The organism is Streptomyces sp. NPDC007025, assembly GCF_042869455.1.
In the GTDB taxonomy this organism is placed as follows: Bacteria; Actinomycetota; Actinomycetes; order Streptomycetales; family Streptomycetaceae; genus Streptomyces.
This window is the reverse complement of the sequence record NZ_JBIAFT010000014.1, coordinates 115,344-173,014: the sequence shown is the minus strand read 5'-3', so window position 1 is coordinate 173,014 and position 57,671 is coordinate 115,344. Positions and strand designations below refer to the sequence as shown.

Below are 57,671 nucleotides of genomic sequence, written 5' to 3'. Positions count from 1 at the left end.
TTCCCCGCCCTGGACGATCGGCTTGACCACCCGGTCGAGGAAGGACTCCACTGTCAGCATGGCGCCCGGCGGGGTACCCGCGGCCGTCCAGGTGGCGAGCGCGCGGGCGAAGTCCCGGTCGATCTCGTGCCGCACCTCCCGCACCCGTAGGGCGAGTCTGTCGTACGCGGACTTGAGGACGGGGTCGGGATCGCCACCGGCCTCGATGTGTTCGAGAGCTTGGTCCACCCAGCCGGTCTCCGCGATGTGGCGCGCGATGCCGTCCGCAGCCGAACGGCAGGCGGCATCGGGACCACCTGCGAGCCACCGGGCCACCCGCTGAGCCATGTGCGCCCGCTGGACGCGCACCCGCGCCTGGGGTTCCCCGGCCCGCTTGTGGTCGTTCAGGACCTTCAGAGCGGCCCCCACCTGCTCGGCCGTGCCCGCAGAGTGGGCCAGCGCGTGACCGACCGCCGCGAACCGCGCTTCCAGCCCCTGCAAGAGCAGCGGACTGGCCTGGGCCGCGGACTCGGCACCGAACTGCCGGGCCAGAACCGCCGCCCGGTCGAGCACGGTGCCACTGACCCGGCGGGCCGCGCGCGCCTCCAGCGCGGCACTCTCCTGCTCCCGGGACGCGGTCGTGAGCAGCACACCGACGTACTCCTCGCAGGCCCGACCGAACGAGCCGGCCAGCACGTCCAGCGCCTCGCCGGCCGCAGGCGGCTGCTCCCCGAACCAGCGCTCGGCGCGTCCCCGTGCCCGGTAGGTGTCGGCGTCGGCGTCGGCGTGCAGCCACAGGGCGCCGCACACCAGGCCGAAGGCCACCGCGTCCGGGCCGTGCTCGGCCCCCACCAGTGCCAGCAGCGCCTGCCCGGCCGGACCCGCCTGCCCTTCCTCACCGAGGAACTCCGTCAGCCCGTCGCGTTCGGGAGCGCGCAAGTCCAGCAGCCGTTCAGGGCCGCCAGGGGCCAGGGACCAGCCGAGCAGCGTATGGATGTCCAGGGGGTCGCTCACCGGTGCGCGATGCGCGGAGCCGGCTTCGCTGTCGTACCGGCCCAGCCGCAGCCGCCGCAGCGCCAACGCGGACAGTGCCGTACGCCGCGACAGCACACTGCCCGGGTGCGGGGGCCAGCCGCCGGGCGGAGTGGCGTCCAGCAGCGCCTCCGCCGCCCAGGTCGCGTCCTTCAGACGAGTCTCCAGCTGCTCGGCCCCGAAGGCCTCACGCACCACGTCCCAGCCGTCGACGGTGTTGACGCGCTTCTTGTGCGTACGGGCCACGATCGAGGCGTCGAGTTCGCTCTGCTCGCGATCGGTCAGTACGACCAGCACGGCGGGGCCACCGTCCTCGTCCTCGGGCGATCCGGCGAGATGGCTCAGCACGAGTTCGTGGACGGCGAGCGGGGAGAGCGCGACGGCGATCCGGGCGGTGCAGCCCTCACCCCATGCGGGCTGCGGCGGGCCGGGCCACTCGGGCGCAGCACGCAGCAGCACGGCGCGCCGTTTGTCGTTGCCGGTGAGCGCGTCGGCGAGCGAGGTCTGCGAGGACAGGTACTGGGTGACGGTGGCGACGTTCAACCGCGCCGCCACCGAGACCGCGGTCGCGGCGGTTCCTGGTGTGTCGGTGACCGGGGTGCTCATGACTCGACGACCCGCCAGGTGACCTCGATCGTGGCATCGGGCTCGGCAGCGGCCAGTGCGGTCAGCTCCTCCCGCAGCTCGGCCGCGGCCCGCGCGGCGGTGGTCCGGCTGCCGCCGGAGCGCTTCACCTGCCCCGGACGCCCTCCTGCCCCGGGCGACAGTTGCTCCGGGACGGGCGGGTGGCTGCTGTTCGTGTGCAGCGGAACGTCGCCGGGGCCGGGTGGCCGGGCGGGCTCGGCATCGGGCTGCGGGCTCTGCGCCGCCCGGTTGCGCTTGACCAGGGCGAGCACCTCGCGCTGGGTGCGTTCCAGAGCGCCGCACAGATCGCTCGTCCGCTGGTCACTGCGCGCCACGTTGCGCAGCGACTCCAGCAGTGCCCGGCCCTCCGGCCCCTCGTTCGAGGCGAGGTCGAGGGTGGTCCAGGACGCGGCGTCCAGCGCGCGGGCCACGGCTCCGGCCTGGGCGATCGAGGTGCCGTAGCGGTCGGCGGAGACCTCTCCAAGGTCGAAGGCGGCGAGTGCCTCCACCGTCTTCTTCGCTCCCGCCGCGCCCTGCCCCATGCCCTGGGTCAGCGTCTTCAGCAGTTCGACGCAGCGGCGGGCCAGCGCGAGCCGCCCGCTCTCGTCCGTGTCGTCCAGTTCCAGGAACGCCGAGCGCTCCTCCAACTGCCGTACCAGTCCGGCGGCCTGCTCCTGGTGGGTGCGGGCCTCCTCCGTGATCTGGCGGGCGAACTGGTTGACGATCCGCCCGCGCCGCAGCGTCGGTGCCGTCTTCCCGAAGACCGTGGCGAACCGCTGCCGCGCGCACTCCCAGTCCTCCTCGCCGGGCAGCGGCTGGCTGCGCAGCGCGTCGTGCTCCTTGAGCTGCGCCATCTCCGGTGCCGGGTCCAGCGGCATCCCGCCGCGCACCCACACCCGGTCGTCCATCTCGGCGAACGCGGCGACCACGAGCCGGGCCAGATATCCGGGCAGCCCGCGCGGCTGCGGCAGGTCCGTCCAGTCGGTGAGCGTGATCAGGCTCAGGTCACCGGTGTGGCCGCGCTCGCGTGCGAGCCGCCGGAAGTGGTCGGCCCAGTACAGCGACAGCTCGAAGTACGCCTCCTTCTGCTGCCCGAGCCGCAGCGGCCCCGCGATGCGCTGCATCGCCTTGCGGTCGGCGGCCGGCACCTCCGTACGCTGGTCGCGCGCCTCCGCGGCCGCCCGCACGTGGGTGAAGACCTTGCGGACGTCGGCCGACTTCACGGGCGTGCCGGTGTGGTCCGGGTCGAGGTCCGGATGGTCCGGGTACTGCGCCGCCAGCAGCCTGCCCACGACATGGAGCAGCCCGTCACGCAGCGACTGGCCGAAGGACAGCGTCAGCCCCTCGACCTCCCGCAGCGACTGCAAGTGCTCGCCGAAGCCCAGCTCGACATCGGTCGCCTTCTTGTCCGCGAGCCCGTACGCCTGTTTGAAGGCCGCCTTCACGTTCTTCAGCAGCGACTCGCGCTGCGTCTCCAGCAGCCCCTTGGCCCGCGCCCGGTTGTCGGCGTTCAGATGGCCCGCGTACTGGGACTCGAAGCGCTGCTCGTCCGCGAGCGCCTTGTCGATGACGACCAGGCGGCAGAAGTCCGCGTACCGCTGCGCCGACAGATGGGTCGGCAGCCAGGCGACCGTACGGGCCCTCTCGCTCTGCTGCCGCTCGCGCAGCCGCTGCATCCGGTTCACGTCGTCCCGGGGGCCGAACTCGCCCTCGTCGAAGGGGAGGTCGACGACGATCCGCCACAGGCCGTCCTCCTGCGGCATCAGGTCGTGGTCGGCCAGCTCGTCCTCGTCGGCGACGTTCCCGAAGACCACCTCGGCGGCCCGCTCCGTACCCCGCCACACGAAGTCGACCCGGCTGGCCAACTGCCCGTGCGCCACCCCCAGATCCTCGGACAGCAGCCGCTTGGCGAGCGCCTGCCGGTTCCCGGGGTTGTCATTGACCTTGGCGTTGGCGATCACGGAGTCGACGTCCACACCCGAGAGCTCCAGCCGCACACCCGGGTTCGCCTCGGTGCCGGTCTCCTTGATCTCGGGGAAGCGGCCGGCCCACTCGGCCACCTTGTTCTTGAGGATGCCGTACTCGCGCCCCGGTATCGGCGCGACCACGGAGCCGTAGTTCAGCGCGGAGAGCCTGCGGATCGTCAGGTCCGCCAGCGCCGGGACGCTGGGCGCCAGCGACGACAGCAGCAGGGTGCCGACGATCCTGTTGTCGCCGACGAACGTCTTGATCCGCCCACGCAGCTCCGGGTCCTTGATGCTGTCCGGCCCGCGGTGTGTGTACTGCTCGACGTCCTCCTCGGTCACGTTGTACGTACCGAGCAGATACGGCCGCAGCTTGGTCCTGTACAGCTTGTCCGCCGCCTCGAAGACGACCTTCAGGCTGTCGGTGAACGGCTTGTCGCCGCCGTCGGCGATCAGCGGATACAGATCGCCGACCGGAATGAGATCCCCGAGCCGCAGCTCGTCGCGATGGTCGGCGAGGAGCTGCCCCATCAGCTTCATACCGGTCCGGTTGCGCTGCAGCGCCGAGGACACATGGACGAGCGTGTCCATGAACGCGGGGGAGAAGGGATAGGTGAGCCGGAAGCTGTCCTCGTCGGCTCCCACTCCGTCCGCACCCCGGTCCGAGCCGAGCAGGGTGTCCCACACTTCCTGGCGGACCTTGCGCGTCTTCTCGAACTGCGCCTCGATCCGCGCCCCGGCCTCCGCGTCCCTCGGCTTGAGCAGCCGCGCGTGCGCGACCTGGGGCAGGTTCCGGTCCTCCAGGGTGATCTTGTCGAACCGGCCGGAGGCCAGATTGAGCGTGTCCTGGATGGACGACTCGGCGGCGCCCGACACCTCCTCACCCACCAGCTCCCGCAGATCCCGCTGCCGGGCTATGAAGGAGACGACCGGGATGGCGCGGCGCGCGTCGCCGCCCTCCACGAAGTTGGTGATCTTCCCCGCCTCGCGGGCCACCCACTTCTGGTCGTGGATGAGGGTGGCCAGCCACAGGATCAGCTCGTCCAGGAAGAGGATCAGCCCGTCGTAGCCCAGCGACTTGGCGTGCTCGGCGACGATGCCGAGCCCCGCGTCCAGCGAGACGAACCCGTGCTCGTCCTCCGTGGCGTTCTTGGCGAACCCCGGCAGCAGATACGTACTCGCGTCCTCCACCAGCCGGGCCCGCAGCTCCGCCGGGGTCGACGGACTCACCAGGTTCAGCGCCTGCCCCGACTCGTGCACCTCCTCGGCGGCCAGCGCCGTGTCCAGCAGCGTCGGCTGCCAGGCGAACGACTCACCCCACTCGTCGTCCTCGCCGCCGCCGGACCCCTCCGGGGAGGTGAGTCCGTTGATGACGGCCGCGTCCCCCATCCGCGCCCGCATGGCCCGGATGTCGTCGAACAGCGCGTCCGTCCGGTACACCTGCGGCGTCGGCGCCTCCGGGTGCAGCCGCTTGACGTGGCTCACGTACCCGCCGAGCACCCGCTGCTCCATGGCCTTCGCCCCGAGCATGTGGTACGGCACCAGCAGGAACTTCTTCCCGTCCGTGCCCAGCCACTCGTGCTTGGTCAGCACCGGATCGAAGTCGCCCCGGCCGCGCGCCGCCGGGCTGCCGCTCAGCAGCGCGTGCAGCACCGCCATGAAGTGCGACTTACCGGAACCGAACGAGCCGTGCAGATACGCCGCCTTCGACGCGTGTCCGTCCAGCGCCGACTTGATCAGGCCCAGCGCCTCGTCGAAGTTCTCCAGCAGCCGCTCGGTGACCACATAGTCCCGCAGCGCGTGCTCGGCCCCCTGCGGCGTCGTCGCCTCCGACAACTGCAGCACGAAGTCCGAGGTGGAAATGGACTCCTTGATGTCGATGACATCGCGAAGCAGGGGCGCCTGCGACTGCGGGTCCTGGGCCATCGAGGCTCTCGCTCTCCTTCCGGCTGCGGGCACGCTGGGGGCCGTGGCCGTGCCATCCGTCGTATCGACGGGTCTGCGGGTCTTCTTCTGTGCGGATCTTCATCCTGGTCCGGGACCATTGTCCGACACGGAAGTCGAGCACGTCAGCGGGGTGATGAAAAGCAGTCACAAAATGACGTGCCGTCAGGCAAGCAGCCGGCACAACCGCTTGGTGCGGGAGTGCGGAACGTTGGGGCGGACATCGATTCGGACTGTGCTGTGCATCACATCGCCCTCTTGTCACGGATGGGAGGTCCGCTTCCATCTGGTGGTCGTCGGAAGCGACGGAGGAGGACGGAACGGTGAGCACACAGCAGGAAACCGGCATGACGGTCACACACCGTGTGGTGGTCCTGGGAGCCGGGTACGCGGGGATGTCCGCGGCCATCCAACTGGCGGCCAGGAGCAACCGGCGCGAGGGCGTAGGGGTGACCGTGGTGAATGCGCAGGAGCGGTTCACCGAGCGCATGCGGCTGCACATGACAGCGACCGGGCAGCGGCTCGCCGAGCTGAGCATCCCGGAGCTGCTGGAGGGCACGGGGGCGCGATTCGTACGGGGCTGGGTGACGGCGGTGGACGCGGACGCCAGGACTGTACGGATCGACGACGACCGGGTCCTGCACTACGACACGTTGGTGTACGCGTTGGGCAGTGCGGCCGACACGTCGGCGGTGCCGGGCGCCGAGGACCATGCGTACACCCTGAGCAGTGCCCCGGACGCCGAGTTGCTCGCCGACCGACTTCGGCGGCTCGGCAGCGGCACGGTGGTGGTCGCCGGCAGCGGGCTGACCGGCACCGAGTCGGCCGCGGAGATCGCCGAGCGGCACCCGGAACTGGACGTCGTGCTACAGGGCCGGACCGAGCCCGGCGCGGCCATGAATCCCAAGGCCAAGGCGTACGTGCACGCCGCGCTCGACCGGCTGGGCGTCCAGGTACGCACAGGAGCCGAGGTGGTGAAGGTTCTGCCCGACGGGGTGGAATTGGCAGGCGGGGAGCGCATCGCCGCCGACGCGGTCCTGTGGACGAGCGGTACCCGGGTGTCGCCGTCGGCGGCCGCCGCCGGGCTGGCCGTCGATCGTCGCGGACGCATCGTCACCGACGCCACACTGCGGTCGGTGTCCCACCCCGACGTGTACGCGATCGGCGACGCAGCCGCGATCCGCCAGCGCTACGGCGTGCTGCACGGCACCTGCCAGGGCGGCATGCCGACCGGTGTGCATGCCGCGCTGTCCATCGAGCGCATACTCAGAGGCAAGCAGCCCAAGCCGTTCCGCTTCGGCTACTACCACACGCCGGTGAGTCTGGGACGCGGCGACGCCGTGGTGCAGTTCACCCGCCCCGATGACAGCCCACGCCGGATCTTCCTGACCGGCCGCATGGCCGTCCGGTACAAGGAAACGGTGACCGCCTCGCCCTGGCCGACCTATGGCCGTATGAAGAAGATGCCCACCTCGGGTGCGTTCTGGCCCCGCGGGGGCCGCTTCACCCGTGTCCGGGAGGCCCGGTGATCAACCTGTCAGCCCACCCCGACCAGCAGGTCTTCCACGAGCACCGCAGCCTGCTGTTCTCCGTGGCCTATCGCCTCCTGGGCACTGCGGCCGACGCCGAGGACGCCGTCCAGGACGCCTGGATCAAGTGGTCCGCCGCGGACCGCTCGCAGGTGGCCGACCCCAAGGCATACCTGACGCGGATCGTCTCGAACCTGGCGCTGGAACGGCTGCGCTCGACTCGGCACAAGCGCGAGACCTACCTGGGGCCGTGGCTCCCGGAGCCCATCCTCACCGGTGGGGATGCCTCCGAGGCCGTCGTGGACACCGAGTCGGTGTCGATGGCCATGCTGGTGGTGCTGGAGACGCTCAGCCCGCTGGAGCGCGCGGTGTTCGTGCTCAAGGAGGTCTTCGACTTCAGCCACGCCGAAATCGCCGAGGCCGTGGAACGTTCCGAACCTGCGGTGCGGCAGGCCGCGCACCGGGCCCGCGAGCACGTGCGGGCCCGGCGGCCGCGCTTCGCAGCCGACCGGACCAGGCAGCGCGAGGCCACCGAGCGGTTCTTCGCTGCCACGACCGGCGGTGACATCAACACCCTGATGGAACTGCTGTCCCCGGACGTCACCTTGTGGACCGACGGCGGCGGCAAGGTCCGCCAGGCCCTGCGCCCGGTTGTCGGCGCAAGCACGGTGGCCAACTGGTTCGCGGCCATCGGTACCGTCCCGTACCAGGGCATCGCGCCGGCCGACATGCATGCCGAACTCGTCGTGATTAACGGCGGGCCGGGCATCGTCTTCAGCGCGCCGGGACGCGTGATCGCCACCGTCACGTTCGACTTCGGCGCCGACGGACGCATCACCGTCATCCACAACGTGGCCAACCCGGACAAACTCCATGCCGTCGCCGACGGCACCGCCTACGACATCGGGGCGCCCTGAGCGTCCTCACCGCGAGCTGTCGCCGGGCGTGGCGGGGCTCGTCGTCCGCGACCGCTGCTCATGGGCGGCATGGGCCGCACGGGTCCGGGCCGCTCCAGGACGATGTGCGGGGTGCCTCGGATGCTCCGCCCAGCTCGAGGCGCCGCCGACTGCGTGCGTTCGTCTCCGCGACGCGGGCGCTCAGCACCTCGGCGTGGGTCAGCAGCCGGACGCGGTCGGGGTCCGCGTCCCACTCCCGTCCCCCGCCCAGCGGGCGGAGCTGGAGATAGCGGCCCTCCCGCTCCATCACCACCCCGATCCGGTCACGGGCGAGATCCCGTACCGCCGAGCCGACGACCGGTTCCACGGGCGTGACGGCAACCGGCGCCTGCGACCGGGCTCCGCCGTCCGTCACCGGCCGGCACCCCGCGCGATCACGGCCGCCAGTGCGAAGGCGACGGAGGCCGAACAGACACCGAGGTGGACGAGCGCGTACCGGGCGGCCCGCGTGGAGTCCGGCATGTCGTGCTCGCCGCCACTCTCGTCACTACCTGGCAGTGCGTCCCGCCACGGGGTGCGTACGTCCATCGCCGGGAGCTGAACACCGGCGCGGGTCAGCGCCTCGGCGAGTGCGTCACGTGCCGCCACCGCCTCGCGGATCTTGCCGACCCCGGCCGGTACCCGGCCCTCGGTCCAGCCTCGGAGCTCGTTCGGGTACGGGTCGGCGGTCGGGCTCTGGTGCGGGTCGCCGTTGCTGTCGTCGGCGCGGTCCGGGCGCTGCTGCGGGTTCGCCATGGGAAGTGCTCCTGAACTTTTCATGGTTTGTTCTGATATTTCGCCGCCCGGCGCGCACTGGCTGAACTACCGTGCGTGAGGGGCGCATTACGAGAATGCGTCCTGGCTGAGCTGCGCACACCGCAGACCGGTTGTGCTTCCCCGGCAGACCAGCGCATGTTCCACACCTTCCACGGAGGCACACCATGCCGACGAGGCGAGCGGTCACCGGCCGCAGCCGCGAACCACGCGCCCGGTTCGCGGAAGAACTTCGACACCTGCGGGCGCAGCGCGGAGAGAGCCTCCGCCAGCTCGGCGACCGACTGGGCTGGGACTGGTCCCTGTTCGGCAAGATGGAGAGCGGCGAGACCCTGGGCGGGCCCGAAGTCGTCGAGGCTCTCGACCAGCACTACGGCACCCCAGGGCTGCTCCTGGCCCTGTGGGAGCTGGCCATCAACGACCAGACCCAGTTCCGCGAGCGCTACCGCCGCTACATGGAACTGGAAGCCAAGGCCACGAGCTTGTGGCACTTCGCGGTCAGCGTCCTGCCGGGGTTGTTGCAGACCCCGGGGTACGCGGGTGAGGTGCTCGCGGCTGGTGGCTCGAAGGGCCTGGACCTGGAACAGCAGGTGCAGGCCCGAATGAGTCGGCGCTCGCTGCTGGAGGGCGACGACGCACCGCCCTTCCGCACCATCCTGTCCGAGGCGGTGCTTCGCACGCCGCTGCGGGACGCGGGGGAGTGGCGCAAGCAGTTGGAGTACCTGGTGGGGGCGGCGGACAGGGGGAACGTCGCGCTCCAGGTGTTGCCCTTCAGCGCGGGCTTTCATGGGCTGATGAACGTGGACGTCTGGTACCTCCGGCAGCCGGAGGGGCGTACGTTGGCCTACACGGAGAGCGGCTACCGGGGCGAACTGATCGAGGAAACCGCAGCGGTCGAGCGACTTCAGCTCGCGTACGATGCGGTGCGCGATTTGGCGCTGTCCCCAGTCGAGTCGCGAAAATTCATCCTGCGCATGTTGGAGGAAGTGCCTTGCGATCCCTCGACCTGAGCGCCGTGAGCTGGCGCAAGAGCAGCTACAGCAACCAGGACGGTGGTGCGTGCGTCGAGGTCTCCGATGACTTCGCCACCCTCGTCCCCGTCCGCGACAGCAAGGCGCCCCACGGGCCGGTACTGACGTTCCCGGCGGACGGCTGGTCGTCGTTCCTCTCGGCCGTCAAGGTCGGCGAGCTGCACGCCTGAGCGACAGCAAGAACAGGGAAGCGGCTCCAGCGCCATAGGCCGCTGGAGCCGCTTCCCTCTGTACTCAGCCGGCCTGCGTGGTGGGGGAGCGGCGTCCCAAGCGGTCTCAGCCTCGCAGCGAGGTCGATTTCACCACCGAATCCACAAACTGGAGCATCTCGTTGTGGATGGAGCTCTTGGCCGGGTCGGGGAAGCGGATGTTGTGCCGGTAGTAGCGGTGGAAGGCGATGATCAACGCCGCGTGCACGATCTCCATCGGCAACGCTGCGGCGTCCTCCCCGGACAGCGAAGCGACGTCCCGGTACCCGGAGAGAAGAGCATCCAGTCGCGCCGGGACCAGGATTCCGGCCTCCTGGGCGAGCCCTACGGCTGCCATTCCGAGGTCGAGGAGAGGATCGTCAAGCGAGATCGTTTCCCAGTCCAGCACCGACAGGTGACCGTCCTGCCGAACGACGACGTTGTCCGCGAAGAGGTCGCCATGCACCACCGCGCTGCGACGCTCGCGTCCCGCTTCGACGGCTTGGACTCGGTCGAGCCAGTCTGTCAGCCAGATCGCGAAATCACGGTCGGCGAAACTCGGAATCTCCGCCATGTGGGTGCCGGACAGTCTCCGGGTCCCGGTCGGGATGTCCTCAAGCCCTGGCGATCGTGGGGGAAGCGCGTGCAACTGAGCAAGAATGCGTCCAGCATCAGGCAGGAGCGACTCGGGCAGCGGTTCCTGAACCTCTCCCGAGATCCACTTCTTGAGGATCGCGGGCCGGTCACCCATCGGAGTGATCGCGGCGCCCTCAACTGACGGGACCACCTCTGTGGTGGGCACGCCCAGCCGGAAGGCGGCCTGGGTGTGCGCCGCCAGACGCTGAGCACTGGTCCAGTCGTGGTTGTCGAGGATCGTCAGGACGAACTGACCGGAGGCGCTGGACAGCCTGAAGCTGGAGTTCGCCGCCCCACCTGCGAGAGGTGTGAGTCGTACCTGATCAAGCCCGTAATGCTGGGCAAGGGCGGAAACGTCGAGCTGGTCTGAGGTGGTGTACTTCGCCACCCGGTCACTCTCCTCTACTCACTGCGGCTTCCCGACGCCGGTCCTCTGCGATGGCGGTCCAGCGTGCCCGGACCTGGTCCTGCCCGTCCAGCCACTGCGCTCGGGGAAGCTCGGCAGGAGGTTCTTCGTCTGCGATGAGGTAGGAGAGTTCGGCCAGGTAGGCGAACTCTTCGCCACGGACGCACTCGTTCAACCGGGTCCTGGCCCCGGACAACAGGTCTGGGGAGTCCAGGACGACTGCGTGCAGGCATACGGCGAAGCGGATGTAGGCGACCGAAGACGACAGCCCGGCTTCACCCGCCAGCGCAGCCACCTCCTCGGCCCGCTCAGGAAGATCGGGCTCGACGCCGGCGTTCCGTACCAGTTCGGCGATGCGTGTCTGGACCTCTGCCCACCGGATCGAGACGCCGCCCAGCAGGTCTCGGGCGCGTGCAATCTGTTCCGCGGCGCGAGGGCGGTCCTGATAGGCAGATGCGAAGGCCAGGCATGCCTGGGACAGCGCGGCCTCACCTGTGTGGCCGAGCTGCAGCGCCTCATCGCGGCTCACCGCGTACGACGAGCAGGCCAGGGCCATGCTTCCCTGCGTCCAGCACAGATCGCCGAGTACACGGTCCTTGCGGCCCTCCACCCCGAGCGTCTCCGCCACATCACGTACCTGTGGGAACCGCCCCACTCGGCGGGCCAAGTGTGCGAGGCCCCGAGCGGCTGTGGGAGCCAGCCGTCCCCCGCCATCGACAACCCGCCGCATGCCGTCCAGAGAGTCATCGAGGTTGCCCAGATCCCGATCGCACTCCGCGAGGAAGTATCGCGGGAGTTCCCGCAAGGGTTCGGGCAGGAGGTCCGACTCCAGGACCATACGGAGCTGCTCCGCGGTCCAGCCGCGGTGCCTGCGTTGGCGTTGCGCGATCGCGCGCAGCGCCGCAGCCAGCGCCTCCGCAGCACTGCCGATCACCTCGCTGCCAGGCTCGGCAGACGGAAGCGCGGGAATTTCGATGGGCTCCCAGACGAAGTCGTCGACATAGCGGAACGCCGCATCCGTCAGCCAGCCGAGCTCCAGCCCGTAATCACGTGCCAGTTTCAGACCCTGCCGCAAAGCAGCAACCAGATGGATCCGATCCCCGGACGCCTCACGACCCAGGGCATCGAACGTCCGCTGCGCCGCTCTCCTCCAGTCCGCCGCACTCCAGCGATCCTCGCTCGTGGAATCGGCTTCCTGGACTGCTTCCCGGACCAGAGCATGAACGCGATACGGCCACGGCGCGCCTGGATCCGCATCCACGAACGGCCGCTCCACCAGCTCCAGGGCCGGGGCATCGTGGTCGAGCCCGGCCGCAGCGACAGCCAGCTCGACCGAGAAGGAGTCCAGCAGACTCACTGCCCGCAGAACCTGGCGCACGTTCGGAGACAGGTCCCGGAATGTCCGCGCGACCAGGGCCGGGAAGTCGAAGTTGAATTCGTTCGGCTCAGGGGCCCGCCCATAGTCTCGGTAGAGATCGAGGAAGCGCATGACAGCGAGGTCTAAATACAGCGGCAGGCCATGCGAGTTGGCAGTCATGATGTGCCGCGTACGGTCGTCCATCAGCGGTTGCCCGGCCATGGTGAGCCGCTTGCACAGGTAGGTCTCGCAGTCTTCCGCCGACAGATAGCCCACGGTGTGCTGCCGCGGCTCTTCAGCCGCGCCTCCCGCGAGCTGAGGCCAGAACTGAGGCCCTGCCCAGTCCAACTGCCCCTCGAGCCGTGCATCGTCCCACTGCAGACGATTGCGTCCAGTGATGACGAAGAGCGCGTTCGGCATCAGCCACACCACGCGTTGAATCAGCCGTTCGAGATCACGATGTACGCGATCCCCGACGTCCTCGAAGGTGTCCAGGAGCACTACCGGCGTCGCCCGGTGCTTTGCAGGCACCCTGTCGAGATCCCAGGCCAGCAGATGGGCGTAGTAGCTGAGCGCTTCGAGGTCGGGATCGGCCTCGAGCAGGTCGGCGAGCCGCTGGCACTCGGCGAGGGAGCGGATCTGATGCCGTCGTTCGCGCAGAGCGCGAACCACTGACCGCAGTCCCTGCCCGACCAAGGCACCGGTCGTCCCCGGAAGAGCCACCGCCTGCGCGACATCTGCCAAGGCCGACTGCATCTGTTCGGACAGCGACTGGGCTCCCGAGAAACGACTGAACCACGTGCGCCGTCGCAGATACTCGTCCAGCGGCTCACCCGGATGGTTGCGATCCCAGTAACGCTGAAATGCGATGTCGAACGTCGGCATCGGCTGCCCGAGGTCCGCCGCTGCCAACCGGAGGCTCAGCATCAAGGACTCGAAGTCTCCACCCGAATCCCGGGACATGTCCACCCGGACCGGCACCACCCGCCCCACCTGTGGATCGAGCGGGGACCACCCGCTGTCGCCACCTTCGCGATCTCTCAGGTGCTCAGTCAGGGCTCGCGACAGCGTGGACTTGCCGATACCGCCCACGCCGTAGAAGACCAGCACGTTCCGACGGGGCGCTTCCAGGTCCTCGACACTGAACCCGGCCCCCCGCACGCGCTGGGTATGCCGTACGAGGCTGGTCACCACGGTGTCCCATTCGTCGCGCCGGTCGGCGAAGAAGTCGACCGCCTTCACCTCGCGATCATTCGAACGGAACAACGCGCGCAAATCCGGCTTAGTCATACAGAAGCTACTCCTCAACGCGGGGGAACCAGGCACGCGTAGCAACCGGTCACCTGACGTGTAGTCAAGCACAGGTTCCTGGCCCAACGGGAAGACTCTGGAAGCTTCTGACCCCAAAGATCTCCGGCAGGCTCCCGAACCGCCGCCGATGCTCCCGTGACTGGTCGACGGAATGGGTCGCGCTTGTGTGCGCTCAGCCGACTTGCTGGGCGGCCCGCAGGGGGTACCCGGTGCCGACGCGTGTTTCGAGGTCTGCTCGTAGGGCGGTGAGTTCGGCCATGCGGGCGTCGATGAGCTGGAACTTCTCCGCCAGGAGTGCGGACAGCGCATCGGCGGAACCCGGGGAGTTACGTAGATCCTCGCCGTGCTGTGCGGTCTCGGCCGGCGAGAAGCCGAGCTTCTGTGCGGTGTGTACGTACTGCAGCCAGATCGGCGCTTCCGGTGGGGAGTCGCAGTAGCCGTTGGGCAGACGTCGGCCGGTAACGAGGCCCATACGTTCGTAGAAGCGAAGGTGCGCTTGCTCAGGTTGGCTTGCGCGGACCCACTCTCCGATGAGCATGGCTTCCCACCTCCACCTCGCCCCTCCGACTTGACTCTGGAGCGTATTCCGCTCTTTTCGGATGAGGGAGGAAACGGTGTCCGCATGTGATTGCACTAGCGCTCTGTCTGAGGCCCGGGTGGCATCAGTTAGAATGGGTCTATGTGGTTCAAGTCCGGGGCTAAAAGAAGCCACCTTTTTTACGGGCTGGGCATCGCGGTGGCTCTTTCTGCCGGCGCCGTCTGGTATTTCTTGCTGTTCGCGAAGAAATCCGTGGAACCGGGGCCTTTCGCGAGCGACCCTCGGTGCTCACACCTCACATCTACGGTGCCTGAAACCCTTCTCGGGCAATCCCGGGACCGAACCGAAGGCGCGGGTGCGGCCGCGTGGGGAGACGGTTCGATCGTCATGCGATGCGGAGTGAAGCCCCTACCTCCGACCCCAAACCTTTGCACGAACATCAACGGTGTGGACTGGGTGCTCGACGAGAACAGAATGAACAGCAGCGGGGAAAAGGTCCTCACCACCTACGGGCGCATACCCGCAGTTGAGGTGAAGATCGACGGAGACAGTGGTCTGGGCGGCGACGTGCTGGTTGTTATAAACGAAGGAATTATGGATTTCCCTCAAAAGTCGAAGTGCATCGACTTGAGTGACATCGGCTGATCGGCCTGTAGTGTATGAAATGAAGCGTGTCACTTCCTCCGGAATGCTGTGGTACTCGCCCCGCCGTAACGGAGCGAGCACCATGGCATTCTGTCAGTCGTAGTACTTCACCTTATACGCCCTTGAGTCATTGGTTGCGATGTACAGTTCCGCTCGGTGGTTGTCGCCGTCCACGGCCCCCGATACGTCCCAGGTCTCGCATCCTCCCGCGACCTGCTGGCGCACGGAACCGACCTTGTCGTCGTAATTGTTCACGTCGTCTTCGTATAAAGCGTACGCTCGCTTCCCGCTGGTCGAAGTATAAATGCAGGCTTTGAAGTTCCCGCCGTGTGACTTTACGGGGTGGCTGTAGTAAACGCCGTTCACCTCGTAGAACGACGAGGAACCGACGTAATCCCAGCTTCCTGCACCGGTGGTGCCGGCCGATGCCGAGGCCGGGAAGGTGAGTGCGAGGGCTGCGCCAGCGGCGGCGATGCCTGCACTTTTCCATCGATATGTGCGAATCCTGACCCTGAGGCTTCCATGTCAGGATCTGGCCCTGCAATGGGCTTTTCGGACAGATCGATCAGTCAACGCCACGCAGACTGTGCAATCCTGACCGGCCGTCAGTTCAGCTCGTGGTGCGGGAAAGGGAGTGAGGGGCCGCCACTTCATCCCCGCAGCTCTCTGCTGCTACAAGCGACTCGCCAGGCTCATCACATAGGGGCACGGTCTTGGCGTGGTGGCGTCTCGATCTGTGAGCACAGAACTGGTGCAGCAGGGATGGCGAAGCGTCACGTGAGATCCGAAGCGCACCAGCCACGGTGGTGGCTCTGGTCTCTCTGCTCCGCTCACAGCCTGATGCGTGAGCGGAGCAGAGTGTTGCAAGGGGGCGTTCTTCGCTATTTCTTGGCGGTTCGCCGTCCACGTGCAGCGGCGGCCGGCCGCCAGGCGCGCAGGTCGTCGTCCGTCAGACCGTTCTCGCCCTGAACCATCTGACGGTCTCCCCGGAAGAAGGCGGCAGGGGAGGCACCGAAGGTGGCGTCGAACTCGCCGTGCCACTGGTCCAGCCAGGGCTGGAGCTCCAGCAGCCCCGCGAGGAACGGCGCCACCTGCTCGGAGGTCAACTCCTCGTGCGCGGCGATGTAGGCATCGAGGGCGTACGCCTGCTCCTGGTGGTCCCACCCGGCCCAGCCGTACAGCTCCGGCTTCGCCACGTTGGCCTGCCCGTAGGAGATGAACCGCTCCTTCGGCACGTCCAGCTTGCCGCGTGCCCGCCAGTAGCAGGGGCGGAGGAAATCGGCGGAGGTGTACTTGGGCGGCACGGGGATGCTGTCGCGGATCTTGCGCTTGGTCGGCTCGTCCGGTGCCGCGTCCTCCTCCCGCTGGAGGTCCCACACGTGCTCCCAGTCCTCCCGCTTCTTGAGCCCGGAGGGCTTGTAGCGCAGTGCGGAGAGGAACGGCACGTGCTCATCGGTTATCAGCTCGCCGACGACGGTCGCCAGCTCCTTGCGGGGCGCATAGATCTTCGCGACGGACACGAAGTCCTCGTCCTGAGAGAGCGCGTCGGTGAGCCGGGAGAGCGGGACGAGCGCGGGCATCCCGTTCTCGTCGTACCAGTGCTCCTTGTTCTCCATCCGGTCCAGCAACCAGGATTTGAGGGCCTTCTCCTGAAGCGCGTCCCACCCCTCGGTCGCCCACCGCCGCTTGTACTCGGGCCTCTCCACCATGCCGATGGCGCGGGACGACTCGATTGCGTTGATTCGCTTCTGCACCACCTCGCGGTACGCGGCGGGCCAGTGCTCGGGGATCTCCGTGATGGGCGTGGAGCCGTGCCGCTTGAACCACTCGTCGCTGGCTTCCCCAGCCTGCACCTTGCGGGCCAGCACGATCTCGAAGGCACGTTCACCGAGGGCGAGTTCCGGGATGTCGGGGGAGTCCGAGTCCTCGGAGACGCGGAGGTCCTCGGGGTGCAGGTTGTAGAGGGAGTAGACCTGCCAGTCGAGCTCCTCTTGGAGGGCGATCATGCGGGCGCGGGTGGAGTGCCAGGTTGTGCGGGCTTCGCGGAGGATTGATGCGGTCGGGGTTGTCTTGGGCATGAGAGTTGAGGGGCTGGTCGCGGTAAGTTGCTGAGCGAGAGTGTCAAGTGCAGTGGCAAGAATGGATGGATGAGATGCAGGCAGGGGGAAATCTTGCAGCTTAGTTCCTGTAAATTCAAAGGAGTTTTTCCAAGCTTCGCTTCCCATCGCGGAATAACCGGCTTCGACGCGTGCGCCTCCACCTTCTCCCTTGTTGTGCGAGACTTGCTGCAGCCAAAAGCAGGCAGTGGAGCTATTGAGCAATCCCAAGAGTCGTAGGTGATCTTCCTCGGATGCATCATCTCGCAGTTTAATTACTGGTGCCGATTGCTTGAATACCTTACCGCCTCGGTCCAATACGAAATGATTATGCGTAGCTACGAACGCGAAAGCGATCGACCGGGGCGTTCGGTACGCGGACGAGGTGAACTGCATGTAGTCCCACCACTGGAGGCCAGCGGCTGCCATGTCGCCTTGAAAAGTTCGCCGAACTTCGAGGGTGCGGCGCAGGGGCCAGAGTTCGATCGCGAGATCTCCGGGTTGAATTTCCTTCGCGTAGGGAAACCAGATTGCTTCCTGAGGCTCGGCGTTCCAGTCGCGAACGGTTTCGCCAATCATGAGTGGACGAAGCGCGCCTTTGTGTGCTGATGCGCGAAAGGTGCTGCGTAGCGGTCGAATATAAGCTTCGTCCGCTCCTGCGCGAATTGCGCGGCCAATCGGCGGTTCGATATCCTGCCTCATGGGTCGAACCATGGCTCTATTTAGCTGATCTACCATTTCTAGGCCGCCATCTGCCAAGATCCATGGTTGCTTGCCAAAGTAGAGTTGGCGCTCCAGGTCATCGACTGAGACCCATTGACTCACTGATCCGGGTGTATCTATCTGATTCGTGATAGCGCTCCAGACGAGCCCCTCATGAGCGTGTTGTGGCGCTGCAGGCTCCCCTTGAACGCTTCGTACCGTGCGAATCTTTACCGATCTAGAGTTCCCTCCTCGCGACCTTCCTACAAGGATGATCGTCGGCGTCCCGTGCCCAGGTATATATGCACCGGAAGTGTCGATGACCTCGGTTAGTTCGACCTCATGCCCAAAATAGGTCTCAATCAGCCGCGCCCCGAACTCGCGCTTCATGAACGAGTTAGCGGTGATCTGACCGACCATGCCGTATCCGAGCCCGCTCTCCTTCTCCCCCTCCATCGCCAGCTCGAAGAACCGCTGGGCGAACGGCACCGACAAGGCGTACGTCCCCGCACAGGCGCTGTACAGGTCCCGATACAGCTCATTGAGCTTGCGGTCCTTCACCGTGATGTACGGCGGATTCCCCACGACCACGTGATACCGTCCCGGCTTCAAGATGTCCGGGTGCTTGTGCACGTCCTCCGTCTGGTACTTGAAGTCCGCGAGTTCGTCGGCGCCCTCTTCCTCCGACTCATCGAACAGGTTCCCCTGCCGATGCCGGTGCTTGATCAGTGAGTCGCCCACCGCCAAGTGCATCGGCCACTCATAGCGCCCCGCTTCCTCCAGCGTGCGCATCCCACTCGCGGCCATAGCCGCAACGAGCAGCCGGAACCGCGCGATCGCCACCGCGAACGGGTTCACATCAACCCCGTGCACCGAATCGAGCGCAGCCCGCACCCGCTCGTGCACGTCGACACCCGGGCGGCCCTCCGCCCACAGCCGTACCAGCCGCCGGAACGCACCCAGCACGAAGTGTCCCGACCCGCACGTCGGGTCGATCATCTTCAGGCCCTCGTAGCCGAACTCCCGCACCGCAGGATTCATCGTCCGGTCGAGGATGAACTCCTCGACGAACTCCGGGGTCTGCAGCAGCGCATACGTCTTCCGGGCTGCCTCGCTCAAGTCCTGGTACAGGTCGCCGAGAAACCGGGTGTCCCAGCCCCGCGTGCCGTCGCCGTCCTCCTCCAGGGGGTCGGTGAAGTCGTGGACGAGGACGCCCGCCTCATCCCGCTCCCGCCAGAACTCGACCAGCTCCCGGGCGCCGTCGTGCGACAGCGGGATCTGGAACAGCGGATTGTGGCGGCGGTCGAACAGCAGCCGGCCCGCCTGCCCGGCGCCCAGCTCGTCGAAGGCCCGCTCGATCCACCCTCGGTACGTCGGGTCGTCCGCCGTGGCTACGTAGTCCTCGTACCGCGCCAGCGCCAGATCCCGGCGGTCGTCCTCCGGGGCCGTCAGATACGGCTCCGGGATCAGCCGGTTGTCCTCGCAGAAGCGGACGAAGACCGTACCCAGCACCCACGCCACCGCGACCTGCGTGACGCGCTCGTCCAGCCAACTGTTCCAGGTGGCGGCTGTACGGCCCAGCTTCTTCGCCCGGTCGTACTCACTCCGCAGCTTGGCTCCGACGTCACCCGCCAGCCTCACCTGCTGCGCGAGATCGCTCTCGACCGCCTTGACCTGCTGCTTGAGGTCGTTCAACAGAGCCTTGCGGTCGATCACGCGACGTCTCCCTCTAACTCGAACCTTCGAACTGCACGCTTCATCTGCTCGCCGCTCACTTGCTGCTCGCCTCCGCCCGGTGGGCGTTCTGCACCCACGACTCCGGCAGGGTTATCCATTCGCCCAGGCCCGCCTGGTACGCGACGGCGACCGACCCCAGCTTCGGTTCCCGGGCCGGGTCGCTCTGCGGGACCAGCAGCCACAGCCCGCGCCCGCCCTGGCGTGCCGCTTCCGCGAGGCGGTCCAGCACGCCCATCGCGTCGTACCGCGCGAAGACGGCGGCGTCGGTCAGCAGCACCGGTCCCTCACCGGAGTCGGAGCCCGAGCCCGAGGGGGAACCGCTCCCCGCGCCGTCGCCCAGCAGCTCCCGCACGCGTGGCTCCACCGAACCCCACGCCGTACGCGCGTACTCCGCGAACTTCATCGCACCCCGCGAGCCGGGTTCGGCGGCATCGGCCTTGAGCAGCGTCTCCCAGGTGGGCTTGGTGCCCTCGGGCACCAGGGCGTGCATGGCCTCCAGGAAAAGCTCGGTCACCGAGACGACCCGGGCGGCGAACCGGCCGCCCGCGACGCCCAGTTCCTGGGTGGCCTGCCAGGCGCGGGCTTCCCGTACGGTCAGGACGCGGTAGCCGTCCTGCCGCGCCGAGGCGAGCAGGCGCTCCTCGGTCCGTACGGCGTCGGCCAGTGTCGGGTCGTCGGAGTAGCGGGTGACGGTGCCGACGTCCGTGGAGCGGCGCCAGGCGCCGGTCGTCAGATAGCTGGAGGCCGAGTCCATCCGGGTGGGCAGATAGCGCAGCGTCTTCGTGTCCTCGCGCAGCGAGAGGGTGAGGTCGAAGCCGGCGCTGCGCAGAGCCTTCGTCAGCGGGCCCGCGGTCGGCAGGTCGCGGGTGGTGCCGCCCCGGCCGTCCGGGACGACCAGTTCGGGGAAGCGGGTGCGGACGCGCTCGTGCACGTCCTCGCCGGTCAGTCCGGGCTGCCACTCGTCCGGCACGCCAGGGTTCAGGCGTACCAGGCCCGCCTGGGTGAGCCGCAGGGCCCGCACCAGGTCCAGGTTGCGCGGGTAGATCTCCAGCCGGGGGGTGGCCGCCGCGTTGGTGGACGCGGAGGCGGCCAGCTCGACCAGGCGGCGTTCGTCCCATTCGACTTCGCCGGGCGGCGGGGCGAGGGCGCCGAGTTCGGCCAGGACCCTCGTGGCCGTCGGAAGGGTGTCCAGCCCCGCGAGGCGGTCGGCGGTCTTGCCCAGCCGGGAGGCGTAGTCGAGCAGGCCGGGCGCGGTGGGGGTGTCCGGGGGGTCGCCTTCGGTGCCCGTCTCCTCGTCGGCCTCCCGTACGTCCAGGGCGAGCAGCCCCGCGCCCAGGGCCTCCTCGGTGGCTTTGCGGTTGGGCTGGTGCTGGAACTGGGCGCTCTCCGGTTCGAGCTGTTCGACCTCCACCACGGCCCGGACCGCCGCGAGCGCCAGCGCGCGCCGCTGTGGGCGTTCGGGGAGTTGGGTGCCGCGGCGCAGCACGAGCGCGTCGGCGATCTCGACGGCGGAGGCGACGCGGCCCAGCCCGGCCAGCAGTTCCATGATCTCGTCACGGAGGGCCCGCACTTCCGGACGCTTCTTCCAGCGCTTGCGCTCCTCCTTCAGCATCTGCGGGATGCGGCCGGCCGACAGCCCCAGCGCGTCGGCGACCTCCCTCTGCTTGGGCCAGACGCCGATATCGGGCAGCGTGCCGTGCTCGTCCGGGAGCCGCAGCAGCAGCCGGACCATCTCGACCTTGTTGTGGTTGGAACCGTTGTTGTTCAGCTCCGGGACCAGGACGGTGGCCAGCGTGTCGAGGCTGAGGGCGCGCAGCGCGGATTCCGGCAGCTCCTCGGGCCGATCGGTGGTCGCGGCGACACCGTCGGCGACAGCCGACTCCGTGCGGGTGAGCTGCGCCAGCTCTTCCTTCGCCTCGGCCCGGCCGCGTGCCGTCAGTGGCGATACGGGGGCCTCGCGGAGCAGCTCGCCCCATTGGCGCTGGCGGCGTTGGATCTCACCGCGGGTCTTGGCACCCAGCCCGGGGGCGTTGAGGAGCTTGCGGCGGCTGTAGTCCAGCAGGCCGCCGACTGTGGTGATGCCGAGGCCGTAGAGGAACGACTCGGCGGCCGGGGTGAGGCCCGCCGCGGAGAGGTGGGTGTCGCGGGTGACCTGCTCGGCCAACTGCTCGCGCTGCTGCTCGGCGGAGAGCGGTTCTGCGTCCGCGATGGCGGGCCGTCCCCCTGGCGCTCCCTCCGCGGCCTCCGCTTGCCCTCTCTGCTGCTCCTGCCCGTCCTGGCCGGAGTGTCCCGGATGGCTGCTGTGCCGGGAGCGGTGGCTGGAGGGCACCGTCTGCGAGGCGTCCAGGAAGATCCTCTTCCAGGCGTCGCGCATCGGCTTCAGCTCGGGGAACCGTTCGGCGGCGACCCGGTGCAGCGCCTTGCGGAAGAAGCGGACCAGGCCGTCGCGTACGGCGGGTTCGAAGGCGTCGGCGGCGATGGTCGGACAGGGGAACTCCTCCTTGTCGGTCTGCCGGGGCAGGACGGAGCCGTCGCCCCACTTGGGCAGCTCGCCGGAGGCCATCTGGTGCAGGGTGACCGCGACGGCGTACCGCTCGGCGTGCGAGTCGTAGGCGGTGCGGACCAGGGTGCCGATGAACGGGTCGAGATAGCCCTCCGTACCGGCCTCGTGGTTCTTGGCCGGGTAGCCGGCCAGGGAGAAGTCGATGAGGACGAGCTCACGGGTGCGGTTCGGACGCACCCTTATGGCAATATTGTCCGGTTTGATGTCGCGGTGCCAGACGCTCTCACCCTCCAGGAAGTCCACGGCGCCGAACAGATAGTCGCCGTACGCCTCCAACTGGTCTATCTGGAGGCGCCCGCTCTCGCGGAGGAGCCGGGCGACCGTCTCCCCGCGGTGCCGTCGACGACCGCTGCCGGAGGCAGCCGGCTCGACGGCCTCCTCGCGCTCATCGCCCACGTACTCCAGGGCGAGCACCGTGCGGCCCCCGAGGTGCAGCGGCTGCGGCTCCACCAGCCGGATGACGCGGGAGTCGGGGCGCAGCCGCCCCATCACCTCGGCCTCCCGGACCAGCACCTCGCCCCGGCTGTCGGACAGGGCCACCTTCAGTACGGCCAGCGGGCGCGTTCTGCGCGCCTCGTGCTCCAGGTCGCGGACGAGGAAGGCCCGGCTGGTCGAACCGGTGCCCAGGCGGCGCAGGACCTCCCAGCGCCCGCCGAGCACATCCCCGGTCACGGCTTCGAGCGGGTCCTTCTCCGGCGCCTCGGCCTCTTCGGCGACGGCGGGGTCGGCCGGGCTGGTGAGGGTGTCCTCGACCAGCTCCAGCATCTCCAGGAACTCGTCCACCGTGGACAGCCGCCGCTCCGGCCGGTAGGCCGTGGCCGCCTGCACCAGGTCGTCGATGTCCTCCGAGAGCCCGTCCACCAGCGCACTGGGCCGCAGACCTTCACCGGCCTCCAGCCGGGCGACCAGTTCGGCCTGGCTCGCCGCCGGGGCCTTGCCCGTGACCAGCAGATAGGTGAGGACGCCGAGGCCGTAGACGTCCAGGGACACCGGGTCGGCGTTCAGCGCCGTCAGCTCGGGCGCCAGGTATGGGTCGGAGACGTCGGCGAGGTGCATCGCGGACAGCGCCGTCGGCGCGAATCGGGTCGCGCCCGCGCCGGAGGAGCCGGTGCCGCTGCGCTGGGTGGCGATCTGCCAGTCGGAGATCTGCAGATGCGGGTGCTGCCACGCGGCCTCTTCGCCGACCGTCTGTCCCTGGCGGCCCCGGTTGCGGGGGATGACGTGCACCGAGCGGGCGGCCAGCGCCCGGTGGTGGATGCGGCTGGAGTGCGCGGAGCGCATCGTCTCGGCCAACTGGCGCACCAGCGCCATCCGGCCGAGGATGTCGAGCTTCTCCCCGTACTGGAGCAGATACTCGTCCAGGCGCAGCGTCTGCGGGTGGTAGTCGAAGATCAGGGCCGGTCCGGCGGAGTGCCCCGAGGGGTGGTACTGCTTGTACTGCACCGCACCCGGATGCCGGAATCGCTGCAGGACGGCGGCCTCGCGCCGGGCCGCGTTCTCCACCGACTGCCGGATGGTGGCGTCCGAGCCGCGCTCTCGCAGATAGACCCGCACCCGCGCCGACTCGGGCAACTCGGCGTGCTGGGCGAGGTAGTCGGCCCACGTCTCCCCGGAGTCGAACGCCTTGCGTTCCAATTGGTAGGGGCCCACCCGGTACTCGGCGTCGCTGCGCCGGATGCCCACCTTGTCCAGCGCACCCTTGACCTCACGGGAACTGGTCGGCGTGACGCGGTGCCGCTCGTCCCGCGGGGGGCGCTGGAGCATGGCGACCAACTGGTCGACGCTGAAGACGCCGTTCTGGTCATGCCCGGGCAACCGGATACGCAGCGAGTCCTCGGTGAAGCAGACGGCCTCGCCGACCCACGCGCGCCCGCCGCGCTGCCGCAGCAGCCCGCCCAACTCCCGGGCCTTCTTGCTCACCAGGTGCAGCGGATTGCCGTGCGGACGGCGGTGTCCCCCCGGAGTCGTCTGAACCCAGGTGCCGTTCTCGCTCGTCAGCGAGCCGTGCCAGTTCTTCAGCTCGATCATCCACACCCCGCTGGGCGCGACGACGAGTAGATCCACCTCCCGCACATGGCCGGTGTTCGCGGTGAACGTGAAGTTCGACCAGGCCCGCCACGGATCCGCGTCGGGCAGCTTCTGGCGGATGGCATCCAGTCCGCGGCGCTCATGGTCGAACTCGGACTCGGTGACCGTCGTCCACCGGCCTTCCCGCATCGTTCCGTCCCCGCCTTCTCAAGCCACTGTGGATGGTTGACGGATCGCCGGCCCCTGCCGCCCCCGACAAGGCGATCACCATCAAGGTGAAAATCGTAACTGCGGGAGGCGACATCCGCGCCGCTCACGTGCAGATTCTCGACGGCCGCAGGCATCTCCGTCGTCCTTACGACACGTGTTCGCGGCGCCGGTATGCTTGATCGCCTCGCCATCTGCGGCCCGCCGGGCTTCCGCTTCGCTCAGACGGAGACACACGGACACGCCCCCACCCGCACGAGTCACATCGTGCTGCCTGGGGGCATTTCTTGTTGTTCCGCGCGTCCGCCAAGACGGTTGCCGCCATGGCGATGGACGGCTCCCTCTTCTTCCAGTTGACCGAGCAGTTCTTCCACCAGCACGGCCACGGGGTCGGCTCCTCGGAGGCCCGCTCCTGGGAGCGGAGCATCCCCGCGCTCGTGACCGCACTCAACGAAGCCGGCCTCGGCGACGTCGAGGTGCTGCTCGAGTACGCCCTCCCGCTCAACAGCAAGCGCGCCGATGCGGTGCTCGCGGGCCGGCACCCCGCCACCGGGGAACCCTCCTACGTCGTGGTCGAGCTCAAGCAGTGGGGGCAGGCGGAACCCGATGAGGAGGATGCGGAACTCTGCCACGTCGGCCGCGCAGCTCCCGTGCTCAACCCGATCGAGCAGGTGCGCAGATACTGCCAGTACCTCGTCAACTTCAACGGTGCCCTGGCCGGCCACTCGCACCGTGTGAGTGGCGTTGCCTACCTGCACAACGCAACCGAGTTCGGTGTCGCCGGTCTGCGCGCGATCGAGCTGGACGACCAGGGGCAGATGTTCACCGGACAGCAGCGAGGCGAGTTCCTGAAGTACCTCCGCTCCAAGCTGAGCGACACGGCGCCAGGGGCGCCGATGGCCGATGAGCTTCTCAGCGGCAAGCAGGGCCCCTCGAAGCAACTGATGGCCGTCGCCGCCCAGGAAGTGCGCGAACGGGAGCAGTTCGTGCTGCTCGACGAGCAGCAGGTGGCGTACCGCATGGTCCTCAACGCCGTCCGGAAGGCGAAGCAGGCCGACAGCAAGGAGGTCGTGGTCGTCACCGGCGGACCCGGCACGGGCAAGAGCGTCATCGCCCTCTCCCTGCTGGGCGAGCTCTACCGGCAGGGGACTTCCGCGCTGCATGCCACCGGCTCGCAGGCGTTCACCAAGACGATGCGCAAGGTGGCGGGCTTCCGGAAGCGCGAGGTGCAGGACCTCTTCAAATACTTCAACAGCTTCATGGCCGCCGAGAGGAACTCCCTCGACGTACTGATCTGCGACGAGGCGCACCGCATGCGGGAGACCTCCGCCAACCGCTACACCTCCGCCGCCCTCCGCACCGGCAAACCCCAGGTGGAAGAGCTGATCGACGCCGCTCGCGTCCCTGTCTTCCTCCTCGACCAGCACCAGGTCGTCCGCCCCGGCGAACTGGGTACCGAGGCCGAGATCAGGGCCGCGGCCGAGAAGAAGAACCTCACCTGCACCGTCATCCCGCTGGACAGCCAGTTCCGCTGCGGCGGCAGCGACGCGTATCTCCGGTGGGTCGTACGGCTCCTGGAACTGGAGGAGGGCGGTCCCGTCGGCTGGGAACCGGACGACCGGATGGAGCTGCGGGTCGCCGACAGCCCGGAGGAGATGGAGCGCTTCCTCGACGAACGGCGCACCCAGGGCTTCGGTGCCCGGATGTCGGCCGGCTACTGCTGGACGTGGTCGCCCGAGCCGAAGCCGGGAGAGCCCCTGCCCGCCGACGTCGTGATCGGTGACTGGGCACGCCCCTGGAACCTGCGGGGCGACCGAGGGGTGGCGGGGGCGCCGCCCTCCGCGCTGTGGGCCACCGACCCGGCCGGGTTCGGACAGGTCGGGTGCGTCTACACGGCGCAGGGCTTCGAGTACGACTGGTCGGGTGTCATCATCGGGCCCGACCTGGTCTGGCGCGGCGACCGGTGGATCACCGACCGCACGGCCTCCAAGGACCCGGTCTTCAAGAAGTCGACGTCGGATGACGACGTGGACAGGCTCATCCGCAACACCTACAAGGTTCTGCTGACGCGCGGCATGGTCGGCACCGTGGTCCATTCGACGGACCCCGAGACGCAGGCGAAGCTCCGTGAACTGGTCGGCGCCCAGCTCGAGACTGCTGCCGTGTGACACCGTGACACCGCCGCGACCGCGCCCGGTCGTCGCCGTTCACTAGAATTGCCCAGAATATTGCGGCCCGACGGGCTTCCGCTCCGCTCATCCTGAGCCACACGGACACGCCCCCACCCGCACGAGTCACTCGTGCCTTGGGGGAGACCAGTCCGTGTCCATGCTTCTGCTGAAGCTCCGTGCCGAAGACCTGCTCACGCTGGACGAGCGGCACCGCATGGTGCCGCACCTGGCAGAGCGGTGGAAATACTTCCGGGAGAAGGAAGTCTCCGTCGGTGAGCGGACCGCGTGGGCAGAGAGCCTGGTGGAGCTGGCCCACACCATGGTGAACGCGGATCTCGGACACGTCGAGATGATCGTCGAGTGCGCAGCCACCGTCGGCGGAGATCCGAAGCACGCCCAGACCATCGATGTGGTGCTGGTCGGGAGGCATCCGGTATCGCATGGCCTCTCCGTGCAACTCGTCGAGCTGAAAAGATGGTCGACCGTGACGCAGGTGGAGGCCGCAACCGCCGAGAAGGTCTATGTGCCAGGAATCCCGAAAGCGAAGAAGCACCCCGCCCTGCAACTGGCGACCAGTTTCGACCTCTTCGCTGGGGAAATCGGACCGCTCCACGGGATTACCGTCGAGTGCAGCGGCTTCACCTACCTGCACAACGCAACCCAGGAGTCGGTTCAGCCACTCTTTGACATCACTGCGCCGACAGGGGCCTACTCCGCGGTCTATACCCGTGACCGGCGGGAACAGCTGATGGAGGACATGCGGGCACACTTCGGGGAGGACAGCGGGATCTCCCATGCCGAGACCCTCCTCAGCCGCATGGGCTTGCGGAACACATCCCTGCTGGATGCCATGATCATGTCTCGCGGGGAGGACACCGTCTTCACCTTGCGTCGCGATCAGCGGAAGGTGGCGGATCACGTCAAGGACAGGGCCGCCAAGGTCCTGGGCATGCATGCCACTGGGCCCGAGCGTGCCGTCTTCGTCGTCACCGGCGGTGCGGGAACAGGGAAGAGCGCCATCGGTCTGCAGCTCAAAGCCGAGTTCGAAGCAGCGGGCCGCGATGTCCGCTATGCGAGCGGTTCCAGGGCTTTCAACGGAGCAATCCAGAACCACGTGGGCTACGGAGACCGCGCATTCAGGGACAGTTTCGCCTATTTCAGCAGCTTCGTCACTCCGCCGCAGGAACCCTTGGATGTGCTGATCTGCGACGAGGCGCACCGGCTGAGGGAGCGCTCCACGAACCACCGCCTCCCTCCAGAAATGCAGGGAACCAAGCCGCAGGTCGATGAGCTGCTGGACGCATCACGGGTGACGGTGTTCTTTCTTGATGAAGGGCAGTCCGTTCGGCCCAATGAGGTGGGCACGGTAAACCTGATCAAGGATGCGGCGGAACGGCGGGGGGCGCCGGTCGTCTCATTCGACCTGAGGCACCAGTATCGGTGCGGCGGAAGCAACTCCTATGTGTACTGGGTTCAGGATGTTCTGGGTATGTCCGGTCAGGACCCGAAGGTGTGGGTCCCGGACGGGCTGATGCATGTCGAGGTCGCGGAATCACCCGAGGAGATGGAGCGGATCATTCATCACGAGGCGCGTATGGGTGCTTCCGCACGTATGGTGGCGGGGTTCTGCTGGCCCTGGAACAAGCCGCAGAACCCTGGAAAGCGACTGGAGGCGGATGTACGCATCGGCGACTGGCGCCGACCGTGGAATGCTGACAGCGAGAGCTACTGCGAGAACGGCACCGTGCCTCCGTCGAAGATCTGGGCCGTGCACGAAGCCGGTATCAGCCAGATCGGCTGCGTGTACACCGCCCAAGGACTCGAATGGGATTGGTGCGGGGTTATCATGGGCGAAGACATGGTGTGGCGCGACGGCCGTTGGGTGTTTCGGCGAGGTCGATGGTGCAAGGAAAAGGGAAGCCGAATCAAACGGGTTGCCGCACCGGGTTCACTGGACGACAAGGTTCGGACGAAAAACCTGAGTGACACTCAGTTCGCTACCTGTGTCCGTAATGCTTATCACGTCCTCATGACCCGTGCCAGTCGTGCGACGGTGCTTTACTCGACGGACGAGGAGACGAGGGAACACCTCAAGGAACTCGTCGGGGAAGTGCAGATTCACGGTCTCAGGCCGTCATGGAAACGTCTGCCCCCCGGCTTGCGCGTCCAGCATCAAATGCGCCCTGATCAGGGTAAGAAAAAACAGAAGGCAACCGGCAAAGAACAGACCCTGCCGCTGTTCTAAAATTCGATCAGTGGGAAGAAGCGTGGCGGGCTCTCCGGACCCGCCACGGCCACCCACCTCAGAAGAGATGGGTGGCTACTGCTACCAGTCCCGTTGCCAGCAAGCTGGTGACGGTGTTGGTAGCGATGTCGAGCAGGATCTTGCGGACCCGTGCACGACGCGCGGACTTGTACTCGACCGGCTCCACTCTTACCACTCCACAGGGTGAGTTGCTGATAGCAGAGCGGGATTGCCCTACCGGGCAGCCGCAAGGTCCGTGCTGTGAAAACACGACGTGCCATCCGCTCCTCACACTCACTGCAGTGAGAATGGAACGTGAGCCTCGTACCCTCCGGGAAGGTGCGCAGCACAACAACCGTATCGCATCGAGTGGTTGCGTCCTGGTGGGCGGGCCTCACCTGCCCGGCGTCGTGAACACTGCCTGCCTCCTTGTAGGCGGCTCACGCTGCCGCACCGCGCTGCCCGAAACCGACTGACAGGTCTCAGGTGGGCGTGGTGGTGCGACCGTGCCTGGCCTTACGGCCGCCGATGCAACTGTCGGCCCGAACGTCGTCCAGAGCTCAGCGAAAAGCGGGGCGGCGAGCAGTCGCCCTCGGCGGTCGGCACGCTTCCTGAAAGTGCTGCTTCGTCGACAGAGCTGGCGCCGCTGGCCTTCGCGCCTTGCTATTGCTCTGGGATGGCTGAGATGCAGGGCGGGCGCTTGGTGTCCCGTCTGCCAGAATCGGCGCGTGCTGAGAGTCGGTTCCGTCGTGCTGGGTGTCTCCGATGTGCCGCGTGCGGCCGCGTTCTGGACGGCGGCCCTGGGCTACGTCCCCCGCGAGGAGATGGCCGACGACTGGGTGGTGCTGGTGCCGGCGGAGGGGACCGGGGTGCAACTGTCGCTCGGTCTCAGCGAGACACCTGTCCAGGAACATCCCCGGGTCCATCTGGATCTGTACGCCGGGGACGCACGCGACCAGGCCGCCGAGGTCGAGCGGCTGGTCGCGCTGGGGGCGCGGCGGGGCGACTGGGATCTCGCCCCGGACGACGCGGACTTCATCGTGCTCGCCGACACGGAGGGCAACCGCTTCTGCGTCATCGACACCGGACATCACTGACAGCGAGTGCAGGCCTCCGGAAGCCCGGCCCCTCAGCCCCGCAACGGCAGTGCCGTCCAGGGGCTCTTGCGGTCGGCGGTGAGGAGTCGGTGGGAGTCGCGGACCTCGCGGTACCAGGAGCCGAAGGCGTCCTCGTCGAAGTGCAGGCAGCGGCCGAGGACGTAGCCGAGGGAGAAGTCCCGCCAGGTGTCGTACTCCTCAGCCGCGGCAGAGCCCACGACGCGGAGCGCCTCGCGTGCCTCGTCGGCCTGTGCGAAGCCCGCGTCCACGCCCCAGCAGGCCATGTTGGCGGCCCGGCCCAGGTCCCAGGCCAGGGTGCGGCGTACGACGGCGTCGCGGCCCAGCAGGCCGTCCTCGCGGAAGCGGGCCTCGTAGCGCAGGACGCGGCTGACGGTCTCACGGAGCGCCGCCGAGGTGTCGCGCAGTTCGGGGTGGTGCGGGCCGAGCCGGTCCACCAGCCAGCGCCCCAGCGCGTCGTTCCACGCCTGCTCCGAGACCGGCTGCCCGGCCTCCGGGGTGCCCTGCCGCCGGACGAGGAGGGCTGCGCGGGCCCCCATGGCCATGTCCCACAGCGGGGTGGAGATCTGGCCGTCCAGCAGTTCCTGCACCGTCTCGTGCCACTGGTGCGCGTCGGTGACGTTCCACATCGACTTGAGCCGGGTGCGTTCCCACGCCGGGGCCGGGCGCGGGTCGGTGACCGTGTTCCACGGGTCGCCGTTGGCGTACTTCAGATGTGCTCCGCAGGCGAGGCCGCGCAGCACAGCCTCGTCCGTCTCACCCCCGGGGCGGGCCGACCGCAGCCGGTCGCCCGCCCAGGGGAAGATGGGCGACTTGCGGAGAAAACCGAACACACTCGACCCCCGTGCGGAACGCACCCGGTGATTCCGGGAACGGTGCGGGAGCCTATCCGGGCCGCCCGTCCGGCTCAGCGGCCGGGTGCGGGCCTGCCCGAGCCCGTGAGCGCTCCGCGCTGTGCGGCGCCGCTCTCCGCCACGACCTCCTCGATCCGCTGCGCCGCGCGCACCAGCGAGAAGCGGGTACCACCGTCGCCGCCCCGCCGGAAGCCGTACACCGCGGGCCTGGGCAGGCTGTTGTACTGGAAGGGCGTGGAGAAGTAGTAGGCGCCCGTGTCCCACAGCGTCACCACGTCGCCGGGTGCCAGTTCGGGCAGGGCACGCTCGCGGGCCACCAGGTCCCCGGCGAAGCAGCACGGTCCCGCCACGTCCTGCACCAGGTCGGGTGTGTGCTTGGGTGCCCCCTTCGCGTCGAAGGCGCCCACCCGCAGCGGCCACGCCTCGGGGGCGAACGCCGTACGGGTCGCCACCTGCGCCCCCGCGTGGGTGACGGCGATGCGGCGGCCGCCGGAGGTCTTGGTGTACTCCACCAGCGCGGCGATGAAGCCCTGCTTGGCCAGCAGCGAGCGGCCGAACTCGGTGACGACGGTGTACCGCCCGTCGAACAGGCCCGGCACGGTGCGGCGCAGCAGCCGGGCGTAGGTGTCGAACGACGCATCGGTCTCGTCGCCCGCGAAGTTGACCGGGAGGCCGCCGCCGATGTCGACCGTGTCGATCTGCTGCCGGCCCGCCTCGCGGTTGATCCGTTCCGCCAGCTCGTAGACGACCCGCACCGACTCCGCCATCAGCTCCAGCGGCACACCCTGCGAACCGGTGTGCGAGTGCAGCCGGGTCAGCCAGGGACGGGACAGGAAGCTGTCCACGATCCACTGTTCGGCCCCCTCGTCGCGCAGCGCCACCCCGAACTTCGAGGTGGCCGTCGCGGTGCTCATCGCGTCGATGGAACCCGTACCCACCTGCGGGTTGATCCGCAGGCCCAGCGGCGCCCCCGGTGCCTGACCCGCCGCGGTGCGCCCGGCCACCAGCGCGTCGAGGCGGGAGAGTTCCTGCGGGTTGTCGGCGTTGACCGCCACGCCGGTCTCCAGCGCGTCCCGCAGCTCGGCCGGGGTCTTGGCGGGGGAGTCGAGGACGGTCCGGGCGGCCGGGACGCCTGCGGCGCGGGCGAGCGCCAGCTCTCCCGGGCTCGCCACCTCGGCGCCGATCTGTTCCTCGGCCAGCAGTTCCAGCACGGGCACCAGGGAGGCCGCTTTGACGGCGAAGGTGTGCAGCACGGGGGAGGGGCCGGCGAAGGCGGCGTGCAACTGCCGGGCGCTCTCCCGGATGCCCTTGACGTCCAGCAGGGCGACGACCGGAGTCTCCGGGCCCAGCAGCTCTTCGCGGACCGCCGCCCGGACGGCTTCCTGCCTGCGCGCCACGGTGTCCGGCACCATCTGCGACTCCCTTCACGTGGTCGGCCCCGCAGGCGGGCTCTCGGCCCGCCGGGGCGGCTCCTGCCTCGGGTTCCCCGGGTCGGCTCCGTGACTCCGTCGCCGGGCCGGTGGACTGTCGTACGCCCTGCTCCGGGTCCGCCCCGGTCCGGCGTGCCCGGTCGTCCGTCGCCGGGGCGCCCCGAGAACACCCGTCCACTGTGCGCCGCGGGCCCCCGCCCGGTCTGCGGTGGCGGGGCCGAACTTCCGGGCGCTCCGCTGGACGCCGGTCCAACGGGGCGGCGGCGTTCCGGCGGGCATTGTGCCCGCGCACCACATGCCACCCCACGGTCTTGTGCGGCCGTACGACGCGACTGCGGCCGTACAACGCGCCGCGACGCCGCTCACCCCGGCCGGTCGTCCCGCGGCGCTGCCGGATGGCGGCCCGCCGCGCGCAGCCCTAGTTCGGCGAGCAGCCGCACATCGGGGTCGTCGAGGTCGAGCCCGAAACGGGTGCGCAGTCGGCGCAGCCGGTAGCGCAGGGTGTTCGGATGCACACCCAGTTCCCGCGCGGTGCCGGGGACGTCGCCGAATCTGCTGAGGTAGCCGGCCAGGGTGGGCGCCAGCGCGGTGCCGTGCTGCTCGTCGTGGGCCAGCAGCTCCCGCACCGGACCGTCCACCGGCGGGGTCAGTCCGGCCACCGTGTGCACGGCGCGCAGCGCGTCCAGCGCCGCGCGCACATCCGTCTCCGCGGCGACCTCCAGCACCTCCGGAGTGCCGTCGTGCACGGCTCGTGCGCTGCGGTCCCGCAGCACCCGGAGGACGAGGTGCGCGGATCTGCGCGACCGGGGTGCCTTCGCCGGAGTGGGCTGCGGCGTGCCGAGGGCCACCAGGGGGAGGGCTCCGGCGTCGCGGACCGCGGCGCCGAGCCGCAGGGCCAGCCGCCGGGCGGCCGCGTCCGCCTCCGCTGGCTCCCCGTCGGGCAGCGGCAGCAGGACGTCCAGCCGGTCGGCGTCCCGCAGCGGACGCCCGGGCGGCTGGTGAGCCGTCGCCTGGAGGGATGCCAGGCGCAGCGCACGGTCGTGGGCGTCGGGGGGCTGGGGCTCCGCTTCTCCGCTCCCGGTCCGCGGACCGCCCTGGGGGACCACGGCCCCCTTGGCGGCCACGGCGCCCTGGGTGGTGACGGACAGGACGACGCAGGGCGTCTCGGTGGTGAGTCCGAGCGCGGCGGCCGAGTCGGCGTCCCCGGTGCCCTCCAGCAGGTCCCGCACCGCCTGTCTGCGGTGCGCCGCTCCCTGCTGGATGCGCTGCCGGTGCCGCAGCAGATGCGGGGCGGCGGTACGTGCCGCCTCCCGCAGCGCCTGCCGCGCCGTTTCCCGCAGCGGGCTGCCGTCGGCGGCGGCCCAGATCGAGCCGAGTACCTCGTCCCCTGCGCGCACCGCGACGGCCAGCCGCTCGGAGAACTGCCCCTCCGCTGGGCGGTGCACCACCTCGTCCGTCGACCACAGGGTGCGCAGGAATCCGCTGGCGGCCAGCTCTGCCAGCCGCCACCGGGGCACCTGCTGGCCGAGGATGGTCTGGCGGCGCAGCGGGTCGGAGCCGTGCTCGGTGGGGGAGAAGGCCAGCACCCGCGAGTCCGGGTCCTCGATGGTGATCGCGCCGCCCACCAGTACGGACAGGGCGCGGGCCAGGGCGGGCAGATCGCCGAGCGGCACATCGGTGGGGGACTCGCCGGCGGGCGGACCGCCGGCGTGTGCCAGTCCGGCGCGCAGCATGCCGATCAGTTCGGTCCACTCGACCCAGGGGGCGCGGGTCAGCAGTGCCGTGCCGGTCTCGGCGGCCGCCTCCAGCAGTTGCGGGTCCGCTCCGGTCGCACCGCGTCGCACGACGACGGCCGCGGCCCCGGCGCGGGCCGCGGACCGCAGCACCAGCGGGGCGGTGTCGGAGGAGTCGTCGGTGCCGGGGGCGAGCAGCACCTGACCGTGCGCGGCGAACGTCTCCCCGGCGTCGAAGACGCCCACCCCGTGGACGGGGACGTGGCTGCCGCGGGGCGCCGCCAGCAGGTCCAGCGCCTCGCCCGGGGCGGTCGCCAGCAGGCTCGCCAGGGTGGGGTGGCCCTGGTGCTGCTCTGTCACCTCGGGGGCGGCCGGTCGGTGCGGCGGGCTTGAGCTGGACATGGCCCAAGTGTGGCCCAGCCGCAGAGTGCGACCGTTCCCGAGCCCGCGGGGGCCGCTCGGGGCTCACCGGTTCACAGGGACTCGTCCCACTGGTCGAGGAGGCTGTCGGCATCCTGCTCGGGTCGGTGCTCCTCGGGATGCAGGTTCTGTTCTGTCCACATCACCTTGCCGTGCGGTGTGTAGCGCGTGCCCCAGCGTTCGGCGAGCTGTGCCACCAGGAACAGGCCGCGGCCGCCCTCCTCGGTGGCCGCGGCGCGGCGCATGTGCGGCGAGGTGCTGCTGCCGTCGGAGACCTCGCAGGTGAGACGGGTCTGGTGGAGCAGCCGGACGCGGATCGGCTCGCTGCCGTAGCGGATGGCGTTGGTGACCAGTTCGCTGAGGATCAGCTCGGTGGTGAAGGACGTCTCCTCCAGGCCCCACTCGGCCAGCTTCCGGCTGACCTGGGCCCGCAGCGGGGCCACGGCTCCGGAGTCGGCCGGTACCTCCCATTGGGCGACCTGTTCGGGGTCGAGTACCTGGGCGCGGGCCACCAGCAGGGCGATGTCGTCGCTGGGCTCGGCGGGCAGCAGGGTGTCCAGCACCGTGCGGCAGGTGTCCTCGGGCGACCTGCCCGGATGGCCGGTCAGCGTCCGCCGCAGCAGGTCGAGGCCGTCGTCGATGTCGCGTTCGCGGTCCTCCACCAGTCCGTCGGTGAACAGGACGAGCTGGCTCTCGGGCGGCAGGTGCAGCTCCGCCGTCTCGAACGGGGCGCCCCCCAGGCCCAGCGGCAGGCCGACGGGCACCTCCGGGTAGTCGACGGTGCCGTCGGGCGCGACCAGCGCGGGCCCCGGGTGGCCGGCGCGGGCCACGGTGCAGCGCCCGGAGACCGCGTCGTAGATCGCGTACAGGCAGGTGGCTCCGGTGACGGTCGCGCCGTTGCCCTCGGTGGTCTGGTCCTGGTCGATCCGGTCGACCAGCTCGTCCAGGTGCGCCAGGAGTTCCTCGGGGGTCAGGTCGAGGGAGGAGAAGTTGAGCACGGCTGTGCGCAGCCGGCCCATGGTCGCCGCCGCGTGCAGTCCGTGGCCCACCACGTCGCCGACCACCAGCGCCACCCGGGCGCCGGGCAGCGGGATGACGTCGAACCAGTCGCCGCCCACCCCGGCTCTGGTGGGCCGGTAGCGCGAGGCGACCTCCAGCGCGTCCTGTTCGGGCAGGCCGCGGGGGAGCAGGCTGCGCTGGAGGGTGACCGCCATGGTGTTCTCGCGGGTGTAGCGGCGGGCGTTGTCGATGCTGACCGCGGCCCGTGCGGCCAGTTCCTCGGCGAAGGCCACGTCGTCGTCGCCGAAGGGATCGCTGCGGTCGGTGCGCCAGAAGTCGACACTGCCCAGCAGCACCCCGCGGGCCCGCAGCGGGGTGCTGATCAGCGAGCGGATGCCGTACTCCAATGCCTGCCGGCCGTGGTCGGGCTGCTGCGCCAGCCAGTCGTCGGCCTGCCGCAGATCGGCTTCCAGGACCGAGTGCTCTCCCGCCTCCTCGGCGTGGCCGCGCAGCGTCTCCACGGTCCGCACGACGGCGCCCACCGGGAGCAGCGGTGCGTCGTCGCGGACGCCGCTCATCGCGGTGCGGCGCATGTCGGTGCGTGCGGCGGAGGGCTCCTCGCCGCGCAGCACCGGGTCCAGCAGTTCGACGGTGGCGAACTCGGCGAACCGGGGGACGGCCACCTCGGTCAGCTCCTCGGCGGTGCGGGTCACGTCCAGCGTGGTGCCGATCCGCACTCCGGCCTCGTACAGCAGCCGCAGCCGCTCCCGTGCCCCTTCCGCGCGGCCCTCCAGCGCGTGCAACTCGGTGGTGTCCCGCAGCGTCGCCACCTGCCCGGGCGGGCCCTCCCCGCTGCGGGTGGAGCGGATGTTGACGGCCAGCAGCCGGCCCTTGGCCAGATGCACCTCGTCCGAGGCGGCGCGGCCCGACGTCAACAGGCCCAGCATGCCCGCGCCCAGACCGACCTGGTCGACGGGGCGCCCCTCGGCGTCCTCGGGCAGCTCCAGCAGCCGTCGTGCCTCGTTGTTGACCAGGACCAGCCGTCCCGTCTCGTCGACGATCAGCACGCCCTCCCGGACGGCGTGCAGCACCGCGTCGTGGTGCTCGTACATCCGGGTCATCTCCTCGTGACCCAGGCCGTGGGTCTGGCGCCGCAGCCGCCGGTTGACCAGCGCGGAGGTGCCCGAGGCGAGCAGCAGTGCCCCGGCGGCCGACATGAGCAGCACCGGCAGTTGCCGCTTCACGCCCTCGTTCACCCGGGAGACCGTGACGCCGGTGGAGACCAGTCCGGCGAGTGTGCCGTCCGGCCGGGTGACGGGGACGGCGGAGTTCACGGTCAGTCCGGGGGCGGCCTGGAGGGTCTTGGTGGTCGAGCGGCCCTCCCGCGCGTTGTCGACGAGGTCCTGCACGGGGCCCGCGACGCGTTTGCCGATCAGGTCGGGCTGCGGTGCCGTGACCCGGGTGCCGTCGGGCGTCCAGACGACCACGTAGGAGACCTTGGTCGCCTTGCGGACCGCTTCGGCGCGCGGCTGGAGCGCCGCGGTCGGGTCCTTGCTCTCCAGCCCGGCCAGGACGTCCGGGGAGCGCGCGAACGTGGTGGCGACCGCGAGGGACTGCTTGTTGGCCTGGCGGGTGCTGCTCCAGCGCGCGTGCAGGACGAAGGCCACCACCACGGCGACCATCAGCAGCACGATGACCGACACCTGGAGGAAGAAGACCTCGCCGGCGACGGTGCGGGGGCCGAACGGGAGCCGGAAGAGGCGTTCGCGGGGCGGTGGCCCGCTGTCGGGGGGCCTGTCCCGGGAGGGGGTCCTCTCGGCGCCCGGACCGTGCGCGGAATGCGCGGAGCCGGACCGCACTCGGCGGTGCTGTCCGCGCCGAGCCGATCGGCGCCCGAAAAGTCCGCGCATGCCCCTTTTCTAGCAGTTCTCTGCATGGTGAGCCTCCGTCGACTCGGACTCTCTCCCTCCGGAAAGCGGGGGTCGAGGCACCCGGAGGAATCCGGGAAGGGGTCTTGTCAAGAATCCAGGATTCTGTTTACTGTGCCGTCGTGAACGACTACGACGAGCGGTTCCTGACCCGCAACGGCCTGGCGGCCCGCCAGCTCGCGCTCCTCCTGCTGGAGTACGAGCCGGAGCGGCGGCTGCCCCGGGTCCGGGACTTCGCCGAGGAGCTGGGCTGCGGCAACGGCACCGTCCAGGGTGCGCTGCGGCTGCTGGAGGAGGCCGGGGCGATCGAGACCGCCGCGCGCGGCCATCTGGGCACCTTCCTCGTCCGGTCGGACCGCTCGATCCTGTGGCGGCTGTCGGGGCTGGGTACCCTGCTCGCCGCGATGCCGCTGCCCTACTCCCGCCGCTACGAGGGCCTGGCGACCGGGCTGCGCGCCGCCTTCGACGACGCCGGGACGCCCTTCGGCATCACCTTCATGCGGGGAGCGGGCAGCAGGGCGACGGCGCTGCTGGAGGGCAAGGCCGACCTGGTCGTCCTCTCCCGCTACGCCGCGGACCGCCTGATCGAGGAGTACCCCGAGGACCTCTCGCTGGTCGTCGACCTGGGCCCGACCACCTATGTCGGGGCGCACGGAGTGCTGCTGCGCGAAGGGGGCTCGCTGGACGCGCCCGGCCTCCGCGTCGCGGTCGACCACGCCTCGGAGGACCAGCGGCTGCTCGCCGAACGCGCGTTCGCAGGCCGGGCGGACGTCGAGTGGATCGAGTGCTCCTACATGCAGCTCCTCGATCTGCTGGTGCAGGACAAGGCGGACGCCACCGTCTGGAACCTGGACGAGGTGCAGGGCCGGCTCGGCGAGGGCATCGAGGTGCTCCCGCTCGGCGACGAGATAGCGCGGGACCTCTCGCTGCGCAACTCCAGCGCGGCGGTCATCGGCAGAGCCGAGAGCGTGGCCGCGCTGCACGCCATACGGGAGGCCATCGACACCGAACGGGTGACGAAGCTGCAGTCCGCGGTCGTACGAGGAGACCGGATGCCCTCGTACTGACGACCCGGCAGCGCCCGTCGATCCGCCCCCCTCGTTGTGAGACGGGGGACGGCAGGTCCAGAGAATCCAGAATCCCGATTTCTGTCGCCCGTCGAGGAGAACGCCGTGGACGACCAACTCGCACTCCGTATCCAGCTCTTCCGCGACGGCGGCCAGGTCCGCCCCGAAGTGGCCGACTTCGTGACGGCGGAGCTGTCCGCGCTCGCCGACGAGGGCGCTCCGGTCACCGAGGAGACCGCGGGCATGCTGACGAGCCATCTGATGATGGCCCTCACCCGGTTGCTCGACGGCGAGCCGATCGAGGAGTTCCAGACCGACGACCAGGTCGCGGCGGAACTGGCCGACCACCCGGCGGCCGTCTCCCGCGCACGCCGCGTCGCCACCCGCGCCGAGGCCGAGCTGGGGGCCTCGCTGCCCGGTTCCGAGATCAACTTCCTGGCCATGCACCTGGCCGTACTCGCCCAACGGGTGTCCCCCTGACCCCCGTCCCGGACACACGGGAGACACCGGCATCCACCACCCCCGACCGCTCCCCGGCACCACCCGGACGCACTCAACGAAGCACCCCGCGCACCCCGACGCACCAGCGGAACCCGCCGCCGGGTCCCGCGGCACAGACGAGAGGTACCCACTCATGACGAAGATCCTCACCGGCGGAGTCGGCAAGACCGAAGTGGCCGACGCCGTCCGCGCCCTCGACCTGGACGGCGTCGAGGTCGTGGTCTCCAGCGACATGGACGCCGCCATGAAGCTGCGCTCCGGTCAGGCCGACTACTACCTCGGCACCTGCCACACCGGCGCCGGAGCCTCGCTCGGCGTACTCGTGGGGCTGCTCGGCCAGCCGGCCTGTCACACCTTCGGCCGCACGGTCCCTGGTGAGGACGAAGTGGCGGCACTGATCGCCGACGGCAAGAAGGTCTTCGGCTTCTCCATGGACCAGATCGAGACCATCGCCCCCCTGCTCGCCCGCGCCCTCGCGCGTGCCTGACCGGGTCCAGGCGCAGAACCCCCGGGCGTGTAAGGAGCGAACCCCGTGAGAACGATGAGCACCACCGGCCTCCAACTGGCCGCAGACGCAGGACTGGACTTCACGCTGCCGCAGCAGTTGACCGTGATCCTGCTGTGCGCGCTGACCGCGTTCATCTCGCACATGGCGCTGGCCGTCTTCAACGACGGAGTGCGCCCGTTCATGCTGGACTTCATCCACGGCCGGACCACCCGCTCGGCCACCACCGCGGTCTCCTTCGGGCTCTCCGCAGGCTTCATCTTCGGACTCGGCGCGCCGATGGCGCTCTCCTCCGGCGTCCTGAACCCCTGGCTGCTCTTCCTGCCCACCGACATCCTGGGCCTGCTGGCTCCGAAGAAGTGGCTGGCGCCGCTGCTGGGCGCCGGATGGGGCGCGGTGGTCGTCTTCGGGCTCAACGGGGCCAACGAGGTGGCGCACGACCTGCCCGTCGACTTCCTGACGGCCATGCAGCAGATGTCGACGCCGATCCTCTTCCTCTTCACCCTGTTCCCGGTGCTGGCCATCACCAAGCAGTTCGGACGCGCGTGGGGCGCGGCGGCCGGAGCGGTGGAACTGGCCCTCGTCGTGATGACGATGAAGCTGTGGCCCGACATCTTCGCGGGCGCGCTCGCCATGGCCGTCGGCGTCCTCCTGCTGATCGGCCTCGCCGTCCGCAGGGACCTGGTGCAGCGCAAGGCGGACCGCCAGGCCGCCGCCGCCTCGGGAGCCGCCTCCGAGGAGGCGCCCGACGACGACCCGATGGCCTCCCTGTTCAGCGCCAGCGCCACCCGGCTGCGCCGCTACCTGCCGCTGTTCATGGTCCTGGGCGCGGGAGTCTGCGTCCTCGCCCAGATGCACATATTCGGCGGTGGCGAAGCCACCAGCTTCCTCATAGCCAAGGGCCACTTCTCGGAGGCCGCGCAGGTCGACTTCTACCGCGTCTTCGGCTTCGTCCCGCTGATCGCGACGACGGCGCTCGCCTCGGGCGCCTACGGCATCGCCGGATTCACGCTCGTCTACCCGATCGGCTACCTGATGCCGAACCCGGTGCTGGCGGCGGTGGTGGGAGCGGCCGTCTTCGCCCTCGAGGTCCTGGCGCTCTCCTCCATCGGCAAGGTCCTCGGCAAGCTCCCCAGCGTCCGGGACTCCTCCGAGCACCTGCGCAACGCCATCACCGACAGCCTCCACCTGGCCATCCTCTTCGGCTCCCTGATGGCGGCCAACGCGATGGGCGGCGGACTGGGCATCCTCATCGTGGGCGGGCTCTACCTGCTCAACGAGGCGATGGGCCGGCCCGTCGTCCGGATGGCGGCCGCGCCCACCGCGGTGATCATCGGCGGCGTCCTGCTCAACGTCCTCTACTGGCTCGACCTGTTCACCCCTCTCAAGGGCTGATCCGTCCCGACCGGGGCGCGCCTGCCCGGGGACCGCGATCCCGCCGGATTCCACACGCGGCCCCAGGCAGCACCGCCACCAGGAAGGCCCACCGATGAGCGCGAGCTCCACCCCCCACCCGCACCGCGGCACCGAGCCGCTGGTGCACACGGTCGCCGGGCCGCTGGCGGCGGCATCCGTCAGCGGTCCCGTCCTCGCCCACGAACACCTGGTCCTCGACCTGGACCGCCGCAACGACGGCGCCGCCGTCCTCGACGCGCGGCGGCACGGACCGGCCGTCGGCCGGGAACTGGCCGCGCTGCGCGAGGAGTACGGTCTCTCCCTCGTCATCGAGCTGACCTGCCGGGGCATGGGCCGCGATCCGGCCGCCCTCGCCCGGATAGCCCGGGACAGCGGCGTCGCCGTCGTCGCCGCGACCGGGTGGTACTACGAGCCGTTCCACCCGGTCGGCGACCTGGCCGGAGCCTCTGTGGAACAGCTCGCCGCCACCTTGACGGCGGAGGTCCGCGAGGGCATGGCAGGACCCGACGGCACACCCACCGGGATCCGGCCGGGGGTGCTCGGCGAGGTGGGCAGCCATGGCGAGGCGCCCAGCGAACCCGAGACCCGGGTGCTGCGGGCCGCCGCGCACACGGCCGTCGCCACCGGCCTGTCGGTCGCCACCCACGCCCAGCTCGGCCACGGCGGACTCGCCCAGCTCGACCTGCTGACCGGTGCGGGCCTCGCCCCGCACCGGATCTGCGTCGGGCACCAGGACCTGCTCACCGCCCCCGCCGTGCACCGGCGGCTCGCCGAGGCCGGCGCCTACGTCGCGTTCGACACCGTCGGCAAGGACAGCTACCAGAGTGACCAGGAGCGGCTGCGGCTGCTCCTCGCGTTCCTGGAGGCCGGACACGCCGACCGGGCGCTGTTGAGCTGCGACATCTCTCGCCATGCCTATCTGCGCAGCGAGGGCGGTACGGGCTACGGGCACCTGTTCCGCTCGTTCCTGCCCGCTCTGCGCGCCGCCGGCGTGGACGACGAACTGATCGATGTGCTGACGCGGCGCAACCCGCTGCGCTTTCTGACCGGTGCGAGCCCCGAGGAGATCTGAGATGTCTGCCACCCCCTCGAACGCGTCCGACACGCCGGACGCGCACGGCTCGAGGCCGGCGCGCCCGCCGCTGCCCCGCACGTTCCCGCTGGACACCGTTCCGGTGGAAGACGCGGCCGGGCAGCAGTTCCGGCTGCTGGAAGCCACCGCGGCGCACTTCGCCGGGCCGGAGCTGTTCGCCGCCGACGCCGGCGTGGTGCCCGAGCTCGGCCGCCCGCTGACCACCGCGCGCGTCGAGGCGGTGCTGGCCGCGTACTTCGGCGCCGAGGACGCCGCGTTGGTGCAGGGCGCGGGCACCGGCGCGATCCGCGCCGCGCTGACCGCCGCCGTCGGGCCGGGCGAACCGCTGCTCGTCCACCGGGCCCCGGTCTACCGCACCACTGCCGTGACGCTGCGCGGGCTCGGGGTCGAGACCGTCGAAGCCGACTTCAACGACCTCGACGCGCTGCGGAGCGTGCTGGCCTCCGGCCGCTTCCGCTGGGCGTACGTCCAGCACACCCGGCAGCGGCTGGCCGACTCCTACGACCCGGGCGAGGTCCTCGCCGCCTGCCGACAGGCCGGTGTCCGCACCCTCACCGACGACAACTACGCCGTCTTCCGGGTGCCCGCCTCCGGAGTCGAACTCGGCGCGGACGCCTCCTGCTTCTCGCTGTTCAAGCTCCACGGCCCGGAGGGCGTCGGCGCCGTCGTCGGCGCCGCCGACCTGGTCGCCCGCGTGCACGCCGACAACTACTCCGGTGGCGGCCAGGTCCAGGGCCAGCAGGCGCTCGACGCGCTGCGCGCCCTCACCCACGTGCCGGTGATGTGGGCCCTGCAGTCCCGGGTCGGCGCCGAGGTCGCCGAGCGCCTCGCGGCCGGCGAAGTGCCCGGCGTCGCCGACGTGCGCCTCGCCAACGCGCAGGACAGATGCCTGCTGGTGCAGCTCGACACGCCCGTGGCGCGGCGGCTGCCCGAGGTGGCCGCCCGGTTCGGCGCGGCGCCCTACCCGGTGGGCTCCAACTCCCGGTACGAGATCGCGCCGCTCTTCTACCGGATGTCCAGCTCGGCCCTGGACGACGCACCCGAGCTGGCCGACTGGGTGGTCCGCGTCAACCCGATGCGCGCCGGTGCCGACCTCGTCCTGGACATCCTGCGCCGCTCCCTGGCGGTGATCGGCGGCGAGCCACCCGCTCCCGGAGCGCCCGGACACCCCGCTCCCGGAGCGCCCGGACCTGGCCCCGCCCCCGAAGCCTCCCGGCAGCACACCGCGCCCGCAGCCCCGCACGACGTACCGCAGCACCGCGCAAAGGACTGACGTGTTCCTCGACAGCCTCCTCGCCCGCAACCCGGAGCTCGCCGACACCGCCGCCGACCTCCACCGGCGCGGCGAGATCCCACCCGACACCTACGTCATGGACCTGGACGCCATCACGCGGAACGCGGCCCTGCTCGCGGACGCGGCCCGGCGCCTGGACCTGTCGCTGTGGTTCGTGGTCAAGCAGTTCGGCCGCAACCCGGAACTGATCCGGGCCGTCGCACATGCCATCCCCCGGTTCGCCGCCATCGACACCGACGAGGCCCGCACCCTGCACGCGGCCGGAGCCGGCGCCGGGAACCTCGGCCACCTGGTGCAGATCCCGCACCGCGCCCTCCCCGAGCTGCTGGCGCTGCGGCCGGAGACCGTCACCGTCTTCGACCTCGACAACGCGCGTGCCGTCTCCGCGGCGGCACAGCGCCTTGGCCTGGTGCAGGACGTCCTCGTCCGGCTCGAGGGCGCCCCCGGCTCGGTCTACCCGGGCCAGGAGGGCGGTGTCCCGCTGACCGCGCTCGACACGTTCGCCGAGCAGGCCGAGCGGCTGCCGGGCATCCGGATCGCGGGAGTCACCGCGTTCCCCTGCGTACTGTGCGACGCCAAGACCGGCCTCCCCGAGCCCACCCCCACCTTCGACGTCGCCATCGAAGCCCGCGAGGCGCTGGCCGCCCGCGGACACCGGGACCTGAAGCTCAGCGCCCCCAGCGCCACCTCCGTGGCCAGCCTGCCGCTGCTCGCGCGGCTGGGCGCCACCCACGGCGAGCCCGGCCACGCCCTGACCGGCACCACGCCGCTGCACGCGGTCGACACCGGCCAGCCCGAACGGCCCGCCTACGTCTACGTCTCGGAAGTCGCGCACACGCTGGCGGACGGGAGGCCGGCGCTGTTCGGCGGCGGGTTCTACCCGCGCGCGCACCTCAACTCCGCGCTGCTGCCCCGCACCGGGCAGCGGCTGGCGGTGCAGGACGCGCCCGCGGAGAACATCGACTACTACCGGCTGTTGGCCGCTCCCGACGCCGGCCGGCCGGTGCGGGCCGGCGACACCGCGCTGCTGGCGTTCCGCACCCAGGTTTTCGTGACCCGCTCCAAAGTCGCGGTGGTGGCCGGGCTCGAGTCCGGAAGACCCCGGCTGACCGGGCTGTACGACGCACACGGGAGGGCGCTGTGAGCGGCGGGCGGGACGACCGGGGGCGGACCGTCATCCTGGTCGTCGACGGGTTCGGGATCGGGGCGATGCCGGACGCGGGCGCGCTGCGTCCCGGCGACCTGACCGCCGACACCTGCGGCCATGTGCTCGACCACGCCCGGGAGGCGCTCGGCAGGCCGCTGCGGCTGCCCGTCCTCGGGGCGCTGGGCCTGGGCCTGGTCCACCCGCACCCCGATCTCGCCCGCGGCACCCGGCTGCCCGTCGCGGCGGGCCGGGCGGCGCTGGGCTACCCCGGGGCCGACACCTTCGCCGGCCACCAGACGATGATGGGCGCGGACTTCAGCCGGGTGACCGTCGCCCGGCTCGGCGAGCATCTGACGGAGGTGACCGCAGCCCTGCGCGCGGCGGGGCACCGGGTCGAACTCCTCGACGGCAGGCCGCTGCTGCTGGTCGACGGCAGCGTGCTGGTGCACGACAACCTGGAGGCCGACCCCGGCATCAACTGGAACGCGTCGGCCGAACTGGCGGACCTCGGCTTCGACGGCATCCTCGCCGTCGCCCGCACGGTGCGCGCGGTGGCGCCCGTCGCCCGGGTCATCGCCGTCGGCGGCCACGCGGACGGCCCGCTGCCCGGGTTCGTCCGCGACGGCGACGGCGGCACGGTGGGGCTGGACACCCCGGCGAGCGGCTTCTACCGGCACGACGGCCTCCAGGTGCGGCACCTGGGCGCGGAGCTGGACCACACCCGGCAGCTGCCCGAGTTGGCGGCACGGTCCGGCATCCCCGTGACCCTCGTCGGCAAGGCCGCGGACATCCTCGCGTGCGAGGCCGCGATCCGCCGCCCCGCCGTGCCCACGGCCGACGTCCTCGCCCACACGGCGGAGGCGGTCCGCGCGCCGGGGGAGGCTCTGGTCGTCGCCAATGTGCAGGAGAGCGACCTCGCCGGGCACCAGCAGGACGCCGAGCGGTACGCGCGCATCCTGGAGCAGGTCGACGCGGGGCTGGCCGCGCTGGTCGCGCTGCTGGACCGGCCAGGGGACCGGCTCGTGGTCACCGGCGACCACGGCAACGACCCGACCATCGGGCACGCCTACCACACCCGCGAGTATGTGCCGGTGCTCATCCACCGCCCCGGAGCCCCCGGAGTGGAGCTGCTGCCGGACGCGGACAGCCTCGCGGACGTGGGCGCCACGGCCGCCGACGCGCTGGGGCTCGACCCCGGGGGCCTCGCCAACGGCAGGCGCATACCCCAGGGCGCCGCGGTCTGAGCGATCATGGGAGCGGCACCGGGCGCCCGGCCCGGGGCCGCCGGGCACCGGCGCACCCCACCGGACCCGGCCGCAACCGCCGCCCACGGAAAGGACCGCGAACGTCGTGCGCACTGTGAAGCTTCCCTCCGGTACCGCCGTCCCGGCCCTGGGCCAGGGCACCTGGCACATGGGTGACGACCCCTCCCGCCGGGCCCGGGAGCTGGAGGCGCTGCGCACCGGTATCGACCTGGGCATGACGCTCATCGACACCGCCGAGATGTACGGCAGCGGCGCTGCCGAGGAGTTGGTCGGCGAGGCGGTGCAGGGCCGCCGGGACGAGGTGTTCCTCGTCAGCAAGGTGCTGCCCTCCCACGCCGATCGGCGCGGCACCGTCGAAGCCTGCCGGGCCAGCCTGCGCCGGCTGGGCACCGACCGCATCGACCTGTATCTGCTGCACTGGCGCGGCGGCGTCCCGCTGGCCGAGACGGTCGAGGCGCTGGAGGGGCTGGTACGCGAGGGCGACATCCGCTTCTGGGGAGTGAGCAACCTGGACACCGACGACCTCGCCGACCTGCCCGGTGGAGCGGTGCCGGAGACCGACCAGGTGCTCTACAACCTCTCCCGGCGCGGGCCCGAGTTCGATCTGCTGCCCCACTGCCGCGAGTTGGCGGTGCCCGTGATGGCCTACTCCCCCGTCGAGCAGGGGCGTCTGCTGGAGCACCCCGCACTGCGCAGGGTCGCCGAAGCGCACGGGGCCACTCCCGCGCAGGTGGCGGTGGCCTGGGTGCTGCGCCACGAGGACGTCATCGCCATCCCCAAGGCCTCGGTCCGCGCACATGTCGAGGAGAACCGCGCGGCGGCCGATCTGCGGCTCACCGACGAGGACCGGACCGTGCTGGACGAGGCCTTCCCGCCGCCGCACCGCAAGCACCCGCTGGAGATCCTCTGAGCGGTCGCACGGTCGCACGGTCGCACGGTCGCACGGCCGCACGGCCGCACGGCCGCACGGTCGCACGGTCGCACGGCTCCCCGGAAATCCGGTGGCCGGCGGGCCGCAGGTGCGGTGATCCTGGACGCCGTGTCAGAACATCAGCACGAACCATCCGCGCACCGCATCCGTGCGCTGCACACGGCGTCCACGGTCACCGTCTACCAGGCGTACGCTCCCCGGCTCGGGTTGCCCGCCGCTCGCGACGGGCGGTTCCCTGCCGCCTGGAAGCGGGACCGGATGACCTGGATCAAACCGTCCTTCCTGTGGATGATGTACCGCTGCGGCTGGGCCACCAAGCAGGACCAGGAGACCGTGCTGGCCGTGGAGATCACCCGCGAGGGCTTCGAGTGGGCGCTGCGCCACGCCTGCCTGTCGCACCACGACCCGGACCGGCATCCCGACCGCGCCGCGTGGAAGCGGCAGTTGCGGGAGTCCCCGGCCCGGGTGCAGTGGGATCCCGAACGCGACCTGCAACTGCGTCCGCTGCCCTACCGGTCGCTCCAGCTCGGCCTGGGGGGTGAGGCCGCACGCCGCTACGCCGACGAGTGGACCGTCTCGCTCACCGACGTCACCCCGCTCGCCCACCGGGTGCACGCCGCCGTGCGCGCCGGTGACCTGACGGGTGCTCGCAGCCTGCTGCCCGTCGAGGAGCCCTATCCGGCGGGCCCGGAGCTCCTCGCGCACCTGGCCGCCTGAGTCCGCCGCAGCGCGTCGGCCGGGGTGGCACGGCTCGGCATGGGCCGGGGTCAGTCGATGAAGTAGTTCCAGAAGACGCCGACCTCGGTCTCCGAGGCGGCGACCACCCCCAGGTCCAGGATGTAGCCGTCCCGCTCGGCTGCCGGATGGGTGAGGCAGGAGACGGCGAATGTCCGGCGGCACCTGCCGGCGGCTTCCGCACCGCTCTCCTCGTCGTCGGACGCGTCGTCGAGGAACTCGTCGGTGAGCAGGTCCTCGTTTGTGGCGAACTCCGCCGCGGGGCCGAACCTGGCCAGGACGGTGCGGGCCGCCGCACGCAGAGCTGCCTCGGAGCCGCGGTGGAACGGGGGGCCGCCGTACTCGGCGCAGTGGCGCGTCAGCAGCATGGTGGCTTCCCGCCCGGTGATCAGTTCCAGGTGGTGGTTGAGGTGGTGCGCATCCACGAGGGCCAGCGGGTAGTACGGGGCCTGCGAGGTGCGGGAGGGGCTTCCCGCGTGCTGGTCGACGGTGTGCCAGCCTCGTGGGTCCCGGGTGCCGAGCCGGAGCACCGCCGAGGCGTCCTGCAGCCAGTCCGCGTGCCGCCGCGGTCCCACCGTCGCCAGCCACGGTCCCAGCGTGCCCAGTGCCCGCTCCCACGCGACGGCGTCCGGCGACGGGACGGACGGAGCCGGCATGGACGGGGACGGTACGGGCGGAGGTGGCACGGGCGGAGGTGGCACGGGCGGAGGCTGGGCCATGGCGGGACCCTATCCCTGGCGCTGCCCCGTCCGGCCGCCGGCCGGGAACGAACGCGGACCGCGACCCTGCGGGGCGAGGACCTCCACCATCTCGGCGAGGTCTTCGCAGGCGGCGGCGATCCTGCGGTGGGTGTTGCGCTTCTCGGCGGTGACGGCGGCCAGCAGCAGCGTGGTCAGCGCGGCGGAGCCGTTCAGGGCCTGGAGCGTGATCATGCCCGTGATCAGGTCCTCCCGTGCGAAGACGCCCACCCGTGCGGTGGCGGCCCCGGTCGCGGCGACGGCGAGAATCGTCGTGCTCACCGCGCAGCCCGCGAGCTGGAAGCGCAGTGCGGCCCACACCAGCAGCGGGAAGATCAGGAACAGCAGGTCCATGGGGGCACGGGTCACCACGATGGCCAGTACGGTCGTCGCCGCTCCCAGCCCCAGCGCCTCCACCGCCTGCAGGACGCTGCGCGGCCGGCCCAGCTTGGGCAGGGACAGCAGCAGCGGGGTGACGACCAGGACTCCGACCGCGTCCCCCGCCCACCACGCGGACCAGACCGGCCAGAACTCGTGCAGCGTGAGGTTGCCGCCCGCCACCACCATCAGGGTGCCCACGGTCGCGCTCACCAGCATGCCCAGGAACGCCGCGAGGAAGACCAGGCTCACCCCGTCCCGCAGCCGGTCCACCTGTTCGCGGAATCCCGCACGGTGCAGCAGCAGGCAGGCGAGGACCGGGGCGAGCGTACTGCCCGCGACGGAGCCCAGCGAGGTCCAGCTCAGCGGCCCCATGTTGGTGAGCACCAGCAGCGCGCCGAGGGCCACTCCCGGCCACAGCCGGAGCCCGAACCAGAGCAGTCCGGCGACGGCGATACCGGTCGGCGGCCAGAACGGGGTGACGACCGCGCCCTCGACCGCCACCTTCCACAGCAGGCCGAGCCGTCCGCCTCCGTAGTAGAGCAGAGCGAGCACGACGAGCCGCAGCACATAGGCCGCCAGCAGCCTCGACCGGGGATCGCCGAGCAGCGCCGCGCCGGCCGGCGCGGGAGCGGGTTCCGGCGGGCGGTCGGCTGTCGTCTCGCTGGGGGGCACATCGTTCATCAGACAACGCCCGGCACCGCACGGTCCGTCTGACACGCCTCCGGCCCGTCATAGCTGAGCACCAGGACGGCCGCGTCGTCGGTGTGCCCGGTCTGCTCCGCCACCTCCATCACCCGGTCGGCGAGCACTTCGGGGTCCTCACGCACGCCGTCCCGCAGCACTCGCGCCACCTGGTCGAGGCCCCGCTCCAACGGGAATCGCGGCCCCTCCACGACACCGTCGGTCAGCAGCGCCAGTGCACCCGGCTGGGTGAAGCGGTACTCGGTGACGGTGTAGGTCTGGCCCTCCAGCACGGCCAGCGGCAGGCCGATCTCCTCCGGCGTGTGGTCGATGACGCCGGACACCCCGTCGGTCCGCGCCCACACCGCGCCCGTGTGGCCGGCACGCGCGGTCTGCACGCTCCAGGTGTGCGGGTCGAAGCGCAGGAAGACGCAGGTGGCGAAGAGCGGGTTGTCGATCGCGGCGAGCAGCTCGTTGGCGGTGTGCAGGATCTCGCCGGGGTCCGTGGAGCCCATGGCGGCCACGGCGCGCAGCGCGATGCGCACCTGGCCCATGTAGGCGGCGGCCTCCACGTCGTGCCCCTGGACATCGCCCACCGAGAAGCTGAGGGTGCCGTCGGACAGCAGGAAGCCGTCGTACCAGTCGCCTCCGATGTCCAGGCCGTTGCGGGCCGGGGCGTAGCGGGCCGCGACGCGCAGACCCGGCGCGGTGGGCAGGGCGGAGGGGAGCATGCCGCGTTGCAGGGCCTCGGCCAGCTCGACCCGCGCGCGCTGGACCTCGACCTCCTCGCGGACCCGGGCGGTGAGCTGTCCGAGCTGCGAGAGCAGATCATCCGCGCTCGCGGGCCGCGCGTGACGGTGCCGACCCCGACCCTCCATGATCCGAGCGTAGCCCCGGGCGGACGACCGCGCCCGGTGAGCGCGTACGTACGGAGGGCGGCCCCGGCGCCGGACGCGGCGGTGGGGCGCGTCGGCACCGCGGTGCCGGGCGGGCAACGCGCTCCCGGGCGGCACCTGGGCGTGGCGGCCGCACGAGGGAGGGTTGCGGGGTCAATCCCTCCCGGCTGCCTGCGCGTCCGCGTCCTCCCGGCCCGCGCACAGCGCGGCCACCGACAGCGCGCACCAGCCCACCGAGACGGCCACCGCCTTGGCGCGGGTGGCGCGGGGGAGGGTCGCGCCGAGCAGTACGGCGTCGCCCAGGTCGGCCGCGATCCGCAGCCAGGCTGCTGTTCGCAGCGGGGCGCCCTCCGGCGCCAGCACCAGGGCGAGGCCGCTGGCCGCGTCCCGCCAGGCCAGCGGACGCAGCGAGGTCCGGGTGTCGGGCGCGGTCCGGCCGTCCTGGTCCACCAGCCCGGACGGTTTCGCCAACAGCGCGGGCCAGGCCGTGACGGCGGCTCCGTACACGGCCGTCGCCGCTCCGACAGCCCTCAGCAGTCCCACGCGCATTGCACTCTCCGCTCTCTCACTCGCCCCGCTCCCGCGGCCCGCGGGCCGGTGCGGGGCGTACCGCCGGTGGTCGGTGGCACCGTGCGCCGACGCGCACCGCGGTAAGGGGCGCTGGGCGCGCGGGGGCCGCCGGGTGCACCGTACCCGCGCCGGGGCGCCGTGCGGGTGCCGAACCGGCGGCCGGAGGCCGGGTCTGCGGGCCGTCAGGCCCCGACCGAGGAACGGGACGCGGCCGACGGGTCCCCGTTCGGCGACTCTCCGCCCGCGGGGGTGCCGCCCGGGGACTTCCCGCCCGGGGGCTGTCCCCCGGCGGCGCCGGCCAACCGGGAGCGGGGCCGTCCGTAGCGGGAGTAGACCAGTGCGCCGATCGCCAGGAAGACCGCGAACTGGATCCAGGTCACCAGCGGCAGCCCGGACATCAGATACAGGCTCAGCGCCACGCCCAGCAGCGGCGACCAGGGGGTGAACGGCACCCGGAAGCTGCGCCGCAGTCCGGGCTGCGAGCGGCGCAGCGCCAGGACGCAGACGTTCACCACGGCCATGATCGCCAGGGTGCCGATCACCGTCATGTCGAGCACGACGTCCAGCGGCACCACGGCGGCGGGGACGGCGAAGACGACGGCGACGATCCAGGTGTTGGCGACCGGGGTCGAGGTCCGGGGCGAGACGCGTGCGAACACCCGTGGCACCAGCCCGTCCCGGGACATCGACAGCAGGATCCGGGTCTGTCCGTACATCACCGCCAGCACCACCGAGGCGATGGCCACCACGGCTCCCAGCGCGATCACGGTCGAGCCGAAGGCCGAGCCCGTGGCGTGGTCGACGATCAGCGAGAGCGCGGCGGGCTTGCCGCCCACCTGCTCCCAGGGCATCGCGCCGATGGCCGCGACCGACACCAGGCAGTAGAGCAGCGCCACGCAGCCGATGGTCACCAGGATCGCCAGCGGGACGTTCCGGCGCGGGTTCCTGACCTCCTCACCGGCCGTGGAGATGGCGTCGAACCCGATGAAGGAGAAGAAGGCCAGCGAGGCGCCCGCTCCGATGCCGCCCAGGCCCTCGGGTGCGAACGGTGAGAGGTTCCCGGCGTCGTAGGCGGTGAAGGCGATGGCGCAGAAGAGCACCAGGATGCCGACCTTGATCACTGCCATCGCGGCCGTGGCCCGGGCACTCTCCCGCACACCGCGCACCAGCAGCACGGCGGCGAGCAGCATCACGACCACCGCGGGAACGTTGACGACGCCGCCGTGCCCGGGGGCGTCGGCGAGGGCGGCCGGGATGCGCACCCCGACGGTGTTCTCCAGCAGCTCGTTGAGGTACTGCCCCCAGCCGATCGCGACGGCGGAGACCGAGACGCCGTACTCCAGCAGCAGGCACCAGCCCACCAGAAACGCCGCACGCTCCCCGAGGGCGGCGTAGGCGTAGGAGTAGGAGCTGCCCGAGACCGGGATGGCGCTGCCCAGTTCGGCGAAGGAGAAGGCGGTGAAGACGCAGGTCAGTGCGGCCAGGACGAAGGAGACGAGGACGGCGGGACCGGCCTCGGCGACGGTGTCGGACAGACCGACGAAGATGCCGGTTCCGACGATCGCGCCGACCCCGAAGCACACGAGCTGGAACGGGCCGAGAGTGCGCTTGAGGCCGTGCCCCTCCAGATCGGCGCCGGACTCGGCGACCAGCAGATCGGGGGATTTCAGACGCAGGCCGGTGCGTGGCATGGGACTTCCAGGATGGTGCGGGGGTGTGCACGGGGTGGGTGCACAGGCGGGACGTGCGCAGGGATGCCTGGCACGGGGACACAAGGGAAGGGTCCGGGCGGGTGCCCGGACCCTTCGAGGTGTCCTCCATCGTAAGTGCCGCGCCTGCATGATCCCGCGGATATCCGTATGACTATGCGCACAGCTGTACGGGTGACGGGTGTCCGGCCGGCTTCGGTGTGCTCGGCCGGGTGTGTGCTCGGTCGGCCTCAGCCCAGCGTGGCCACCAGCACGGCCTTGATCGTGTGCAGCCGGTTCTCGGCCTGGTCGAAGACGACTGAGTACGCCGACTCGAACACCTCGTCGGTGACCTCCAGCGAGGTCAGTCCGTGCTGCTCGTGGATCTCCCGGGCCACCGCCGTGCCCAGGTCGTGGAAGGCCGGCAGGCAGTGCAGGAAGCGCACCTCGGGGTTCCCGGTGGCCCGCAGGACGTCCATGGTCACCGCGTACGGCTTCAGGAGCGCGATCCGCTCGGCCCACACCTGCTGCGGCTCGCCCATGGAGACCCAGACATCGGTGGCGAGGAAGTCGGCTCCGGCGACGCCCTCGGCCACGTCCTCGGTCAGGGTGATCCGCGCGCCGGTGCGCTCGGCGACCTCACGGGCCCGGGCGACCACCGGTTCCTCGGGCCACAGCGGGCGCGGGGCGGCGATGCGTACGTCCATCCCCAGCAGCGCCCCGGTGACCAGGTAGGAGTTGCCCATGTTGTTGCGCGCGTCGCCCAGGTACGCGTATGCGAGCTCCGCCGGCGGCCGGCCGGGCGCGCCCGGTGCGTGCTCGGTCATGGTGAGCACGTCGGCGAGCATCTGGGTGGGGTGCCACGTGTCGGTGAGCCCGTTGAAGACCGGCACCCCGGCGTGCGCGGCCAGCTCCTCGACCTTCTCCTGGCCGCTGCCGCGGTACTGGATCCCGTCGAACATCCGCCCGAGCACGCGCGCGGTGTCCTTTATGGACTCCTTCACGCCCAGGTGTGAGCCGGCCGGGTCCAGGTAGGTGGTGTGCGCTCCCTGGTCGGCGGCGGCGACCTCGAAGGCACAGCGCGTGCGCGTGGAGGACTTCTCGAAGAGCAGCGCGATGTTCCGGCCCCGCAGTCGCGGCTGCTCGGTGCCCTCCCGCTTCGCCGCCTTCAGTTCGGCGGCCAGGGAGACCAGGCCGCCGAACTCCTCCGGCGTGAAGTCCAGCTCCTTGAGGAAGTGGCGGCCGGTGAGATCTGCTGCCATGGGGGCTCCTAGGTGCGCGCGTGCAGTGCTGTCCGCAATTGTATACGGCACACCGAATTCCTATACGACCGGGTCGCGCTCCACCGGGCAGCTCATACAGCGCGGCCCGCCGCGCCCCCGTCCCAGCTCGCCCCCGGGGATCTCCACCACCTCGACACCCTGCCGCCGCAGGTGGGCGTTGGTCGTCACGTTCCGGTCGTAGGCCACCACGACACCCGGCTCGACGGCCAGCACGTTGCAGCCGTCGTCCCACTGCTCCCGCTCGGCGGAGCGCACGTCCTGCGTCGCGGTCAGCACCCGGATCCGGTCCAGCCCCAGCGCCGCGGCGATGGCCCGGTGCATGTGCTCCGGGGCGTGGTCGGAGACCTTCAGCTCCTGGTCGCCGGCCCCCGGCTCGATCGTGTACGAGCGCAGCATGCCCAGCCCCTCGTACTGGGTGAAGGTCTCCCCGTCGACCATCGTCAGCACCGTGTCCAGGTGCATGAAGGCCCGGCGTTTGGGCATGTCCAGCGCGACGATCGATTGGGCCGAGCCCTGCGCGAACAGCCCGTGTGCCAGCGTCTCCACCGCCTGCGGGGTGGTCCGCTCACTCATCCCGACCAGCACCGCGCCGTTGCCCAGCACCAGCACGTCGCCGCCCTCGATGGTGGCCGGGTAGGCCGACTGGCCGCCCGCCCAGGTGTGGAAACCGCCGCTCGGACCGCCGTCCGCGGCGGCCGCGAACAGCGGATGGTGCCGGTAGACGGCCTCGAAGTGGACGGTCTCGCGCTGCCGCGCCGGCCAGCGCATCGCGTTGATGCACACCCCGTCGTAGACCCACGCCGAGGTGTCCCGGGTGAAGATGTGGTTGGGCAGTGGGGCCAGCAGGAAGTCGTCCTCGTCCATCACATGGAAGCGCACCGACGCCGGTTCGGCGCAGCGCTCCAGATACTCCCGCTTGGTCATGCCCCCGATCAGCGCCTCGGCCAGCTCGGCCGTCGGCAGCCGGTCGAAGGAGTCCCGCAGGTGGCCGGTGGCCAGCAGCCCGTACTCCTTCTCGTCGAAGACCCGGTCCAGGACCAGCGCGCGGGCGGCGGGGACGTCGAGGGCCTCCGCCAGCAGATCCCCGAACAGGTGCACCTCGACGCCGAGTTCGCGCAGCGTGCCGGCGAACGCGTCGTGCTCCTCCAGCGCCCGGCGCACCCACAGCACATCGTCGAAGAGGAGCTCGTCCTTGTTGGTGGGGGTGAGCCGCTTCAGTTCGAGCCCCGGCCGGTGCACGATGACGCGGCGCAGCCGCCCGGTCTCGGAGTCGACATGGAATCCCATGCGCTCATCCTGACGGAGCGCCCCGCGCACCGCGAGGAGTCGACAGGCCCCGACGCCGCACGCGCCCCGCCCGATTCAGCCGTCCTGCCGCAGGATCCGCCCCACCGCGGCGATGTCCCGCGGCCCCACCCGGCAGCAGCCGCCGACCAGCCGGGCCCCGCGCGCCACCCAACCCGGAACCCGCCCCGCCGCGAACGACGGCGACCCCGTCCACCGGGCCCGCGTCGCGTCCCAGCCCTCGCCGCTGTTCGGATAGGCGACCAGCGGCACCCCCGGGCACGCCCGCGCGGCCGCCTCCAGCGCCACGTCCACCTCCTCGGACGCGCAGCAGTTCACGCCGACCGCGAGCACCTGCGGATTGCCCGCGGCGGGCCCGAAAGCCTCCGCCAGCGGCTGCCCCGCACGGGTGCGCCCGCCCGCCACCGTGCAGCTCAGCCACACCGGCAGCCCGCAGTCCGCCGCGGCCCGCAGCAGCGCCTCGGCCTCCACCGCGTCGGGTACCGTCTCCAGCGCGAGGACATCCGGCTCCGCCGCCGCCAGCGCCTCGATCCGCGGCCGGTGGAAGTCGGCCAGTTCCGCGACGCCCAGTCCGTACCGGCCCCGGTACTCGCTGCCGTCCGCGAGCACCGCGCCGTAGGGGCCGACCGAGGCCGCGACCCACACCTGCTCGCCGGTCGCGCCCCGCGCCGCCGCCCGCGCCAGCTCCACACTGCGCCGGAACAGCGCCGCGGCCTGCGCCGCATCCCACCCCCGGCGCGCGAAGCCCTCGAACGACGCCTGGTAGCCGGCGGTGATCAGTACCCGCGCCCCGGCCCGGACGTACGCCGCGTGCGCGGCCTCGACCTCCCCGGGCGCCTCGGCCAGCAGGCGGGCCGACCACAGCTCGTCGCCGAGGTCGTTGCCCTGGGCCGTCAGCTGGTCTGCGAGCCCGCCGTCCAGCAGTACGGTGCCCCGGTCGAGCGCCTGGGCGAGCGGGGACACGGGATGCGGGGTCACGACAGCTTGGCCTGCACCTGGTCCGCGATCAGTGCCAGGTGGTCCAGGTCGCCCAGGTCGAGGATCTGGAGGTAGACGCGGGAGCTGCCCAGCTCGCCGAACCGGCCGATCCGGTCCACGACCTCCTCCGGTGTGCCCGCCAGTCCGTTCTCCTTCAGCTCGGACACCTCGCGGCCGATGGCCGCAGCGCGGCGGGCCACCTCCGCGTCGTCCCGGCCCACGCAGGCCACCAGCGCGTTGGAGTACACCAGCTCCGCGGCGTCGCGGCCGCGCTCCCGGGCGGCGGCCCGCACCCGGTCGAACTGCCGCTCGGTGTCCGCGAGGGAGCCGAAGGGCACGTTGAACTCGTCCGCGTAACGCGCCGCCAGCCGCGGCGTGCGCGTGGCGCCGAAGCCGCCCACCAGGACCGGGATGTGTTCCTGGTGCGGCTTGGGCAGCGCGGGGGAGTCCGTGAGCTGGTAGTAGGTGCCCTGGTGGCTGAACGTCTCACCGGCCGGGGTCTCCCACAGCCCCGTGACGATCGCGAGCTGCTCCTCCAGCCGGCCGAACTTCTCCTTGGGGAAGGGGATGCCGTAGGCGGTGTGCTCCGCCTCGAACCACCCCGCGCCCAGGCCGAAGTCGACGCGGCCGCCCGACATGGCGTCCACCTGGGCCACCTGGATCGCCAGCGGCCCCGGCAGCCGGAAGGTTCCGGCGGTCATGAGCGTGCCCAGCCGGATGCGGCTGGTCTCCCGGGCGAGCCCGGCCAGGGTGATCCAGGCGTCGGTGGGCCCGGGCAGTCCGTCGGAGTCGCCCATGGCCAGATAGTGGTCGGAGCGGTAGAACGCGTCGAAGCCCAGGTCTTCGGTGGCCTTCGCGACCTTCAGCAGCGTGTCGTAGTCGGCCCCCTGCTGGGGCTCGGTGAAGATTCGCAGTCGCATGCCCCCATACTGCCTGGTCGCCCGGCGTTGCGGGGCGCCGGTACCGGCCCTGGCCGCCCGCCACGTCCCGGAGGGAACGCGGCATCTCCCGGACGCCCCGGAGGTCGCCGCGTGAGCGCGCCGGGTGCCCGCGGCCGCAGCTACACGGTGTTGGGCACGGCCTGCGGCCACTGCGCCGAGGCCGTCACCGCGGAGCTGGGCCGACTCCCGGGGGCGCCGAGGTGGTGGTCGATGTCGAGCACGACAGCGTCCCCCTCCTCGGCGCCGCGCTTCCCGGCCCCGCGGCCGTCCGCGAGGCGGTGGACGAGGCCGGGTACGAACTCGTCGCAGGCTGCGGGGAGTAGCACCGTGCGGTCGCCCTGGGGTCAGGCCAGGCTGCCGCGTTCCCGCATGGCCAGAGTGCGGAGGATCGCGGCGATCCGGTCGCCCGACTCGTCGGCCGCGTCGATGGCTTCCATGCACTGCCAGTACAGCGCCTCCTCCTCCGCCGTGACCGCGACGCCGACCAGGGCGACCCCCGCCTCGCCCAGGAGCGCGCCCAGATCGTCCAGTGTGCGACGGGGATCGTCGATCTCCGAGAGCTGGGCCGCGCGCACCGCTCCGGCCCGCATCGCCTGGTTCCTGGAGCCGTTGGCCCTGCCGCCCACCTCGCTCAGGCCCAGTGCCTCCGACCGCACCGCCGGGGGGCCGCTGACCGCGAGATGGCTGCCCACCGCCGCCGCGAGTGCCTGCGCCTGCCATGCCTCGGTGAGAGTGTCGGACACGTCCGCACTGAGCGCGAGGGCCTGGCGTGTGGCGGCGATGAGCCGGCCTGCGTCCATCTGCCTACCCCTCACTGGTCATTACCCAACGTGACTGAAATGGGCCAGCTCCGCCGGGAGGTTTCGGAATATCGTGGATAAAAGGCTCGCGCAACGAAGTTCTTCACTCCATAGAGTGACCGGTTCCGGGCTTCGGGAAACGCGTTTCGTTCCTCTCGATCTTCGCTTCCAGTGCCGCGAGGGGGTCGACCCCCACCACGTGGCAGAACTGGAGCAGGTACGCGAGGACATCCGCGACCTCGTCCTCGACCCGCGCGGCGCCCTCCGCGTCCGCCATCACCCGCGCCGACTGCTCCGGGGTCAACCACTGGAAGATCTCCACCAGTTCGGCCGCCT

The 57,671-nt window shown here is 70.7% G+C and carries 45 protein-coding genes (2 of these 45 cut by a window edge); 18 read left to right on the top strand and 27 right to left on the bottom strand.

What is annotated here, in order from left to right; genetic code table 11:
* Positions 1 to 1,617, bottom strand: the 5' portion of a protein-coding gene (gene pglZ / locus ACFYMO_RS26050) for a BREX-2 system phosphatase PglZ (RefSeq protein WP_388549335.1). The gene continues 1,368 nt to the left of window position 1, outside the view; only the first 1,617 of its 2,985 coding nucleotides appear in the window; the start codon lies at positions 1,615 to 1,617; its stop codon lies beyond the left edge, outside the window.
* Positions 1,614 to 5,525, bottom strand: a complete 3,912-nt coding sequence (locus ACFYMO_RS26045; RefSeq protein ID WP_388549332.1) for a phage resistance protein — start codon at positions 5,523 to 5,525, stop codon at positions 1,614 to 1,616. Before ACFYMO_RS26045 ends, pglZ begins: the two co-directional genes overlap by 4 nt.
* A 341-nt stretch (positions 5,526 to 5,866) precedes the next feature.
* Here ACFYMO_RS26045 and ACFYMO_RS26040 point away from each other — a divergent pair, with 341 nt between their 5' ends.
* Together ACFYMO_RS26040 and ACFYMO_RS26035 are read left to right on the top strand one after the other, a co-directional pair.
* Positions 5,867 to 7,072: an NAD(P)/FAD-dependent oxidoreductase gene (locus ACFYMO_RS26040; RefSeq protein WP_388549330.1), complete on the top strand. Its 1,206-nt coding sequence runs from the start codon at positions 5,867 to 5,869 to the stop codon at positions 7,070 to 7,072.
* Positions 7,069 to 7,989 (top strand): RNA polymerase sigma-70 factor, encoded by a 921-nt coding sequence (locus tag ACFYMO_RS26035; protein WP_388549327.1) that lies wholly within the window; start codon positions 7,069 to 7,071, stop codon positions 7,987 to 7,989. The genes ACFYMO_RS26040 and ACFYMO_RS26035 overlap by 4 nt, the downstream gene beginning before the upstream one ends.
* 58 nt (positions 7,990 to 8,047) lie before the next feature.
* Here the strand turns inward: ACFYMO_RS26035 and ACFYMO_RS26030 are convergent, their stop codons facing one another.
* Together ACFYMO_RS26030 and ACFYMO_RS26025 are read right to left on the bottom strand one after the other, a co-directional pair.
* Entirely contained in the window at positions 8,048 to 8,335 is a 288-nt protein-coding gene (locus tag ACFYMO_RS26030) for a hypothetical protein (protein ID WP_388549324.1), read from the bottom strand.
* Between the two features lie 44 nt (positions 8,336 to 8,379).
* Positions 8,380 to 8,763 (bottom strand): hypothetical protein, encoded by a 384-nt coding sequence (locus ACFYMO_RS26025; RefSeq protein ID WP_388549321.1) that lies wholly within the window; start codon positions 8,761 to 8,763, stop codon positions 8,380 to 8,382.
* A 185-nt stretch (positions 8,764 to 8,948) separates the two neighbouring features.
* Here ACFYMO_RS26025 and ACFYMO_RS26020 point away from each other — a divergent pair, with 185 nt between their 5' ends.
* Entirely contained in the window at positions 8,949 to 9,791 is an 843-nt protein-coding gene (locus ACFYMO_RS26020; RefSeq protein WP_276477399.1) for a helix-turn-helix transcriptional regulator, read from the top strand.
* The gene (locus ACFYMO_RS26015) at positions 9,773 to 9,982 is read left to right on the top strand and encodes a DUF397 domain-containing protein (RefSeq protein ID WP_388549317.1); all 210 of its coding nucleotides are present in this window, start codon (positions 9,773 to 9,775) and stop codon (positions 9,980 to 9,982) included. The genes ACFYMO_RS26020 and ACFYMO_RS26015 overlap by 19 nt, the downstream gene beginning before the upstream one ends.
* A 106-nt stretch (positions 9,983 to 10,088) precedes the next feature.
* On the opposite strand, the gene ACFYMO_RS26010 is transcribed toward ACFYMO_RS26015, so the two are convergent.
* The 3 genes from ACFYMO_RS26010 to ACFYMO_RS26000 form a co-directional block, all read right to left on the bottom strand.
* On the bottom strand, positions 10,089 to 11,024 hold the full coding sequence (locus ACFYMO_RS26010; protein ID WP_388549315.1) for a phosphotransferase: 936 nt from the start codon (positions 11,022 to 11,024) through the stop codon (positions 10,089 to 10,091).
* 4 nt (positions 11,025 to 11,028) lie between these two features.
* Positions 11,029 to 13,689, bottom strand: a complete 2,661-nt coding sequence (locus ACFYMO_RS26005; RefSeq protein ID WP_388549312.1) for an ATP/GTP-binding protein — start codon at positions 13,687 to 13,689, stop codon at positions 11,029 to 11,031.
* A gap of 193 nt (positions 13,690 to 13,882) precedes the next feature.
* Positions 13,883 to 14,248, bottom strand: a complete 366-nt coding sequence (locus tag ACFYMO_RS26000) for a MerR family DNA-binding protein (RefSeq protein WP_388549310.1) — start codon at positions 14,246 to 14,248, stop codon at positions 13,883 to 13,885.
* 141 nt (positions 14,249 to 14,389) lie between these two features.
* On the opposite strand from ACFYMO_RS26000, the gene ACFYMO_RS25995 reads away from it, so the two are divergent.
* Positions 14,390 to 14,893, top strand: a complete 504-nt coding sequence (locus tag ACFYMO_RS25995) for a DUF3515 family protein (protein ID WP_388549308.1) — start codon at positions 14,390 to 14,392, stop codon at positions 14,891 to 14,893.
* A gap of 93 nt (positions 14,894 to 14,986) precedes the next feature.
* On the opposite strand, the gene ACFYMO_RS25990 is transcribed toward ACFYMO_RS25995, so the two are convergent.
* The 3 genes from ACFYMO_RS25990 to pglW form a co-directional block, all read right to left on the bottom strand.
* Positions 14,987 to 15,148: a hypothetical protein gene (locus tag ACFYMO_RS25990; protein ID WP_388549305.1), complete on the bottom strand. Its 162-nt coding sequence runs from the start codon at positions 15,146 to 15,148 to the stop codon at positions 14,987 to 14,989.
* Between the two features lie 626 nt (positions 15,149 to 15,774).
* Positions 15,775 to 19,407: a BREX-2 system adenine-specific DNA-methyltransferase PglX gene (gene pglX, locus ACFYMO_RS25985; RefSeq protein WP_388549302.1), complete on the bottom strand. Its 3,633-nt coding sequence runs from the start codon at positions 19,405 to 19,407 to the stop codon at positions 15,775 to 15,777.
* A 55-nt stretch (positions 19,408 to 19,462) separates the two neighbouring features.
* Positions 19,463 to 24,208 (bottom strand): BREX system serine/threonine kinase PglW, encoded by a 4,746-nt coding sequence (gene pglW / locus ACFYMO_RS25980; protein WP_388549300.1) that lies wholly within the window; start codon positions 24,206 to 24,208, stop codon positions 19,463 to 19,465.
* Positions 24,209 to 24,513: 305 nt separating this feature from the next.
* Here pglW and ACFYMO_RS25975 point away from each other — a divergent pair, with 305 nt between their 5' ends.
* Together ACFYMO_RS25975 and ACFYMO_RS25970 are read left to right on the top strand one after the other, a co-directional pair.
* Entirely contained in the window at positions 24,514 to 26,394 is a 1,881-nt protein-coding gene (locus ACFYMO_RS25975) for a DNA/RNA helicase domain-containing protein (RefSeq protein ID WP_388549297.1), read from the top strand.
* 160 nt (positions 26,395 to 26,554) lie between these two features.
* Positions 26,555 to 28,642: a DNA/RNA helicase domain-containing protein gene (locus ACFYMO_RS25970; protein WP_388549403.1), complete on the top strand. Its 2,088-nt coding sequence runs from the start codon at positions 26,555 to 26,557 to the stop codon at positions 28,640 to 28,642.
* A 58-nt stretch (positions 28,643 to 28,700) separates the two neighbouring features.
* Here ACFYMO_RS25970 and ACFYMO_RS25965 read toward each other — a convergent pair whose 3' ends face one another.
* Complete coding sequence (locus ACFYMO_RS25965) at positions 28,701 to 28,829, bottom strand: DUF6408 family protein (protein WP_272944218.1); 129 nt, start codon at positions 28,827 to 28,829, stop codon at positions 28,701 to 28,703.
* Between the two features lie 541 nt (positions 28,830 to 29,370).
* Between ACFYMO_RS25965 and ACFYMO_RS25960 the strand changes: the two genes are divergently transcribed.
* A complete protein-coding gene (locus ACFYMO_RS25960; protein WP_388549294.1) occupies positions 29,371 to 29,739 on the top strand; it encodes a VOC family protein in 369 nt (122 codons plus the stop codon).
* A 32-nt stretch (positions 29,740 to 29,771) separates the two neighbouring features.
* Here ACFYMO_RS25960 and ACFYMO_RS25955 read toward each other — a convergent pair whose 3' ends face one another.
* The 4 genes from ACFYMO_RS25955 to ACFYMO_RS25940 all read right to left on the bottom strand — a co-directional run bounded on the left by ACFYMO_RS25955 (position 29,772) and on the right by ACFYMO_RS25940 (position 37,103).
* A complete protein-coding gene (locus ACFYMO_RS25955; protein WP_388549291.1) occupies positions 29,772 to 30,590 on the bottom strand; it encodes a DUF1266 domain-containing protein in 819 nt (272 codons plus the stop codon).
* Between the two features lie 74 nt (positions 30,591 to 30,664).
* Positions 30,665 to 32,023, bottom strand: coding sequence for a diaminopimelate decarboxylase (locus ACFYMO_RS25950; protein WP_388549288.1), 1,359 nt, complete (start codon positions 32,021 to 32,023; stop codon positions 30,665 to 30,667).
* 380 nt (positions 32,024 to 32,403) lie between these two features.
* Positions 32,404 to 34,176, bottom strand: a complete 1,773-nt coding sequence (locus ACFYMO_RS25945; RefSeq protein ID WP_366770981.1) for a helix-turn-helix domain-containing protein — start codon at positions 34,174 to 34,176, stop codon at positions 32,404 to 32,406.
* A 71-nt stretch (positions 34,177 to 34,247) separates the two neighbouring features.
* Positions 34,248 to 37,103, bottom strand: coding sequence for a SpoIIE family protein phosphatase (locus ACFYMO_RS25940; protein ID WP_388549285.1), 2,856 nt, complete (start codon positions 37,101 to 37,103; stop codon positions 34,248 to 34,250).
* Positions 37,104 to 37,243: 140 nt separating this feature from the next.
* Here ACFYMO_RS25940 and yhfZ point away from each other — a divergent pair, with 140 nt between their 5' ends.
* The 10 genes from yhfZ to ACFYMO_RS25890 all read left to right on the top strand — a co-directional run bounded on the left by yhfZ (position 37,244) and on the right by ACFYMO_RS25890 (position 47,057).
* Positions 37,244 to 38,188 carry a GntR family transcriptional regulator YhfZ gene (gene yhfZ / locus ACFYMO_RS25935; protein WP_360694336.1) on the top strand — a complete coding sequence of 315 codons (945 nt, stop codon included), beginning with the start codon at positions 37,244 to 37,246 and terminating at the stop codon, positions 38,186 to 38,188.
* Between the two features lie 105 nt (positions 38,189 to 38,293).
* Complete coding sequence (locus ACFYMO_RS25930; RefSeq protein WP_366770982.1) at positions 38,294 to 38,668, top strand: PRD domain-containing protein; 375 nt, start codon at positions 38,294 to 38,296, stop codon at positions 38,666 to 38,668.
* Between the two features lie 154 nt (positions 38,669 to 38,822).
* Complete coding sequence (locus tag ACFYMO_RS25925) at positions 38,823 to 39,176, top strand: DUF2620 domain-containing protein (RefSeq protein ID WP_366770983.1); 354 nt, start codon at positions 38,823 to 38,825, stop codon at positions 39,174 to 39,176.
* Between the two features lie 54 nt (positions 39,177 to 39,230).
* A complete protein-coding gene (locus ACFYMO_RS25920; RefSeq protein ID WP_388549400.1) occupies positions 39,231 to 40,589 on the top strand; it encodes a YhfT family protein in 1,359 nt (452 codons plus the stop codon).
* A 94-nt stretch (positions 40,590 to 40,683) separates the two neighbouring features.
* Positions 40,684 to 41,682 carry a phosphotriesterase gene (locus ACFYMO_RS25915; RefSeq protein ID WP_366770984.1) on the top strand — a complete coding sequence of 333 codons (999 nt, stop codon included), beginning with the start codon at positions 40,684 to 40,686 and terminating at the stop codon, positions 41,680 to 41,682.
* A gap of 1 nt (position 41,683) precedes the next feature.
* Entirely contained in the window at positions 41,684 to 42,976 is a 1,293-nt protein-coding gene (locus ACFYMO_RS25910; RefSeq protein WP_388549280.1) for an aminotransferase class V-fold PLP-dependent enzyme, read from the top strand.
* Position 42,977: 1 nt separating this feature from the next.
* Positions 42,978 to 44,141, top strand: a complete 1,164-nt coding sequence (locus ACFYMO_RS25905; RefSeq protein WP_366770986.1) for an alanine racemase — start codon at positions 42,978 to 42,980, stop codon at positions 44,139 to 44,141.
* Positions 44,138 to 45,388 (top strand): phosphopentomutase, encoded by a 1,251-nt coding sequence (locus tag ACFYMO_RS25900; protein WP_388549277.1) that lies wholly within the window; start codon positions 44,138 to 44,140, stop codon positions 45,386 to 45,388. Before ACFYMO_RS25905 ends, ACFYMO_RS25900 begins: the two co-directional genes overlap by 4 nt.
* Positions 45,389 to 45,494: 106 nt before the next feature.
* A complete protein-coding gene (locus tag ACFYMO_RS25895; protein ID WP_388549275.1) occupies positions 45,495 to 46,319 on the top strand; it encodes an aldo/keto reductase in 825 nt (274 codons plus the stop codon).
* 129 nt (positions 46,320 to 46,448) lie between these two features.
* Positions 46,449 to 47,057: a DUF4291 domain-containing protein gene (locus tag ACFYMO_RS25890; RefSeq protein ID WP_388549273.1), complete on the top strand. Its 609-nt coding sequence runs from the start codon at positions 46,449 to 46,451 to the stop codon at positions 47,055 to 47,057.
* 50 nt (positions 47,058 to 47,107) lie between these two features.
* On the opposite strand, the gene ACFYMO_RS25885 is transcribed toward ACFYMO_RS25890, so the two are convergent.
* The 12 genes from ACFYMO_RS25885 to ACFYMO_RS25830 all read right to left on the bottom strand — a co-directional run.
* Positions 47,108 to 47,731 (bottom strand): hypothetical protein, encoded by a 624-nt coding sequence (locus ACFYMO_RS25885; protein WP_366770990.1) that lies wholly within the window; start codon positions 47,729 to 47,731, stop codon positions 47,108 to 47,110.
* 72 nt (positions 47,732 to 47,803) lie between these two features.
* Complete coding sequence (locus tag ACFYMO_RS25880) at positions 47,804 to 48,874, bottom strand: MASE1 domain-containing protein (RefSeq protein WP_366770991.1); 1,071 nt, start codon at positions 48,872 to 48,874, stop codon at positions 47,804 to 47,806.
* Positions 48,874 to 49,752: a PP2C family protein-serine/threonine phosphatase gene (locus tag ACFYMO_RS25875; RefSeq protein ID WP_366770992.1), complete on the bottom strand. Its 879-nt coding sequence runs from the start codon at positions 49,750 to 49,752 to the stop codon at positions 48,874 to 48,876. Before ACFYMO_RS25875 ends, ACFYMO_RS25880 begins: the two co-directional genes overlap by 1 nt.
* Positions 49,753 to 49,923: 171 nt before the next feature.
* Positions 49,924 to 50,319: a hypothetical protein gene (locus ACFYMO_RS25870; protein WP_366770993.1), complete on the bottom strand. Its 396-nt coding sequence runs from the start codon at positions 50,317 to 50,319 to the stop codon at positions 49,924 to 49,926.
* Between the two features lie 203 nt (positions 50,320 to 50,522).
* Positions 50,523 to 52,031 (bottom strand): amino acid permease, encoded by a 1,509-nt coding sequence (locus tag ACFYMO_RS25865; RefSeq protein ID WP_366770994.1) that lies wholly within the window; start codon positions 52,029 to 52,031, stop codon positions 50,523 to 50,525.
* A 248-nt stretch (positions 52,032 to 52,279) separates the two neighbouring features.
* Complete coding sequence (gene argF / locus ACFYMO_RS25860) at positions 52,280 to 53,290, bottom strand: ornithine carbamoyltransferase (RefSeq protein ID WP_366770995.1); 1,011 nt, start codon at positions 53,288 to 53,290, stop codon at positions 52,280 to 52,282.
* A 60-nt stretch (positions 53,291 to 53,350) separates the two neighbouring features.
* Entirely contained in the window at positions 53,351 to 54,598 is a 1,248-nt protein-coding gene (locus tag ACFYMO_RS25855; protein WP_366770996.1) for an arginine deiminase, read from the bottom strand.
* Positions 54,599 to 54,673: 75 nt separating this feature from the next.
* Positions 54,674 to 55,594 carry a homocysteine S-methyltransferase gene (mmuM, locus tag ACFYMO_RS25850; RefSeq protein ID WP_388549268.1) on the bottom strand — a complete coding sequence of 307 codons (921 nt, stop codon included), beginning with the start codon at positions 55,592 to 55,594 and terminating at the stop codon, positions 54,674 to 54,676.
* Positions 55,591 to 56,514 carry an LLM class F420-dependent oxidoreductase gene (locus ACFYMO_RS25845; protein ID WP_388549266.1) on the bottom strand — a complete coding sequence of 308 codons (924 nt, stop codon included), beginning with the start codon at positions 56,512 to 56,514 and terminating at the stop codon, positions 55,591 to 55,593. The genes mmuM and ACFYMO_RS25845 overlap by 4 nt, the downstream gene beginning before the upstream one ends.
* Positions 56,515 to 56,654: 140 nt before the next feature.
* The gene (locus ACFYMO_RS25840; RefSeq protein WP_388549263.1) at positions 56,655 to 56,861 is read right to left on the bottom strand and encodes a hypothetical protein; all 207 of its coding nucleotides are present in this window, start codon (positions 56,859 to 56,861) and stop codon (positions 56,655 to 56,657) included.
* An 18-nt stretch (positions 56,862 to 56,879) separates the two neighbouring features.
* A complete protein-coding gene (locus ACFYMO_RS25835; RefSeq protein WP_366771000.1) occupies positions 56,880 to 57,335 on the bottom strand; it encodes a DUF6099 family protein in 456 nt (151 codons plus the stop codon).
* 103 nt (positions 57,336 to 57,438) lie between these two features.
* Positions 57,439 to 57,671, bottom strand: partial view of a nucleotide pyrophosphohydrolase gene (locus ACFYMO_RS25830; RefSeq protein ID WP_388549261.1) — the 3' portion only. The gene runs 181 nt beyond the window's last position; the window shows 233 of its 414 coding nt (coding positions 182–414); its start codon lies off the right edge, out of view; it ends in the stop codon at positions 57,439 to 57,441.

Coding starts and splice junctions, on each gene's coding strand:
- ACFYMO_RS26045 (WP_388549332.1), bottom strand. CDS start 5,525: ATGGCCCAGGACCCGCAGTCGCAGGCGCCCCTGCTTCGCGATGTCATC.
- ACFYMO_RS26025 (WP_388549321.1), bottom strand. CDS start 8,763: ATGGCGAACCCGCAGCAGCGCCCGGACCGCGCCGACGACAGCAACGGC.
- ACFYMO_RS26020 (WP_276477399.1), top strand. CDS start 8,949: ATGCCGACGAGGCGAGCGGTCACCGGCCGCAGCCGCGAACCACGCGCC.
- ACFYMO_RS26005 (WP_388549312.1), bottom strand. CDS start 13,689: ATGACTAAGCCGGATTTGCGCGCGTTGTTCCGTTCGAATGATCGCGAG.
- ACFYMO_RS26000 (WP_388549310.1), bottom strand. CDS start 14,248: ATGCTCATCGGAGAGTGGGTCCGCGCAAGCCAACCTGAGCAAGCGCAC.
- ACFYMO_RS25995 (WP_388549308.1), top strand. CDS start 14,390: ATGTGGTTCAAGTCCGGGGCTAAAAGAAGCCACCTTTTTTACGGGCTG.
- pglW (WP_388549300.1), bottom strand. CDS start 24,208: ATGCGGGAAGGCCGGTGGACGACGGTCACCGAGTCCGAGTTCGACCAT.
- ACFYMO_RS25970 (WP_388549403.1), top strand. CDS start 26,555: ATGCTTCTGCTGAAGCTCCGTGCCGAAGACCTGCTCACGCTGGACGAG.
- ACFYMO_RS25950 (WP_388549288.1), bottom strand. CDS start 32,023: ATGGTGCCGGACACCGTGGCGCGCAGGCAGGAAGCCGTCCGGGCGGCG.
- ACFYMO_RS25945 (WP_366770981.1), bottom strand. CDS start 34,176: ATGTCCAGCTCAAGCCCGCCGCACCGACCGGCCGCCCCCGAGGTGACA.
- ACFYMO_RS25940 (WP_388549285.1), bottom strand. CDS start 37,103: ATGCGCGGACTTTTCGGGCGCCGATCGGCTCGGCGCGGACAGCACCGC.
- ACFYMO_RS25925 (WP_366770983.1), top strand. CDS start 38,823: ATGACGAAGATCCTCACCGGCGGAGTCGGCAAGACCGAAGTGGCCGAC.
- ACFYMO_RS25920 (WP_388549400.1), top strand. CDS start 39,231: ATGAGCACCACCGGCCTCCAACTGGCCGCAGACGCAGGACTGGACTTC.
- ACFYMO_RS25915 (WP_366770984.1), top strand. CDS start 40,684: ATGAGCGCGAGCTCCACCCCCCACCCGCACCGCGGCACCGAGCCGCTG.
- ACFYMO_RS25910 (WP_388549280.1), top strand. CDS start 41,684: ATGTCTGCCACCCCCTCGAACGCGTCCGACACGCCGGACGCGCACGGC.
- ACFYMO_RS25885 (WP_366770990.1), bottom strand. CDS start 47,731: ATGCCGGCTCCGTCCGTCCCGTCGCCGGACGCCGTCGCGTGGGAGCGG.
- ACFYMO_RS25880 (WP_366770991.1), bottom strand. CDS start 48,874: ATGAACGATGTGCCCCCCAGCGAGACGACAGCCGACCGCCCGCCGGAA.
- ACFYMO_RS25875 (WP_366770992.1), bottom strand. CDS start 49,752: ATGGAGGGTCGGGGTCGGCACCGTCACGCGCGGCCCGCGAGCGCGGAT.
- ACFYMO_RS25870 (WP_366770993.1), bottom strand. CDS start 50,319: ATGCGCGTGGGACTGCTGAGGGCTGTCGGAGCGGCGACGGCCGTGTAC.
- ACFYMO_RS25865 (WP_366770994.1), bottom strand. CDS start 52,031: ATGCCACGCACCGGCCTGCGTCTGAAATCCCCCGATCTGCTGGTCGCC.
- argF (WP_366770995.1), bottom strand. CDS start 53,290: ATGGCAGCAGATCTCACCGGCCGCCACTTCCTCAAGGAGCTGGACTTC.
- ACFYMO_RS25855 (WP_366770996.1), bottom strand. CDS start 54,598: ATGGGATTCCATGTCGACTCCGAGACCGGGCGGCTGCGCCGCGTCATC.
- ACFYMO_RS25845 (WP_388549266.1), bottom strand. CDS start 56,514: ATGCGACTGCGAATCTTCACCGAGCCCCAGCAGGGGGCCGACTACGAC.
- ACFYMO_RS25835 (WP_366771000.1), bottom strand. CDS start 57,335: ATGGACGCAGGCCGGCTCATCGCCGCCACACGCCAGGCCCTCGCGCTC.